Below are 57,671 nucleotides of genomic sequence, written 5' to 3'. Positions count from 1 at the left end.
GCAACATATGTTGCAAATAATACAACTGGATTAATAATCGGTCCAGTTAACATAAATGCAATTCCTGCATAGGGTGGAACCCCTTTTCCGATTAATCGTCTTACAATCGGAACAATTCCACATTCACATCCAGGAAACATCATACCTAAAAAAGTAGCTAATAAAACAGACAGAAATCGGTTTTTAGGCATCCATTTTGCCACCATATCTTCTGTCACAAACATTTGAATGAATCCTGAAATAAATACACCAATTAGCACAAAAGGAAGTGCTTCGATTAATATTGAGATAAAGATTGTATTCATTTGCAGGAATGCTTTCGGTAATTGAAACAATTCCATGATGTATTTCCTCCAACTTTTCATTAACAATATGTAATTTTAACCCCATTTCATTATTTGAACAAGAGTTATATGGAATTCATAACCTTCATACACATTACATTTCACAAGTTATATTCTGTTCCAAAATTGAGATTTCATAGCAAAAAAAGCTGCGCTAGCACAGTTTTATAACTATGCTAGCGCAGCTTTCCTATCATTAAAAGTAACGTTTCTTCCAAAAAACAAATGCTAAAGTGAAAGATAATGTTACACATATTATAAGTACAATTACAAAACCATGTGCTTCCCCTTCAAACGGAACCTTTACGTTCATTCCAAAGAAACTAGAAACCATCGTTGGTAATGATAAAATGATTGTAATAGAAGTCAACAGTTTCATAACACTATTTAAATTGTTAGAAATAACCGAACTAAATGTATTCATCATTCCACTTAAAATGTGACTATATATTTCCGCCATTTCAATAGCCTGCTTATTTTCAATTAATACATCTTCTAGTAAATCTTGATCGTCTTCATACATTTTCAAAAATGTACTGTTTCGCATTAATTTTTGAATTACAATTTTATTTGCCTTTAATGATGTTGTAAAATAAACTAAACTTTTTTCAAGGCCGAGCAATGTGAAAATTTCTTTATTTTTCATCGACTTATTTAATTGGTGCTCTAAATCGATTGTTTTTCGATTAATTTGCTTTAAGTATCTTAAATAATAAGTAGAAATTGTATATAAGAGCTGAAGTGCGAAGCGCGTCTTTTTAAACGTATAAAATTCTTTAATACGTTGATTAATAAAGCGTTCAAAAATTGGATTTTCTTCTAAGCAAATAGTAACAAAACAATCTGGCATTACAATCATACCTATTGGAATCGTGTCATAAATTGAATTTCCTTCTTCATCATGTCTGACTGTCGGAATATCCACGATAATTAAAGTATTATTGTCTTCCTTTTCAATACGAGAACGTTCTTCATCATCCAAAGGATCTTTAATGAAATCTAAGTCTACATTTAAAGTTTGTACTAGATACTGAATTTCTTCTTCTGTTGGATGAAGTACATTAATCCAGCAGCCCTTTTGCATTTCCTCAATCTCTTGTAGTTTTCCGTTTCGGTCTGTTAAATAAATATTTAACATACTATCACCCCGATTCTTTTTACATGTGGGAATCTACCTCACTTAAACAACAGTTTTTGAACCGCTATTTTCAGCATATGAAACAAACGATTAAATTTCAATAGAAAAATTATTTTGAAAACGTTTTTTTAAGAAAAATCTTGTAAACATAGAAAAAGACAGAGTGTTCTCTGCCTTTAAAAAAGCTTATGTTGCCTTTATAACATATTTAGAAAGCATCCACAAGTTAAAGCCGACCGAAATCGTATAGCCAGCGTATGTTGAAATGATAAAACTTACATAATCAAAATACGGTAGCAATACAATATTTAAAACTATCTTCACAGTTATTCCGATTACTAATCCTAGCACTGTTTTCTGTTGTTGATTAATTCCTTGTAACATGGCAGCGGTTACTGTAAATAGTGAGAATAGTATACAAGCAGGAGCATAGTACTGCAAAATAATACTGCCCATCTCCGGATCATTTCCAGCACCAAATAAAAGAGTATACACTGGTTTTGCTAAAATCATCATTCCAATCGCCGCCGGTACGGTAATTCCTACCACTAATAAATTTGTCCTTGTAAAGTGTTTATACAGTAGCTTCTCATTTCCCGCTGTATAAGCTTTCGTCATCTCAGGTACAAGGGACATACTAAAAGCTGTTGCAACAGAAACCGGGATAAGTACAACCATCTGAACAAGGCCAATAATCGCATTAATCTTTTCTGCTTCTCCTTGCATATATCCTACTTGTATAAGTAGCTTATTAATTGTAAATGTATCAATCGTCTGATATAACGGAATCGCTAATCCAACTACAACGAAAGGAATAGAATATGTAAACAGTTCTCTATACAACGAAAAAAAAGTTTTCGTCGTTTGTGGTATACTGGCAATCTCTTTTTTCTTTAAATGTTTTCTCCTTCTCATATAATACGCACTTAAAACACTTAATCCACCTAGTGCTCCCATAAATGCTCCAAACGTTGAAATACCAACTGCCAACGAAACAGAAGCTTTTATAACATATAAAACGACAAAGCTTCCTATCAAAATAGTTAAGACCCGAAAAAATTGCTCTACAACTACACTGAGCGCAGAAGGTCCCATAGATTGAAAACCTTGAAAGAAACCACGTAACAAGCTCATTACAGGAACGAGTATTAACGCAAAACTTACAATTTGAATATTGTGCGTGACAGCTACCACACTATTCCCCGACTGATCATTTCCATCAATCACAAGTTTAGCTAAATGTGGTGCTAACATATATAATGCTAAACAAGAAATAACGCCCATAATGACCATAAAAACGATACCACTCTTTAGCACCCTCTTAACAGTGTGATAATCATTGAGTTGATCATATTTTGAAACCATTTTTGAAACGGCAAGTGGCAATCCCATCGTTGCAATACTAAGCATAATTGTATAAGGACGGTATGCATACGTATATAATACGTACCCACTCGTACCCACCATTGCTGTAAATGGTATAACATATATAAACCCTAACATTTTAGATATCATCGTTGCCATCGTTAAAAATATCGTTCCACGTAAAAACGGTGATCCTTTCATCACATTCCCCCGCTACGCTTTATTATTACACATTATGGACAACTCCTTTTTTTTAGAACCCAAACAATTAAAAAAGCCAATGAAAAATCATTGACTTTAACGCGCTGCTTTTTTCTTTTTTAAATACTTTAAACCGAAGTATAGAGCAACAAAGAGAACAGCTCCTATAATTATGTAATGTGTGTAATCAGATGCATACTCTTTAATGTGTCGCCAATTTCCACCAAGCTTTTCACCTAAGTATATAAATAGTATTGACCATGGGATAATCGCAACTACTGTATATAGTGTAAATAGTTTTAACGGCATTTTAGCTAATCCTGCTGGAATAGAGATTGCATGACGTACTACTGGGATAAAGCGTGCAGAAAAGATTACTCCTGCTCCGTAACGCTTAAACCAACCTTCCGCTATGTCTAAATGGTGTTTATTAATAAGTAGATATTTCCCATATTTCTCTACAACCGGACGCCCTCCGTAATATCCAAGCCAGTATAAAAAGATTTGGGCTAAAGTACCACCAATAGTTCCGGCGATAACTGCACCGACAAAACTAATTTTACCATCCGCTACTAAAAATCCAGCATACGAAAGTACAATTTCACTCGGGATAATTTCAATCATTAAAGCTAGTGCTACTCCAAAGTAACCTAAGCTTGCAAAAAATTGCAATAACTGATCTATTATGCTTGCTAACATTTTCTTTTCTATCTCCTTTTTCTTCACATACCATCCCATTATCACATAAAGATTGGCATCTGCCAATATCTTCATTTTAACAATATGTACAATTCTAGCAGTATTAATCTATTATTTTTTCTTTCTGCGGGTCTTTCATGTAGGCAAACATTTCTTTAATTTGCTCTTCTGTATTTCTAGCAATTGATAAATTAGGCAATTCATTCTCATCAAAAAACTCCACATCTTCTGTTTCAATACTAGTTTTCTTTTCGCCACCAATAATCTTACAGCCAATAAAAATTTTATATACATGTGTTGCTGAAGGCGATGGTTGATGTTTTTCTTTATCAAATATAGCGAGTAGCTTAAAATCATCCACTTCATAGCCCGTCTCCTCTAAAACTTCTTTTGCTGCTACTTCTGTTGGCGTATAACCAACATCAGCCCATCCACCTGGCAATGCCCATTTCCTATCACTTTTTTCTTTCACAAATAATAGTTTTTCATTTTGAAAAATAACTGCCCGTATATCAACTTTAGGTGTTTGATAGCCTGTCTCACTTGCAAATAAATTCTCTACTACTTCCCAATCTGTCTTTGTATAATGTGACATCATTGAAACTGAAATGTCCCGTAATTGTTGAAAACGCTCTATATCATATACATCCTTAGAATACGTTAAACCCGCTTGAGCTATAGATTGTATTTGTTTTACCCAATCAATCCACTTGACCGTCATGTTTCCACATCTCCATTCTTTATTAAGTAAATATTACGTCAATTAAATTGATACATCTTTATTATACAAAAAAAGAGATTGATAATGTTCCAATCTCTTTCAAAATTAATCCAATTCATGTAAGTGGTCTTGTATATACTTCCTTCTTTTATTTATATATTCATCAATCATATCAGCTTCTTGATCAAATGTTTCTAATTTTTCTTTCATATATGGATCTTGTAGTAAATATGGACGAATCGATTCACACAAACCTTCTACTTTCGGCATCATAAACGAAACGGTAAATTGTTCTTCTAATATTTCTTCCAAAATACTTCGGTATTGTTTTCTAAATACAGGTATATCTAACAATCTTGCACTTAACGTATTATAACCTTGAATACGAATATATTCATGATTAAGTGGTCTCCCTTGTACATCTCTCCCCCAAGTCGCATCATAATCCCACGGTATCACTTCAAATAAATTTGTCTCATCGTTATGATATAGTGCATAGTTATGAACGAAACCATCAAAGTTTTGCGTAAAAATAACTCCAGCTAACCATCGTAAATATTTATCTACATGTAGAAACTTCCCGATTTCTTTTTCATAATCTTCCCTCGACAAAGTATTCGCTTGAAATACAAATTCACTCAGTTGTTCTTCACTATTTTCATTCGAATATTTAAATTCATAACCCGCAAAGAGCTCTGTCTTAACATCTTTATCTCGCTCACTCATTAACGAAAAATTCGCATCATCATCTATCGCATAATAAATAGAACCACTCGGTAACCCTCTATTTTTCAAAAAGTTTTCATCAACTGATTCTAACTGTAAATACACACCTTGAATTTGACCATTAATTTTTATAAATACATGTTGTGATTTTGGCGAAAGTACACCAATATCATGAAAAAAATCTAAAGATAATTTATTTCGTATGAGAGACGGATCCATAAACTCAGAATTCAAATGAAACTCTTTCGCGCCTTGAAATTTTTTCGGTTTATAAAACATAACATGATAAGACTTTTTCTCAAATTCGCGAATATGAGCCCCTCGGTATACGATATCAATGTCATACTTCTTTTTTCCATAAGTTAATTTTGCTGGCACTGGACTATCTGACCAAATGTCCTTTTTCAATTCCACTAAGTACATTGGATGAACAAAAAAATCATATGAAGGCAGCATGTTTTCTCATCCCTTCTCAGTTCTCTTCATTCAATGTATGCGCCTTGTCTTGTCCATACATCCGCTATCATCTATTTATATAAAATTACACTCTTGTCCTGTTCAGAAAGACTTCATCTCTCATATCATGTTAAGGAAAAAGAATACCTTTTCAATTTAACACTCGATAAGGAGGATTTCTATGAAACGTGATATTAGAAAAGCTGTTGAAGAAATCAAAAGTGCTGGTATGGAGGATTTCTTACACCAAGATCCAAGTACTTTTGATTGCGATGATGATAAATTCTCTCATCATAAATGTACAACTGGGTGTAAATGTACAACTGGACGTAAATGTACAACTGGGCGTAAATGTCCAAGAACAAGATGTACTCGCGTAAAACATTGTACTTTCGTTACAAAATGTACTCATGTTAAAAAATGGACGTTTGTTACGAAATGCACTCGTGTACGTGTTCAAAAATGGACTTTCGTTACAAAAGTGACGCGTAGAAAAGAATGCGTTTTAGTTACAAAACGTACTCGCAGAAAACATTGTACGTTCGTTACAAAATGCATACGCTTTGAAAAGAAATTTTTCTGGACAAAACGAAGTTTCTGTAAAAAATGCGAATTCTTCCCTCACGGACACGGTAGCTCTTGCGATGATGATTGTGATCATGGTAAAGACTGTCACGATGACGGGCACAAATGGAATGATTGCAGAGACGGACATAAATTCCCATCTTGCAAAAACAAGAAATTCGATCACTTCTGGTATAAAAAACGTAATTGCTAGTTTTTTATGTCCACCAAAAAAGGTCGCTTTGCGACCTTTTTTACGTTTACTGAAAATGACTTATATCTGCAAATTGTTTTACTTTACCACGGTTTTCATCAAATTCAATCACACTAAGACTCGCGCTATGCATAAATGGCTCTTCCCATACATGTTCAATTTCAAAACCTGCAAAATGCCCTACGAGTAATTTCGCTGCTGCAGCATGAGTAACTATTAAAATATTTTCTCCTTTATGCTTTTCTAAAAGAAAGTGTATCCCTTCAATTACTCTTTTATGAACGGCCGCAAAGTTTTCCCCTGATGTTGACTGAAAAAGATGTGGTTCATTCCAAAATAAATGTACTTCTTCTGGATATTGCATTTCCAAGTCAGCAATTGTTTGCCCTTCCCATATCCCCATGTTTATTTCATAGAAACGTTCATCTTCTATAATTGGAAGATCGCGTTCCCCTTTAATCAATTCGGCAGTATGAATCGTTCTTTCACTTGGACTACTATATATGGCGTGGAGAGGTAAATCCTTCATACGCTCCCCTAATTGTTTCGCTTGTATCATACCATTCTCAGTTAAGGCTGAATTTTTTCGTCCTTGCATCCGCTTTGCTACATTCCATTCTGTCTCACCGTGCCTTGTTACATATACTGTTGTCTTCATTTCCTATTTCCCCCTTATCATTTCGGCCGCAATTCCCACGGCTCTACTCTCCCTACAATCCATTCTGTGCATTTACTTTCAATTCCTTTTATAACACCGTCAGCTATCTCTTCATGAGTAAGCCACCTTGCATATGTATCTTCTAAAATAAACCCTAATATAACTCTGTAATAACTACATAATGCCCCGCCTATTTTTTGTGACTTCGTACGTGATGCACTACTACCTAATATATGAAATAAACTGTACTTTTCCGACGACAATTCTACCTCATTACAAATGAGTCGTAATGCATGCTTTGCACTAGAGTGTATCCAGGCAACAACTAATGTTATTGGACCATTTTGTTCAATTGTATTTGTAATAGATTGCTTTACATCATCGTCATTTTGATAATCTAAAGGAAGGCACGTAATATTTCCCGGTACAGAACTCACTTGCTTAACATTTTCCAATTTCGTACTATCTCGTCCAATAATAGAAACATGAAACCCTTGATCACAAAGCCACATAGAAACTTTCTTTAGCATTCCTGTTCCACCAATTACAAGCGCATGCAACTTCTTCCCCCCTTAGTAAAATGTCATATGAGGTTTCTCATCTCTATAATAATTTAGACGGTCTTGTAACGTCCCTGAATGAAACTCAAATTTATGACCATCAGGATCAACAAAATATATAGACTCACAATCTCTCACATCACGCTCTCTTCCTTGTAAAATATGAACTTTATTTTCTTCTAATCGCTGCAGTAAGCGTTCAAAGTCTTCTTGTTCAACAGAAAACGCAATATGCGTATAAGATTGATGAATCTCATTTCTCGGAATATGTGTTTCTTCATTAAGCGCTATCCATACTCCACATATATTAAAATATGCAAGTTTTCTCCCCTTGACTAATAATTCTCCTTCCAATACTTTCTCGTAAAATGTAATAGAGTTTTCTAAATTGGACACTGAAAAACAAAGATGATTGATTCCCTTTAACAACTCTAATTCCTCCTATACAAATAAAAGATGAGTGAAAATTCACTCATCTTTTATTATACTATTTCTTTGTAATATATGCCCATTTATAACTGAAGTCTCCACCAAACGTATGGTTAGCGATACCTTTTACATATGTCTTCTCTAAATAAGCCGTACTTTGCTGATACGTAGGTGAGATTGCAGCATCTTGACCAATTAAGATTTTTTCAGCTTCTGCAAGTGCTTTCCAGCGTGCTGCGTCATCTTTTAGTAGTTCTCCTTTTGATTTTGCTACTAAATCATCGTACTTCGGATTTGAATAATCCATTTCATTAAATGAGCTTCCAGTAACGAACATATCAATATATGTCATTGGGTCTGGATAATCTGGGCTCCATGCAGATAATGAGAATTCATATTCAAATTTCTTTTCTAAATCTAACTTCTGCTTATATGGTTGTTGCTTCAAATTCACTTTAATACCAGGTAAGTTTTTCTCTAATTCTTCTTTAATAAAGTCGCCCACTTTTTTACGACTACCGTTATCATCATTTAGTAATTCTACTGTAATTGTATCTTGACCAAGTTCTTTCTTCGCTTCTTCCCACAGTTTTTTTGCTTTCGCAGCATTATCTTTACTGTCACGGAAATTTTTATTTACAGTACGGAAGTCTTTTCCATCTGGTCCTGTCGTAAACTTTTCAGGTACTAAGAAATACGCTGGCAATGATCCATCATTCAAAATTACATCCGCAATTCCTTTTTTATCGTACGCTAAATCAATCGCCTCACGAACCTTTTGATTTTTAAACGTTGCATTTTTTTGATTAAAACGTAGGAAATACATACGTGGGTCTAGCTTCGTTTTAAATTCATCTGGTTTATTCTTTTTATATTTGTCTACAAACTCAGAACTTAAAATGACACGATCTGCTTGATCACTATCATATAAATTTACCCCAGTACTTGTCTCTTTTACTATACCCACATTAATTTCTTGTAATTTTACAGTATCTTTATCCCAATAATTTGGGTTTTTCTTTAACTGGTAACTTTGTTCATGTTTCCATTCACTCATTGTAAATGGTCCATTGTACAATAATTTATCTGCTTCTAATCCGTATTTATCCCCTTGTCCTTTTACATACTTTTCATTTAATGGGAAGAATGTAGGGAACGAAGTAAGCTCAAGGAAATAAGGTGCTGGTTGCTCTAATTCTACTACCAACGTTTTATCATCCTTCGCTTTAACACCTAATTGATCCGACGGTACTTCTCCTTTATTTACTTTCTGTGCATTTTTCACATCAAATAAAATAAATGCATATTCTGCTGCTATTGCTTTATCTAATGTACGTTGCCATGCATATACAAAATCTTGCGCTCGAACTGGATCACCATTTGACCATTTTGCATCACGTAATTCAAATGTATATGTCTTTTTATCTTCACTAATCTTCACGTCTTTGGCCATACCTGGAGTTGGTTTATTATCTTTATCTAGACGATATAATCCTTCCATTGCATTTACAAATACACGGAAAGATACAGAATCTGTTGATTTAGATGTATCCATTGAAGGAATTTCAGCTGTTTCTAGTAAGTTTAATACTTGCTTATCCGCTACTCCCTTACCTGCTTCTTTCTTCGTTGTAGATGCCTTCTCCCCATTTCCGCAACCTGCAACCAATACACTAGCCGATAATGCAACTGCAGCAATCGTTGTTACCTTTCTCTTCATTCTTCCTTCCCCCAATCTATATGTATAAGTTAAAACTTGTATAATATATTTTATTATACAAAAAATTCTGATTATTTTAAATATTTATTTTCATAAAAAGAAAAAAAGCGGTCAGAAATTGCTTTCCCTCCGCTTTGTTGAATAGCATTTACTTGCAATCCATCCTCTATTTCAAACGGATTTTGAACCTTGAATATTTCTTCCATCATCTTCAAAAACTCTTCTTCATTTTTAGATTCACCATTAATCGTAAGGGAATATGGCTCAATTTCACTCAATTTATAATCAACAATAAATTGAATTGTAACTTTTTGTCTTGGCATCCCTGGGCTGTATCCTTGAAATTCTACTAATTCCATACCTTCCGAACCACGATAATATATCCACCCTGAATTTTGAAAATAGCTTTCAAACGATTCACCAATCGAAAAGAACGGATATTCATAAAGCGAACTTGTACGTACTTTTTGTATAATATCTCGATCAGTCGGAAAAAAGAAATGACTGAAAAAAATACTAGCAACTGCTAAAATAGTAACGATTGTTGCTCCCATTTTACTCGTTCCACCACTATCACGGATGAGATAATTTTCAACCGATTCATCTTTAATTCCCCGTGCTTTTATTCGATATATACGCCTTTCTGCAAATTGATAATATAATCCATTTGCAAAAATCCCCATCCCAAATAGAATGAAAATGAGTAATAAAAACGTAAGAGGCACCATATTAACGATTGGCAACGCTACGTTGAACCCCATATAATAAGAAAATGCATCACATGCTACTAATAACAGTATAAATAAAGCAGCAGGTACGTAATACTTGCGATATCCAAGCCAACCTACATTAAAAATAGCAGCCAGACCATTCCAGCTCCACCTAGCAATTCGCTTATTCTCAAGCTCCCATTTTCTTTTGTAATATGGATATTGTCTCCCTACATATACTTCTAATTCTTTGTCTATTAGCGAGCTTTCTTCACCTTGTTCATTATGCAGGTTTCGTTGACAATTTGCACAATTCAGCTGATCATTAATACAAGGTCGCCCACAATTTATACATTTCAAAACAATCCCTCTTTCCATCCATACTTCATTGTGAACTACCCACCACTTAGTATCTCTTACGAGCTTACCCCGAAGTGGGGGCTTCTCGGTTCATCGTTACTTTTGATAGCTAACGAATTTGTCTTAGGACAGCCGAGCTAACTCCCTCGTTCCAAAGGTTGTTTCTTACGATTTATTTAAAATACCTTCATGTTTCAATAACCACTCTTTCCTCCATAAACCACCCGCATACCCAACAAGTTTTCCACTCTTTCCTATTACACGATGGCATGGAACGATAATTGAAATTGGATTCCGGCTATTTGCCCCTCCTATCGCTCGTACAGCTTTCGTATTCCCAACCTTCTCCGCAATATCTAAATATGAAGCACTTACGCCATACGGAACAGTGTAAAGTGCATCCCATACATTCTTTTGGAATGGTGTTCCTTCAGCAGACAATGGAACTGTAAACTCTTTTCTTTTTCCTTCAAAGTATTCATCTAATTCATTTATACATTGTTCAACAAGTTCATTTTTATGTTCTTCTTTTCTATCTTCAACAAATATAACAGACGTAATTCCTTCTTCGTTCGCTGTAATTTCTAACAAACCTAATTCACTATCATAATAAGCCTGGTACATATGTCATCCTCCAATTCATTACATATTATTTATTGTAACACGAATAGACGAAATTTTTCGTATAAGCGTTTTATTAGGGAAACAAAAAAGAGGATGATATAATGTAAGAAAATTCAATCAAGGGGGATATTTGATGGAGTTTCAACTCTTTTCACCTTATACAATTAAGGACGTTACGCTAAAAAACCGTATCATTATGTCACCTATGTGCATGTATTCATCAGAAAATGAGGACGGCCAAATAACTAATTTTCATCTCGTCCATTATGGAACCAGGGCTGCTGGCCAAGTAGGTTTAGTTATGATTGAAGCAACAGCTGTGTTACCTGAAGGACGAATTTCTAGCAAAGACTTAGGCATTTGGGATGACACTCTAATTGAAGGCTTACATAAAACGACAACATTTATACATAATAACGGTGCAAAAGCAGCCATTCAACTCGCTCACGCCGGAAGAAAGGCTGAATTAGAAACAGATGCTTTCGCTCCCTCAGCAATTCCGTTTAACGATAGAATGAAAATACCAGTAGAAATGAATAAAAAGCAAATTAAAGAAACTGTTTCTGCTTTTCAAAAAGCAGCTTTACGCTCTAAACGAGCGGGGGTTGACGTTATTGAATTACATGGTGCTCACGGTTATCTTATTAATGAATTTCTTTCTCCGCTTTCCAATAAGCGGACTGATGAATACGGGGGCTCACCTGAAAATCGCTATCGTTTCTTACGCGAAATCATCGATGCTGTAAATGAAGTTTGGAACGGACCGTTATTTGTTCGTATTTCAGCAAATGATTATCATCCTGACGGGTTAACGGTTCAAGATTATGTGCAGTATACAGGATGGATGAAAGAACAAGGGGTAGATTTAATCGATTGTAGTTCTGGTGCTGTTGTACCTGCACATATTGATGTGTATCCTGGTTACCAAGTACAATATGCTAAACATATTAAGGAGCATGTTGACATCGCGACTGGTGCGGTAGGATTAATTACAACCGGATCACAAGCAGAGCAAATTTTAAATAATAGCGAAGCAGATTTAATTTTTATCGGACGCGAGTTACTTCGTAATCCATACTTCCCAAGAATAGCTGCCAATGAACTTGGCTTTGAATTAAAAGAACCATATCAGTACCGACGAGCACCCGGGAAAATTAAAACTAATAAGTAAAACCGAGAAATTATTCTTCTCGGTTTTACTTATTTTATTTCTATAATATCGTTTGAACTATAAATATGAATACCAGATTCTTCACGTAGCGCTGTTATATACATTCCTTTCGCCACATCTTTAGCTGAAATTGGTTTATACTTTTTAAAAGCCCCTTTAAATATAAACGGAAGAATACGAGATAATTTCTCAGCCATTCTTTCCCCAAAACGATATTCTTGTCGATTTCCAACTAATAATGACGGCCTGAAAATATGTATGCCACCAATAACTAGCTTTTTCAGCTCCTCTTCCATTTTCCCCTTCACTTGCGAGTAAAAGAAAAATGATTTAGGTTTTGCTCCCATTGATGAAATAACAAGAAAATTTTGCACACCTTGTTTTTCAGCTAAGCAGGCAGCTCGTAATGTATATTCATAATCTACTTTTTTAAAATTCGACTTCGACTTCGCTTTTTTTATCGTTGTTCCTAAGCAACTAAAAACATCATCTACTGCAAAAAATTCTTTGTATTCCTCTAATACTGAAAAATCCACCTGTTTCTGTTGCAATTTCTCATGCTGTAATTGTAATGGTTCTCTTACAAAAATAGTAACCGAATCGTAGTAATCTGAGTCAAGTAATAGTCGTGTTATTTCTTGTCCAACTAGCCCACTTGCGCCAAGTACTAACGCTGTTCGCTTATTCATATATGTGTATACCTCTTTATTTACTATTCTCTCCTATAGCTAATCGTCGCTAACAGGAGTTTCCGTTCTCCCATTTTACCATAAGTAAAGCACTATGCGTACGCATAGTGCTTTACTTACTCTTTTTTCTCTTCTTTTTCTTCCGCTGGCAATTTTGTAATTGTTGTAGCATCCCCTAAATTACTTATTAGTCTTCTTAAAAAAATTAAAACAAAAGATAATGGCAAAACAACCGCAAGTATTAATAAGATAGCTTCCATGAAGTAACCCAAGCGCTCATCCCCTTTTTTCTGCTCCCTCCCAATATATGAAAGTAACATTGTCACATATGCACCAATCATAAAAATTAATACCTTTCTTTTTGACAAATTTATAACAAAAACAAATCGTAATGATTATTATTTATTGCAACTTTCATAAAGATGTATTATACTAGGTTCGCAACCTAAAACGTAATTATTCCGTTTTGTGTTAAAACGATATTTTCTTCTTATATTTGGAGAAAATATAATTGTAAAAAAGAAAAGAGGAGAATTATATGCCTAAAAAATTAGCTCTATTTTCATTTATACTTATTTTCACACTCATCTTTGCTGGATGTTCTAACAACAAAGAAGGTGCGGCGAAAAAAGATGGGAAACTTTCTGTTTATACAACCATTTTCCCACTCGCTGACTTTACAAAAAAAATCGGTGGTGATTATGTAAATGTAGAAACAATTTACCCACCTGGTGCGGATTCTCATACATTTGAACCAAGTCAAAAACAGACTGTACAAGTGGCGAAAGCCGATTTATTTGTTTATAACGGCGCAGAATTAGAACCATTTGCCGAAAAAATGGAAAAATCATTAAAAAAAGAAAACGTAAAAATTGTAAATGCATCTAAAGATATCGAACTTCGTGCTTCATCTGAAGAAGAGCAGCACGATCATGGAGACGTTCATAAAGAAGATGAACATCATCACGATAAAGACCCACACGTTTGGATAGATCCTACTCTTGCGATGAAACAAGCAGAAAAAATTAAAAATGCACTTGTAGAATTACAGCCTGAACATAAAAAAGAGTTCGAAAAAAACTTCGCGGCACTACAAACAAAATTTACTGATTTAGATGATCAATTTAAAGCAGTTGTTGCAAATGCAAAAACGAAAGAAATATTAGTTTCACACGCAGCTTACGGCTACTGGGAACAACGATACGGTTTGAAACAAATTCCAATCGCTGGAATTTCAGCATCTGATGAACCATCTCAAAAACAGCTTGCTGACATTACAAAAACAGTAAAAGAGCACGGTCTACAATATATTTTATTTGAAACATTCTCTACTCCAAAAGTAGCATCAGTTATTCAAAAAGAAACAGGTACAAAAATTTTACGCTTAAATCACCTTGCTACTATTTCTGAGGATGATGCAAAGAACAATAAAGATTACTTCACATTAATGGAAGAAAACGTAAATACTTTAAAAGAAGCAACAAGCTAATCAACTATATTTTCTAGGCAGCTGAATATGTCATTCAGCTGCCTTTTTATGTATTTATCCTTGACTTGATCGAAATAACAAGTAGAATTATCCATATTAGCTTGTAAGCTATACTAATTTAGAAGGTGAGTTGGAACTATGAATCTTCACATTTGTGAAGTAACAGCAGCAAATTGGCGTTCAGTAGCTGCCTTAAGCGTAACAAAAGACCAGCAGCAATTTATTGAAAGTAATGCGTTTTCCTTAGCAGAATCATTATATGAAGAAAACGGAACGTCAGTAGGCTTATATGACAAAGAAACACTCGTTGGATACGCAATGTATGGATGGTATTCCCAAAAACATGAAAGCGTATGGTTAGATCGTTTTATGATTGACCAACAATTTCAAGGAAAAGGATACGCAAAACGTTTCCTTCGCTTACTAATTCAATTCTTGCAACAAAAATTTGAATGTAAAATAATTTATTTAAGTTTACATCCTGACAACAAACACGCAATGGGACTATATGAGTCATTTGGCTTCCGTTTAAATGGGGATATTGATGACGAAGGTCCAGTTGTAGGTGTTGTAATGGAATTACTTATAGATGAAAATACAAGCCTGTGAAAACAGGCTTTTTATTATGCATTTATCAATGTTATGTTTTCTATTTTTAGTTTCTTTTCCTTATATACTTCATTTTTGTAATCTAGTATTATCTCATTAAAATGCTCATAAAAAATAAGCCTGCGATTTACGCAGACTTATTTCACACATTCTTCAAAATGTTCTTGGAACCATTCTTTATTAATATCTCTTCCGATGAAAACTACTTCGCTTACTCGCTCTTCGCCCTCTTGCCACTCTCTATCGTACGAAGCAGCAAATAACGTATGCACACCTTGGAAAACAATACGTTTATCTACTCCATCAATAGATAAAATTCCTTTGTAGCGATATAAATGCTCCCCTAGTTCTTGAACGACAGCTGACATCCACTCATTCAATTTTTGTAAATCTAACGGACGTTCTTCACGTAGTACAAACGATTTTACACCTTCTAGATGGTTACGTTCTGTATGAGGGTAAATTTGCAGCGTATCTTTCGTTTTAAACGTTTGAATTTGTAATAACGATGGAATATCTACCTCACAGTTAGTCGCCTCGATTAACTTTGCAGTCGGGTTAATTCCTTGAAGTTCATGCAAGAGATTTTCTTTCTCATTTTCTTCAATTAAATCTAATTTATTAACTAACACAACATCAGCAAATGCAATTTGTTCTTTTGCTTCTAGTCCCTTTTCAAAATGTTTATGTATATGATAGCTATCTACAACTGTTACAACACCGTTAATTTGGTATGCAGATTGAATAACTGGATCTAAAAAGAAAGTTTGAATAATCGGACCTGGATTTGCAAGACCTGTTGTTTCAATTACTAATCCATCAAAGTCCATTTTCCCTTCTGCTTTCACATCCAGTAATTGTTTTAAAGCAACAAGTAAATCTTCACGCACAGTACAGCATAAACAACCGTTTGTCATTTCCATAATTTCTTCTTCAACGTTCATAATTAATTGATTATCGATACCAATTTGCCCTATTTCATTTACAATCACTGCTAATTTCTTGCCGTGATCCTCTGATAAAATTCGATTTAATAATGTCGTTTTCCCTGATCCAAGAAAACCAGTTAGTATTGTTACTGGAATCATTCCTTACATCTCCTTATAGCTATATGTTTCTACATTATAGCATATAGAGAAAAACGTTTTTGTAGCAAAACATATTTATTGTATGTACAACCGGGTAACTATATAATAATATGTAGCAAGAAAGCCTTTTCAAAAATATTATCATTCATCAAGGGGGTACTTATAATGGAACGAGTTCAAATGGCCGAAACACTAGAATTTTCTCGTATTATTCAAGGGTTCTGGCGTTTAGCAGAATGGAATATGACAAAGCAAGAGTTACTTTCTTTTATTGAAGACTGTATGGATTTGGGGATTACTACTTTCGATCACGCTGATATTTATGGTGGGTATACGTGTGAAGGATTGTTTGGAGAAGCGTTACAATTAAAGCCTTCCTTACGCGAAAATATGCAAATCATCACTAAATGTGGAATCGCTCCCCCATCACCTAAATTTCCAGAGCGATATGTTGCTCACTACAATACGAGTGCTGAACATATAATAAAAAGCGCGGAAGATTCATTACAAAACTTACATACAGATTATATTGATGTATTACTCATCCATCGTCCAGATCCATTTATGGATCCAACTGAAGTGGCAGAAGCGTTCTCACGCTTAAAGCAAGAAGGCAAAGTTCGCCACTTCGGTGTATCTAACTTTTTACCTTCACAATTTAATATGTTAAGTTCGTATTTAGATTTCCCGCTCATTACAAATCAAATTGAAGTTTCTGCGATGCAAATGGAGCATTTTGAAAAAGGTACGATTGATTTATGCCAAGAAAAACGAATTAATCCAATGATTTGGTCACCTCTTGCTGGTGGTGAAATCTTTACTGGTCAATCAGAACGCGCCGTACGTGTACGTGAAACTTTACAAAAAGTTGCTACTGAACTAGGTGTTACTAGCATCGATACTGTTATGTATGCATGGTTACTCGCTCATCCAGCTAACATGATGCCAATCGTTGGCTCTGGTAAATTAGATCGAGTAAAAACGGCTGCAATGGCAACAAAAGTTAATTTAGACCGCCAACAATGGTTTACAATTTTCGAAAGCTCTAATGGACATCCTGTACCATAATAAACAAAAAGAAGAGCTGTTTCTTTACAGCTCTTCTTTTTCATATGTATTTCTCGTCATTGCAAATACACACATATCCCTTAATCCATTTCCATCCACCGCAACACTCGCGCTTTCTAAAGTACCCTCTAATTTAAATCCTAATTTCTCAGGTATCGCTCTACTCTTCTTATTTAGAGAATCACAACGAATTTCTACGCGGTTTGCTTTCAATTCAGTGAAAGCATAATCTGTTATACCTTTTGCAGCTTCTACCATATAGCCCTTTCCACTAAACCTTGAATCAATCCAATACCCGATTTCAAATTGAGGTATATCCCAATTAATACGATGTAATCCGGCAGATGCAATAAATTCACCTGTTTCGTTCGAAAAAACTAGTAATCTCAAATCTTCACGCTGCAAAAATTGAATATGCGATTTTCTAATACTCTCTTCTATTTCTTCCTCTGTTTGCTCTTTTTGTGCAAAGACCATCCAAGGTTTTAATTCTTGTATTGAAGCTTGAATTGCGTCATATACAACTTTACCATCACCTGGTTTTGGCATTCGAATAAAAAGCCTGTCAGTATAAAATTCAGAAGGAAAATCGAATAATAACGGATTCACTGTAAACACTCCCTATAATTCTTTTATATATAATAATATCCATCTCAAGTTATACAGTAAAGAAATTTCTGAATTTTAAACTTTTTGATCATTCACTTCCATCGCCACACGCACTCCGGATTCAATCGCACCTTGAATCCATCCGTGATACAGCGTTGTATGATCTCCGGCAAAGTATATTCTCCCCTCAGGTTTTACAATGACTGGCTGTAATTCAGATTCTTGACCAGCTTGAAATAGTGCAAACCCTCCAAGCGCATATGGATCTAATGTCCAACTCTTTGATATTCCAGACATGAACTCATCATATACTTGACCACCTAATATTGTTGCTAAATTTTGTAATGTGTAATAGATACGATCCCCTTTTGATAAACCATCCCATAGTAATGCATCGTATGACCATGTATAACTCCCTAGCATAATGGCTGGTCCTTTTGAACCGATTCCATGACTTGGATAATACGCATAACGTATAGGAAGATCTGTTATAATTCTCCCACCTAATTGCCCTTGTTCCTCCCAAAAACGACTTTTAAATTGAATCCCTATTTTTGTAGCCGGCATATAATGCAATTCGCGAATTGTTTTCCACTTCGCATGAGATATCGAATCAAATGGATCTACTTCTACAAATCGCATTGTTGAAAAAGGAATTGTAACAATAACTAAATCCCCTGTAATACTACTATATTCAAAAGTTTCCTCGTTCCGGTAATAGGCTGTTACACTATTGGCTTGTTGATGAAGCTTCATTAATTTTTGATTATATATAATATTTTCTTCTAATTGTGGTAAAAAAGACTTTGGTAATCTATCATTCCCACCTATTATTTCGCAAAATCCGCTCTCCTCTTGCATAATATATAAAAAACGTAACGTCTCAACAAATGACCTTTCTAAAAAACCTTCTAAATCTAATAGAACACCTATCATCTCAATCGTTACTGGCGAAAAATACGTATTATATTGATAAGGATGATATTTTAAAAATTGACCTGTAGAATATCTCCCAAAATCCTTTACTACAATATCCCAATTTTTCTCTGGGTTCTTTTTTATAAAATTTATAATGGGCTGTACCGCTAACATTAATAGTTCCTCAGACGTTTTCCCAACTTCATTCATTTCCACAGGATATCTTAAAATACTTGGATCTTTTTCGTATTGTTTTAATGTCGTTTTCCGACCATTTACGTAGATAATATCTGTCTCATTCCTATTAATAAAAGGGCTCACCTGTAGCCCAAACTTTCTTATATATGCCATCGTTAATGTATGCGAATACGGAATTCTCATTGCTCCAACATCTAAATATAATCCGGTATCTTCCATTCTAACTGTCTCTATACGGCCACCTACACGGTTGTTCGCTTCAAAAACCTTCACTTCATGACCTGCTGCTTTTAATAAAGATGCCGAAACTAATCCAGCCATACCAGCCCCTACTACAATGATTTGTTTCGGACGTGTCGTCTTCTTCAATCCCTTATTTATAACTTTTAACGTTTCATCCATCTCATTGTTAAACATTATATCTTTCTGCACAATCCCACCCCTTACTTCATGAAATACAAATTAGTGGTTTAGTGCATTTTATTCATAAATTCACTTAAACATAACACCACCACAATTTGAAAATTCACTAAAAATACATAAGGTGCAGCTCTCCCCCTTCCACATGCTTCATATTATAAACATACAGATAGTAACTGTATGGAAAGGGTGGATACACATGAAACGTACTTACGATTATCAGGCTACAAAAAAACATTTAGAATTAAAGAAACAGCAGTTATGTAAAAAACTCACTAGCGTTAAACTAACTGAAGAAGAACGCAAGCAAATACATCTAGAAATTGATAACTACGAATATATATTAAACTTAGTCGAAATGAATCATTATGAACGAGGGTTTTCTCGTTAAAAGCGGATATAATATCCCCCTCTTTTTTGTGTGAGCATTTCACTACGCATTTTTCGTAAGTAAATATATAATAGGATGTACATTAAGATTGAGAGGTATATTCTATGATCAAATTAAGTGTATTAGACCAATCACCTATTTCAGATGGTAGCACAGCAGCCCAAGCTATTTCGCATACAGTTGCGCTTGCACAAGAAGTTGAGAAACTCGGATTCACACGTTTTTGGGTATCCGAGCACCATAATTCAGTTAGCTTAGCTGGTTCAAGTCCAGAAATACTCATTTCACATATTGCCGCGAAAACTGATCGTATTAGAGTTGGTTCTGGTGGTGTTATGCTGCCACATTATAGTCCATATAAAGTTGCCGAGAATTTCCGCGTTTTAGAAGCACTTTATAGGGGCCGCATCGACCTTGGTGTCGGGAGAGCGCCTGGTGGTATGCCGATAGCAACTCGCGCACTTCAAGAAGGTAAAATGGTCTCACTTGATCAATATCCAGAACAAATTGCAGATGTTGCTATGTACTTACATGATCAAGTACCAGAAAACCATCATTATGCAAACTTAAAGGCTACTCCAGTTATCCCAACATCTCCTGAAATGTGGATGCTCGGTTCTAGCGGAGAAAGTGCAATAATTGCCGCAAAGCAAGGCGCTTCTTTTGCATTTGCACAGTTCATTAACGGATACGGTGGCCCTGAAGTAATGAAGGCTTACCAAGAACAATTCCAACCTTCCTATTTAGGTGATAAACCAAAATCAATCGTATCTATTTTTGTTATTTGCGGAGAAACAAATGAAGAAGCGGAGAAGATTGCATCAAGCCTTGATTTATCGATTTTACTATTAGAACAAGGAAAACGGACTACTGGTACTCCTTCTATTGAAACTGCTCAAAATTATTCGTATAGTGCTTATGATCTATTCCGCATAAAAGAAAATCGTCAACGTATGATTGTCGGTGATCCGTCTTCTGTGAAAGAAAAAATATTAAACTTAAGCAAAGCGTATAATACTGACGAATTTATGATTGTCACGATTACTCATCAATTTGAACATAAATTAAACTCTTATCGCCTATTGGCAGATGCTTTTAATTTATAATAACGAAAAGGAGATGCATCACATATGATGCATCTCCTTTTCTTACTACTAATCAATTATTTTTGCTTCCTATATATTCAATAGCTTCTTTTAATAACTCATCAAAATTATGAGGATAATCATGATTTAAGTTAGGCACAACTTTATACTTATGCTCTATATTTTTATCCTTTAATAACTTTACAAATTGCTGTGTACCTTCAAAACAATCTTCATCTTGATCCCCACATATTATATATCCTTTTATGCTTTTATCATGCAATATTCCAATCATTTCTTCCCATTCTTCCATTTCCGGGAGCCACGGTGCCACAAAAATAAAACCGTTCACTTCTATTTCACCTTGTAACATGGAATGTAACGCTACTCTTGCCCCAGCAGAAAAGCCACCAATAATAATATTCCCAAATGTTTTATTCACTTTAATCTTATTGTAATGTCCTTTTAACTCTTCTCTTCTTCTTTCGATATTATCCCAAACATATCCATCTGAAAATTGAATTTGGGAAGATTGAGGCAATGCTAGCATAAAACCTTGTTCCATTACAGAGTTCCAATATGGTTCTATTATTTGTATATTTTCTTGATCCCCATGCAGTGTTATTAGTAGATTTTCATTTTGTTTGCTGTATTTATATTTCACGTCTGCTTGTTCCGATTTCTTTGCTAATTCTTCTCTTTCTTTACATAATTGAACCATTCTATGAAACTCTTCAAATTTATGTAGTGATTTTAAATCATCATCGGAAATTAAATACTCACTTCCGTACCAAAATCCATTTTCTATAATTGCTTTCTTCATTAAATGCAACGCTTCTTCTTCAAGTCCTGCTGCACTTGCTAATGCATATTTAAAATTATATATTTGCGCTTCATTACCCATTACATCTTTAGCATTATTCATTATATAAGAATACGCTTCAAAACTTCCTTTATTTGCATAACAATGTAACGTTTCATTTAATAACTTAATATAAGTCATACTATTTTTCATATAGAAATTCCCCCGTAACCTTTTATAATAATTATTTCTCCAACACTCCTAGCATTCTAGGGTCACGGTATAAGTAAATTCTACAATTCAACTTAACAATACCTGATTCTCAGAATGATATTTAATAATTAATATATGTATACGCATAATACACCACTCCTTCCTATCCACTAGTTGTAGTATAAAATTAAATAGACTGAAAAATCAATTTTTTAACAACAAAAAAAGACAACAATATATTATTGTTGTTCTCATAACATCTATCCACTATTCTTTTTTTTCTTATCTGGTTTACTTGAAACTAAATAATGCTTTTCTGAAATATATAAGTCTCTTTTTAATATACGATTTAAATATGGTCCTAGTTTCACTCCGCATATGAGCTGATCTTCGCTATCTTCAACAATTGGGAACATTTCTTTTTCTGTTACATATTGATCTACGGCCTTTTGTACGATATCAATTTCTTTAACTAGGTTTAAATTTTCTTCTGTATGCTCAAATACCTCCAGCGTTTCCTTCGTTATCAGAAAACAATTTGTTGGAAATGCAGGTAAATAGGGCTTTAACAAATCATAATTTACTGTGTAATCATCATTTACTAAGACTGTATAAACGATATTAGCATTTGTTTCTAGAAACTTAGCCATTGCTTGCTCTAATTCGTCTTTCGTAATTTCCCGCTCTTCTTTTCCAGTTCTGAAAAAGCGAAACATCGCATCTCCTCCTTTTTACTATATTATAGCATAAAAGAAAACTGAAAAATTACAAAAAACTCTATTGAAAGAATTTTTCAATAGAGTTTTTCTTTAATCCATTTATGTTTATTTTAAGAATGCACTTAACATCCATACATGTTGTTCTAATGTCGTATGAATTGCTAATAGCATATCAGCCGATGTTTCATCACCAGCTTCATCAGCTACTTCCATACCTTCTTTTAATTCTTGGATAAGTGCAGAAAAATCGTTTACTAAAATTTGCACCATTTCTTCTGCAGACTCTTTGCTTGTCCCTTCGACTACAGTTGAAGTTGCTAAATACTCTTTCATTGTCGCTAACGGTTTTCCTTCTAACGCTAAAATACGCTCTGCTAATTCATCAATGTATGTTCCCGCTTCATTATAAAACTCTTCAAATTTCTCATGTAATGTAAAGAAGTGCGGTCCTGTCACATACCAATGATAATTATGCAGTTTGACATATAATACATTCCAGTTTGCTACCTGCTTGTTTAATACTTCAACAACATTCGTTTTCGTACTCATACAATCCACTCCTCTTATCATGTTACTATCTTTTAATGACCTAACTTCATTTTACCATACATTCCCTATTCTTTTGAATGAACAGCTTATATGTAACAAAGTTTTAACAACCTTAATATTTCCCTAATATCATATAATTCATGTATCCTTTCAACTACTTCATATGTCTAATTGTCCAAGCTCACACATATGCATAATAGTAAGTCAAGCTCATCATAGAAGAAAGAGGGATAACATGGACAATCAACAATGGCAAGTAGCAAAGAAAGTCGCTGCTACTTATATCGGAACGGTCGTTGGAGCTGGATTTGCTACTGGGCGAGAAATTGTTGAATTTTTTACAGTTAACGGATTGTACGGAACCATTGGCATATGTATAAGTGGATTTTTTTTTATTTGGCTCGGTACAAAAATGATGTTACTTTCATCACAAATCGGGGCATTTTCAGCGCAAGAATTTAATAAATATTTATTTGGGGATGTATTTGGAAATGTCGTAAATACTTTATTATTACTCGTATTATTTGGCGTAACTAGCGTTATGTTATCAGGAGCCGGGGCAGTATTTGAAGAACAACTTCGTCTCCCGAGACAACTTGGTATTTTCATCACAGTCATCGCCTGCCTCATTATTGGGAGCCGGGGATTACAAGGTGTTTTTGAAGTGAATACACTTGTCGTACCTATTATGATGATTTTTATTATCGGACTTGCTATTACAACCTTTATTCATGGTACAACTCCTATTATTGACACCGTTCCTACAGAAAGTTGGAATATGAAATGGATTACTAGCCCTATTACATATGTTGCATTAAATCTGTCTCTCGCCCAAAGTGTTCTCGTCCCATTGGCCAGTGAAGTAAAAGATCGAAAAGCTATTTTATGGGGTGGTATTTTAGGCGGCGCGGGGCTTTGCTTTATTTTATTATGTAGCCATTTAGCAATATTATCAGTTGAACAATTTTATCAATATAACATCCCAATGGCTGAAGTTGTAAGAAGGTTTAATGCAACTTTCCATTTTTTCTTTGTTCTTATCATTTTTGGTGAAGTATTCACAACATTAGTTGGGAATATATTCGGAATGACAAAACAAATGCAATCCATTACCGGATGGAAAAGTAATAACATTATTTACTTCATATTACTAATTAGTTATTGCTTTAGTTTCATTGGATATAGTGAATTACTTCATATTCTATACCCTATTATCGGTTGGGTGAGCATCATTTTACTACCGATTATTGCCTTTAAACAACTTCAAAAAACATAAAAAAACATCCGTGTATACGGATGTTTTTCATCTTCATTCACAGTCTTCACATACTTCCCAGTACGGCCCCATTTCTACTGCAAGATATGGCTTTAATTGCAAACGAATCATTCGACTTGGCATGCGTTCCAATACGAATTGAATGCCGTCTTCCTCTTCATCCAACTCAACTTTTGAAATAGCAATTCTTTGCATAGTAGTAATAGGGCTTCCATCTTTATATAAAGTGATTTTCACCTCATCATACTCATTAAAATACAATTCAACATTCATTTGCTTTTTTAACATTTCATCAACAATTTCATAATTATCATTTTGTTCCTGGATTATATATTTCCAGCCGCCTCTATCTAATTCTATTGGAGCAGCTTGGAATAATGTCATCAAATCCTCGTATAGCATAAGATAACCCCTCTCTTACTAAAAAACGATGAGTATTTTATATACCCTTTATCTCTATCACTATCCATGTTTATTGTACCATATATCACAAATCTTACCGCATTCATTTGCTTTATAAACACATACAAAACATATAGTATTTTCAGTTCACTCTCTATTCACTAGTATGTTCCCTTACTGATAACTTATCACTTTCCTTATTTCCTACACACTACTTATAACTCTTAAAAAACCACAAAAAAGAAGAGTAATTTATATCACTCTCCTCATAAGATTTTCCCTGTAGCTGCTAATGCTAACACTATAATTAAACTTGCAAATAATAGTGATACAATTAAACTAAAAATCGGTAATATTTTCTTTTCATTATTCTTAAATAATAACCTTAAACTAAGAATGATATTTAATGGAACAAATATAAAATAAAAGTATTTAACGATTTGTAATGAGCTATTTGAAAGTGTTTTAAATACAAACACTTCAATTAAAAAAGCAACAAAGAATAAAATGCTTAACCAAAACGAGACATAGCTAAGCCAAGAATATCTTTTCGTTCCCCAATACACTCCCATACTGATCTCCTTTAAACGTAGTATATATTATATTAATTATACACCCGCTTAACAAATTCCTCTATTTTTCGACAAACATTAAATGCATTGAACCTCTAATCCGTTTATCAGCTAAAAGACTGTCTCTAATAGCACTAATGCTATTTTGAGACAGCCTCCCCTTTTTATACTTTAAATCTTTCAATTAATACTTGTAACTCTTCAGCCATTTGAGATAGTGTACCAGCTGCAGAACCAATTTCCTCCATGGAAGCTAACTGCTCCTCAGCTGACGCTGCAACACTTTGTGTACTCGTCGCATTATTTTGTGCCGTCATAGCAATTTGACCAACCGAAATAGATACTTCATTTGCACCTTTTGACATCCCATTAGCCGTTTCAACCATCGTTTTAATTTGGTCAGCAATTTCATTTGTAGATTGTAAAATTTCAGTGAAATTTTGTTTCGTTTCATTTGCAATAACAAGTCCAGATTGCACTTCTTCATTTACATTATTCATAGATTTTACTGTCTTACTCATATCATCTTGTATTTCACAAATTAATTTACTAATTTCACTTGATGATACACTAGATTGCTCTGCTAATTTTCGTACTTCATCAGCAACAATTGCAAAGCCTCTTCCATGCTCACCAGCTCTTGCAGCCTCAATTGCTGCATTTAAAGCTAGAAGATTTGTCTGATCTGCAATATTTTGAATAACTTCTAAAATATCACCAATTTGCTTTGATTTGTTATTCAACAACTGAATAACAGCATCTGACTGTGAAACAGATTCCGCAATAGATTGCATTTGATTTACTGTTTTTCCAACTAGCTTTCCACCATCTTCTGCTTTTTCGCGAGTGTGAGCAGAAGCAGTATTAATAGATGATGAGCTATTTGCTACATGCTGAATCCCTTCTGTTACATCAAACAGTAACATAGCACCATTTTCTACGCTTGCTGTTTGCGTCGTTGCACCACTTGATATTTCATCCATTGCTGATGTAATTTGTTCAGTCGCTTCACTCGCTTGTCTCACACTTGCTGTTAACTCTTCAGATGCAGCTGCAACATGCCCTGCTGAAGTATTAATTCTTCCAATTAATGTACGTAGTGAATGAGTCATCTCATTAAAACCTTTCGCAAGTTGTCCAATTTCATCATTTGAATGTATTTGAATCGTTTGAGTTAAGTCCCCTTCGCTTATTTCTTTAGAAGTGACAACTAGTCTCTTTAAAGGTTTGGTAATAGAAAGTGTCACGAAATAAATAAGCACTCCACCTACAACTAATGAAATAAACATTACAATTAACATATTATAAAATACAGGTTGAGCAGCTTCAACTATTTCATTTGAATATATCGTCCCTGCAATTTTCCAACCTGTTTTTAAATTTGTCGCGAATATCATTTTCTTTTCACTACCACCATAAGTGTATGAAAAAGTGCCATGGTTATCTTCGTATATTTTCTTTCCCCAAGAATCATCTGCCTTGTCACCCGATTTTTCTTGAGGGTGAGCAATTATTTTTTGTTTTCCATCTAAAATGAAAGCATAGCCTTTTTTACCAATATTGATTAACTTTGTTGTTTTTAATAAATTATCTAAGCTTAAATCTACCGCAATAACACCATTTTTATCTTCAGTTTGTTTTGCGATTGTTACGACAATATGTCCATTCCCTTGTGCCTTATATGGTTCAGTGACAACAATTCCACCTTGCTTATTCACTGCATCTTTATACCAAGAACGCGCTGTTGGATCATAATCTGCTGCCATTTGTATATTGGGTTCTTGTACAAATTTTTTATCGTTTCCAGCAACATATACTTGTTCTACATCTTTGTTCAAACTAATATATTGGGATAATGTTTTTCTTAGCTCATCCTGATTATCCCCTTGATACATATCACTATGAATCACTCGTGCAAAATTATTTACATCGTTGAATTTCGCTTCAATCATTTGATTGATTAAATTATCCAATATTTTTATATTATCCTGAGCGCTACTCATAATTTGTGATTCAAAATTCTTTTTAGCTGTTTGATACGACATGCCCCCAATAATAGAAACTGCCGCAATTAATATAACAAAAAAGGAAATTAATAGCTTTTTTGCTACTTTCATATCTCTAAACCAACTTACTAGTTTACTCATTATAAACCTCCTGCATTTCAATATTAAGCTTTAAAGATTAAATAGAGCTAATTTTGAATATATCCCATTCCTTAGTTTCTATTTTTATAACTTGTTTTGATGAACACTTTGTAAAGTTTAAACAAATTAATTTCTTTTGTCTATATATACGAATAACATTATTATAAAATTTACAAATATAAAAAACCAAAGGAACAAGCCCTTTGGTTTTTTACATTTTTTTATGTTGTTTAGAAACCTTTTTCCATCTATCTCGTTCCGCTCTTGCCAGAGTAATGTTTTGTTTTCTCATAACATATGCCAATTCTCTTTGCAGTTTTTTATAGCTTAGTAAGCGCTCTACGGGTATAGTTCCGTTATCTATAGCACTTCGCACTGCACATCCTGGTTCACCTTCATGTTTACAATCTCGAAAGCGGCAAGTATTTGCAAGATCTTCAATATCGGAAAATGTAGTTTGAATTGCCGTGCTTCCTTCCCAAAGCTGAAGTTCCCTCATACCAGGCGTATCAATTACTAAACCGCCACTCGGTAATTGGAACAATTCACGGTGAGTTGTCGTATGCCTTCCTTTACTATCTTCTTCACGTATATCTCCGGTTTTTGCTACATCTGTTCCTATTAATGCATTTAATAAAGTAGATTTCCCTGCACCTGAAGATCCAACTAAAGCAATTGTTTTTCCTGGTGAAACAAATTGTTGCAATAATTCTATTCCGATGTACACTAAGCTATCAACAACAAATATAGGAACACCGATTGCTACCGCTTCAGTTTCTGCAATTTTCTGTTCCACATCTTCACATAAACTACTCTTCGTTAAAACAATAACAGGCATTGCACCGCTCTCATAAGCCACCAGCAAATAACGTTCCATCCTTCTTACGTTGAAATCATGGTTAAGTGCATTCACTAAAAATAGATAATCTACATTTGTTGCGATAATTTGTTCTTCAGTTCTGTTACCAGCTTCTTGTCTTGAAAAAGAACTTCTTCTCGGAAAAATACGGTGAATAATTGCCTTTTTCTCATTTTCTATTTTCTTTATATACACCCAATCCCCAACTGCCGGATAATCTCCCTTCGTTAACGCTTCATGACGAAACTTCCCAGACAGTTCCGCTACATATTCACCATCATTACAAATAATCCGATATATATGCTTATGCTCAAGTAAAATACGCCCTACTTCATAGTTCTCTACAGCTTGTTCTTCAAAAAAAGAATCCCATCCGAAAGATTCTAAAATATTTTGATCCAAATTGATATCCTCCCTAGTTTGAACTTAGTGGAAGGATTGTGCGCTCACTTATAGAGTATCGCCCTTTCCGTCCACCTTTGTATTTGGTTTATTATTCATATAAGTTAATTTCGCCATAATACATCACCCCGTTCTAATTTTAATTACTCTCATTATATGGAATATCCCATTAAAAAGCTACCTTATTTAACGTAATTTTCAAATAACTTATTTTTTAGCATTCTAATTTGTCCACGATGACTAATTTCATCTTCTATCACATGAAACCAAAGATAGTGCTGGTTATACGCTACACCGTTAGGCCACTTTCTTTCTGACATTAGCCATTCGTCATCCTGTTCACTCAAACACTTTAGTGTTTCTTCTCTCACTTTTTGCAAAAGTTGTACATAATACGGTATGTCATAGCCACGAATAGATTTCCCAGCTTCCCCTAAATACAGTGCATCTTCCCATATTTCTAATTCTTCTTTTGTAAAGTCACGCTTTTGAAATGAAATAAGCTGATGTGCTTTTTCAATAGCTACTATATGCTTTAGTAACGCTCCGATGGAATTCCCTCCACTCGGCATAATTAAATCTAATTGCTCAACTGATAGATCGTTTATTTCCTGTAATGTTACAGCCCTCGTATGTTCCAGCATGCTTACTAATTCCCCTATATTTTTTGTATAACCATCTACACTTCTTATTCGATAATCTATATTCATATCACGCCCCCCTTTCTACATTCATATTAAGGAATAACCGCTTCATATAATAGACTGAAATATATCAGATTTTTCTGTTATAATTAAATTGAATACGGAATAAACCTAAACAAACTTTCTCAATATGCTTATATGAAATATTAAAAGGAATCAATATAAAATTATCGAATCTTATTCACTAAAAGGAGTGGATTCGATGGAAATGTATCAATGGCTAACCGCTGTTCTCGTTGGTGGCATTACTGGCTTCGTTTCCCATCTGATCAATAACCAAGGCAAGTTATTGCTTCCACGCCGTTTAAAAACTTTTTTTCATTTTGGATTTTTAACTGATATTTTTACAGGTAGCCTCGCCGCACTTCTTGGACTCGTTTTATTCGATGTCACCTTAATAAAAGAAATTATAAAAGTCTCCATTGTGACCGCTATTTCCGGTCAAACGTTTTTACTTCACCAAGCTCTTGGTGGTGAACAGGCTAAAAATACGCAAATTGGAAAAGCTGATGAGAAAATCCAAGAAATTGACAAACTATTACGACGTTAGTCTATACTTTCTCTAAAAATTATTGTTATAATAAAAAATAAATATTTTCTATTGTGTCGTTTGTCAGAAGAAAGGGTGTTTCGTATGACAAAAAAGAAAATAGAAGATTTCTTAACAAACACCGAAAAAGAGAAACTGCTAGAAAACTATAAATGTTTACGAGAAGCCCGCACAAAAAGCGAAGCTAACTATTTTGGTGAAGCAGTAAACCATCTATTAAATAAAGCAAAACAACGAATTATTAATGATGCAGGCATACATGATGAAAATGCAGCAACTGTTCAATCAAAGAGAAAAGCACTGTTTTAGCTAAAACAGTGCTTTTTATTACGGCATTTTTCACATTACTTTCACATCTATTTCACAAATATAAGTAGTCCTATATGTTAAACTAAGTATATCCTTTTCCAAGGAACTATATGCCGATATATAAATCCCTATCTCTTTAGGGATTTTTTATTTTTTTGGATTTCCCCGATTTATTTTTAAAGGCTTTATGATGCAATTCCTGTTTCACTATCTTCACTAAGCTTTTCACTTTTTCTAAACAAAAATAAAGCTCCTATATATAGTAACGCAGTAAAACTACCTACAAGTATAAAATTGTGAGATGCTGCAAATAACATTCCTGCTATTGCCGCTCCAATCATTTGGCCAATATACATAGAAGCATTAGCAAGAGCGGCTCCTGTTCCTCTTGCTATACTAGACATATTTTGTAAGCGCCCCATCATCAATACAAACAAAATTCCTGTCACAAAAAATAAAACAAAGAATAATAACTCCACAAATATAATGTTCTTTACATGAGGAAGTAATACATATAGCACAGCTGTAAATACAATTCCACCATAGAAAGAAAGGTTATAACCAATTTTATTTACGATTCTTGGGCCAAAAATATTCCCTGTTAAATTTCCTAACCCTAATACGAGCATAGCTGTTCCTATTTCATGGACTTGTAAGCCAAATTGAATGGAAAGCCATACACCAAAAAATGAAAATGCAGCAAAATTACCAGTTTGAAAAACAAAATATGCAAAATAAGAAAGTGAAACCTTTGAATCTGTAAGTAATTGTTTATAGCGCTTTAAGATGTTTGTTTTACTTCCACCTATATGAACCGGTTGTATTTCTGGTAATACTACATAAATAAGAACGACAAGTAGTGCTGATAATATACCAATGACGAAGAATGGTGTTGTATAATGTATCGTTGCTAAATATGCTCCAATTGGCAGGCCTAAAATTTGGGAGATTGATAACCCTGCTGTTGCAATTCCAATTGCTTTTACAATTTGCTTCTTCTCTATAAGGAGCGGAATAGATGCCCATACTTGTGGAGATACAAAAGCTGCACTTACACCTGCTAAAAATCTAAATGTTAGCATCCATAAAAAACTCGGTGCCATTCCACACAAAAATGTACTTAATGCAAAAAAACTCATTCCTAATACCATCACTTTTTTTCTGTTTAAGCCATCTGATATAGGACCAGCGATAAGCGCAAATCCAGCGTATCCTAAAGCATATGAACTCACCATCCATCCTGATAATTCAGTTGATACATGATACACCTGTTGTAATGTCGGCAAAAGTGGTGAAATTAAGAAAGTATCTGTACCAATCATAAACATTATCGTAAAGAATACAGCTAGCACTCTTTTCATTTAAACCTTCTCCTTTTATATAAAAAGAGGGCCCTATCCCTCTTTTCAACTAATCTTCTAAAATAGATTCAATCTCTTTCATAACTTTTTCATTCAATGAAACATCCACTGCTCTTACACTTTCTCTTATTTGCTCTGCTCGTTTCCCACCAGGAATAACAGTATCAATTCCTTTTTTGTTTAATAACCACGCTAAAGCTAAATGCGATACTTCGAGATTCTTTTCTTTAGCTAAGCCTTTTAACTTCTCAACTTTCTTAAAGTTACTCTTATATGTATTTTCTTCAAATAGATTTACACTTTGACGCCAATCCCCTTCGTTCAATTTGAAATCTTCTGTATATTTTCCACCTAGTATCCCAAAGGCAAGAGGCCCGTACGGAATAAATGAAATACCTGATTCTATACAATATGGCAAAAGTTCTTCCCCAGCAGCACGATCCAACATATTATACGGTGATTGTACAACATCTATATGTCCGTGCTGATTCGCCTCTTTTAGTTGCTCTACATTTACGTTAGATATTCCAATTGAACGAATTTTCCCTTCTTCTTTTAGGCGAGTAAGCTCTCCAATTGAATCTATGTAACTTGTTTCAGGATTTGTAAAATGTAAATAATATAAATCAATATAATCAGTTTGTAATCTTCTTAAGCTATTTTCCACAGCATTTCTTAAATAGCTTGGTTCATTATTAATATGAACCTCTCCATTTAATAACGGCTGAATTCCACCTTTTGTAGCAAGTACAAACTCGTGGCGTTTTCCTTTTAATACTTCTCCTACCAATTCCTCTGATCTACCGAAACCGTATGAATCTGCTGTATCAAAAAATGTAATCCCTTGCTGAATTGCTTCTTCTATTAATCTTTTTCCTTCTTCCTCATTCACATCAGCATATAAATTATGTCCCCCAACAGCGTTTGTTCCTAACCCCAACTTCGAAATATTTAGTCCTGCCTTTTGCAATTTTGTATAATTCATTTTTTATCCCCCTATATTTCTATTGTTCGATTATATTCGAACAATAGAAATATACCACTTTATATGTTATAGTGCAAATATATTAACTTATACAAGCAGGTGAAAAAATGCGTACTCTCTATCATCCAAATCGAGAAGAAATTCAATTCTCTTCTGTCTTATATGCACTTAGCGATCAAATTCGTTTACAAATTGTAACTATGCTACTAGAGAAAAATGAACAATCTTGTGGTGCGTTAAACATTCCAATTGCGAAATCAACTTTATCTCATCATTTCAAAGTTTTACGTGAATCTGGTGTTATGTATACACGCCTTGAAGGCACACAACGTTTCATTTCAATTCGTGAAGATGACTTAAATGCTAGATTCCCCGGTTTATTAGACGTCGTAATACATGCAACAGAACCGTACTAAAAAACATCTCATATTCATATGAGATGTTTTTTAGTAATTACTATTCTTTTAATAAATCTATTAATCCATTCCCTTCAGATGTACGTTCATACCCTAAAGGTACAGTCCTTTTTATAAGTTGCGCATATATTTCCGGCTCTGATAATTTTTTACCATACTCTCTCTCACACTGCTTTATGAGAAGTGCTAGCGCCCCAGCGACATGCGGCGTCGCCATTGAAGTACCACTTAATACCGCATATTTCCCCTCTGGATAGGTAGACAGTATTTCATCACCCGGCGCTACTAAATCAATTTCTTGATTTGAATTACTAAAGCATGAAATTTTCCGCTCTAAATTAACAGCACCTACTTCAATTACTTCAGAATAAGCACCTGGAAAATCTAATTCTTCCGTATCATCGTTACAATCTCCATCATTTCCTGCAGCGCACACGACAAGTACGTCTTGTTTTACCGCATTTTGAATAGCTTCATGTAACTCTGGTACATCTTGCGGACCACCAAGTGACATTGAAATGACTCTAACTCTTTCTTTATTAGGCCCTCTCCAATTTACTGCATAATGAATGGCCTCAATAATTTGCTCATAACTCCCAGAACCATCTCCCGCTAAAACCTTTAACACTAACATTTTAGCAAGTGGTGCGACTCCTAAAACACCAACACCATTTTCAGTCGCTGCAATTGTCCCCGATACATGAGTACCATGCCCATTATTATCAAGATAAATATTGGGATTTCCTTCATAATCTTTTGTGAAATTTCTCCCACCAATAATACGATCTTTTAAATCTACATGATTTACATCACAACCTGTATCTAAAACAGCAACGACAATGTCTTTTCCTTTCGCGCTCTTTTCCCATACTTGCGGAGCATGAATCAATTGTACACCTGGTGGAATTTCATTTACTTGTTCAACTACTTTATTTACAGTAAACGGAATTAATTTAATGCCTTTTTGTTTATTCGCTGTACTACTATTCATCGTAATCCCTCCTGAAAATATATTATTTTCATTTCAGACCACTATTGAATGCGTTTAGATTTAACATTCGTTTTATTCGTTCCATTTCCCTTCCTCTCAAATGTTTCTCAATAAACAAAAGAAAAGGACCATTAATGGTCCTTTTCTTTTTCAGTTTTTCAATAGAATAATATAAAGTGAAACTATAATCAGTGGGTGGTGTTCATCCCCCACTGATTATTAGCCCTCACCAATCGGGCGTTTACGGGCAATTGATCTCCCACCTAACTTCTTTGCTTCAGCCGAGTTTTGAGGTGGGAGTTTTACTGCCCACAAATAGCGGGATAAATTAAGACTAAATCTTACTCTTGTTCAAAAACTGCTCAATTTCTTTTATTACATGTTTTGCGCCTTCTATACTAACAGTAATATTTCCATTTGCTAATGAAATATTTTGATCTGAAACATCACCTGTTATTTGACAAGCATTGTATGGTTGATATTTTTGTAAAATGACTTTGTCTTCTTCTACAAAAATTTCAAGTGGTGATTTGATTTGTATTCCTAATACATCCCGTAATTCTTTAGGAATAACTATCCGTCCCAATTCATCTACTTTTCGAATAATTCCTGTTGCTTTCATGTTACTCCCCCCTTACTCTCTATTATTTTTTTCACCTCGCTATTTTCATTTTATCACTATATATTTGGTAATGCCTTACTCTTTTTAGAAAATATAGTACAAAAGTTAAAAAAACACATTTAACGAATATTCAATCTTTCTTTCAATTGTTTTAAATAACGCGATCGTATAATTAAGAAGTATACAACTTGAATACCTACGAAAATACTTAATACAATTGTATTTTCTTTAAACAGTGAGTACTCAAACATTTGTCCTAACGCAGTTAATGCTACTGCCCCGTGTAATGTTGCAACTCCAACTGGAACGAAGAATAAAAGCGCTAAGCGGATTGTGACTACTTTCGATAATTCCCCTCTCGTCAATCCAACTTTTCGAATCATTTCAAATAAACGAGTATCGTCCTCCAAATCTGAAAATAAACGGAAGTAAAGGAAGCTTCCTGCACAAACGAAAAATACAATACCAATAAAGAAACCTACAAATAAAATGGGTCCTGCGATTTGTAGACTTTGATTTTGATCGTACTCTTCTGCACTAAACGTTGAATGTTCTTCATAAGGCTTAATCTGATTCGTAAGCTCTTTACCAACCTCAATTTCATCTTTCGTGGATTGTGTTTTATACATATAATCTTTTTCTTCTTTAAATCCATCTTGTAATGAATCATATTGATTTTTAGAGATTACATACACATTACCTCTTAGTATTTTACTTAATGAAGAAGTATTGACTTTTTTCACATTTAAAGGTTCATTCATATTTGGTAAAGTAATTTCTTTTCTTTCTTTCATCGGTGGTCCGGGTATTTCGACTGACAAAAATAAAGCCTCTTTATTTGATACAGTATTAAATGGTTCTCCTGTTAACTTTGCATATTCTTTATAATCTGATTCTTTTATAAAAATGGCGCTTCTTAACGACTGCTCCTCCGTTTTCTTCGATGAAATATTTATTTTTGAAGCTGCTATATTATGTTTCTTTAATCCTTCGTCAATGATTTTCAGATGCTGTGACTCATTGCTATTACCTTGCTTAGACTGATAGTGAAACGCAATTGGTCTGTCCATAATTTCTTTCGTCATCGAAGCAAATCCAACCAATGTACCTATTGCTGAAAATGCTACTGTTGAAATAATTGTTACAATAAAGAACATCCTTGCATTATCTCTCATACGGTATGCTAAATCTGACAAAGTAATAATATTTGTCTGTGTCCAATAGAAACGTTTGCTTTTTTTACATAATCGAATAATAAAGACGCTCAACTGCTTGTACAGCAAATACGTACCAATAATGACTACCGTTGTAACAGGAATCATCATTATAAATACCATTGCACCATGTGACATAAGAGCTCCTGCATAACCAGCGCTAAGCAATACTACTGCTAATATAGAAGAAATTATAGATGCCTTCGGTTCTGGCTTCGCCTCTGCTGATCCTCTAAACAATTTCATAATTTTATTTTTACGAACCATTCCTGCACTAAACAATGAAATGATCATAAATAATACGAAAAACATAATACTCGTCACAACAATCGCTTTCATCGGTATGTAATAGGATAAAGAGATATCTAGTTTTAATATCATCGGAGCTACAAATATTAATATCCCTGAAAACAACATACCTGAAAGAATCCCAAAAATTATTGCCCCTATTCCAATCATTATATTTTCAAAGAAGATAAGACGCTTTAATTGATATTTCGTCATACCTAGCATCATTAAAATTCCTAGTTCACGCTTTCTCGTTTTTAAAAACATTCCCATTGAATATAAAATAAAGAAGAATGTAAATAAGTAAATAATAGACTGCGCAAAAGACATACTTACGAATACGTACCGTCCTAATTCTCCAGCACTTAATGCCGGATGAAACGCAAAAAATGAATACACAAAAAAGGCCATAATTGCAAATGCACTACTCAAAAAATAAGCTGAGTATGTTCGTCTATTTCGCGTTACATTTCGAAATGCGAGTTCTCTAATGTTCATACTACTTCTCCGCCCTTCTACTAACTATACTTTTATATTAGTAAAGTTCGGAAATACCTTCCATCGATTCAAATGACAAAAACCTTACATTATTGAAAGGTTTTAAACAATTGCTTATATAAAACAGTTTCATTATAATGACTACATTCATACACGCATCCTATTGTATATTCGTTAGTTTTGCGAAATAATAAAGGATAGAAGTATGTACCAATATACATATAAACTTATTTACCGCTTTAATATGAATAGGAGGAAAACATAATGACATTACAAGAACAAATTATGAAAGCATTACATGTTCAGCCTGTAATTGATCCGAAAGTAGAAATTCGTAAACGAATTGATTTCTTAAAAGATTATTTAAAAACTACAGGTGCAAAAGGATTTGTACTTGGAATTAGCGGCGGACAAGACTCTACACTGGCAGGACGTTTAGCACAGCTTGCAGTCGAAGAAGTTCGTAATGAAGGTGGTAACGCAACGTTTATCTCCGTACGTCTTCCATACAAAGTACAAAAAGATGAAGATGATGCACAATTAGCATTACAATTTATTCAAGCTGATCAGTCTGTTGCTTTTGATATCGCTTCAACAGTTGATGCTTTCTCAAATCAATACGAAAACTTATTAGGCGAATCATTAACAGATTTCAATAAAGGGAACGTTAAAGCGCGTATCCGTATGGTTACACAATACGCAATCGGCGGACAACAAGGGCTACTCGTTATCGGAACTGATCATGCTGCTGAAGCTGTAACAGGTTTCTTCACAAAATTCGGAGATGGCGGTGCAGATTTATTACCATTAACGGGATTAACGAAACGCCAAGGACGTGATTTATTACAAGAATTAGGTGCAGACGAGCGACTTTACTTAAAAATGCCAACAGCTGATTTATTAGATGAAAAACCAGGTCAAGCTGATGAAACAGAGCTAGGCATTACTTACGATCAATTAGATGACTATTTAGAAGGTAAATCCGTTCCAGCTGACGTTGCTGAAAAGATCGAGAAGCGTTACAAAGTGAGTGAACATAAAAGACAAGTACCAGCGTCAATGTTTGATGATTGGTGGAAATAGAACATAAAAAAGAAGCTAATCTCATTTAGCTTCTTTTTTATACGTTAACGATATACCCCTACTCTTTTCTCTAATAAATCCTGCAAGCAATCTTCATGTTGTTTATTAAACAATGGCGGCATTTTGTCTAAAGGGAAAAACTGCAAATCTAACGTTTCATCACCGTCTATTTTTGTATTCCCTCCAACGATTGAAAACTTAAAGAATATTACAATTGCCTGTGCCTGATCTCCATTCGGATATGTTTGAAAATATTTCGTATACACACCAATGAGCTCATCAATTTCCACATCATATCCTGTTTCTTCTTTTATTTCTCGAATCGCAGTTTCTGCCGCAGATTCCCCGATTTCCATTGCACCGCCTGGAAATCCCCAAGCATTAAAGTCTCCTCTTTTTTGCAGAAGCACTTCACCAAATTCATTAAATACACAACCTCCTGCAAAATTCAAAATAACATAATCATGCCCTACTTTTTCACGTAATTCTTTTATATAATTAGCCATCTTCTTCCCCTTTTCATACATCTTCTATCGCTATTTCTTATCTTTTTCAAGCAATTCAATAATTCGATCTAGCTTCTGGTTCATATTGATCACATGTTGTTTTTTTTGCAGTACTGCTTTGCAATAACCTTCTAACAAACAAAGTAAATGATAGGAAAAACAAAACGATAAGTCCGATTACTAAACAAGTATATATAAATGTAAAAATATTGCTTTCGAACAAATCCATTCAGATTCCACATCCTTCCTCTTTTATTTTATCCCATAATTCTGATTTTTTAAAGTAATACATAATAAAAAGGGCACCTTTTACAGATGCTCTTTTTCATTGCTTAATACGTAAATGTAATTGTCGCTAATGAATAACCTGCCATTGCACTATATGGCGCAACTTGATAAGATACACGCTTTGCACCTTTTGGCCAAGCTATTTCATCTAGTACTTTCTTTATATCTTGCATCGTTCCATCCATTGACTGCTTATATCGTACTTCTACTTTTTCTGGCTTGGAAGCAAATTGTTGCTGTAATTTTTTCTTAAACTCATTGTAATTTTCCGCTCCGTATTGTGCAGATAAATACTTTAAATTTGTTTCTTTTAACATTTGTTCATATACAGCAGTTTTTGAACTACCGGCTTTTATTTTGCTTGTTAATTCACCAAAGTAGCTTGTAGTTGCCGCTGGATATTCACTACGATCCCATTCATGGTCTTTGCTTAATTGTTCATCAGATATATTAAAATATGAATATGTTACGCGGCCAGCTTTATCAGGAACTGGATCATCGAATGTAGTATCAAGGTGGTACCACTTGTTATCAATGTTCACTAAATTCCATGCGTGAGCTTGTCCATTCCCTGTACCTGTTACAATATGATTTTGAATACCTGCTTCTTTTAGTAATTGATATGTTAACAATGTATATCCTTGGCAAACGGCAGAACGATTCGCTAACGCTTCATACGCTGTATATGCTTGATAAGAAGTATCATATGATACTTCTTTCACAACATAATCATGAATAGCTTTCACTTTTTCATGTTCATCCATGCCTTGTTTAATGATAGAATTTACAATTGCTTTCGCCTGAGACTTTACATACTGTGTTTGCTCTTTTGATTCACGATACTTCACTTGTAATGTAAATGTATAATTCCCTGGCATCCCTTTTATAGAATATTTAGTAGACGCTACATTATATTTTACATACTCATCAGCATCTACAATTTTATTAAACTCGCCATACAATTGGTCCATAATATTTCTAGCATTTCTATCTTTTGTTTTATATGTGATTGTAATATTTTCTTCTCTATTATCAATCTGTTTTTTTAATTCTTTTCTGAAATCATTTAACAACTTTGCATCTGATTGTGTTGTCACTGTAGTCGGATTCGTAGCCGCATAAGATACAGCTGACGCCTGTAAGCCTCCCATTACTATAGTTGAACAAAGTGCGGCAGCTGTCACATACTTACTTGTCTTTCCCATCTTGTCACTCCTTACATTCTATAACTATACAAAAAAGTATCGTATAGTTTCAGAGTATACAATACTTTTCAAAATAGGTCATATGAGATTATGCATATTTAACATTTTTAAAAGGGTTGTTCTTTTAGAAAAAGAACAACCCTTTTTTTAGCAAGTTTGCAACACACAGCATGTATTTTCAAAATGGCGATTTTTCAAGTCTTCATTTCCAATACAGAAATAAAGCATCCCTAAATCTCCCCACATCATATTACAATTTTTAGTATCTGAATCAATTTGGAATAAGAGCGTCATATGCTGTGGATCTATCCCCATATATTGTCCAGTCTCGTACAATACCTCATCTTGTACAGAGAATGGTTCTCCAAACATTTGATGATTATCATAGTTGTCTGGGATTAGCTCTTCAAGTAATTGCAAGAAACGATCTGAATCCGCCTCATCTTCAATGAAAAGCTCCGGTAATTTATACGTCAGTTCAAAAGTAATTGCACACTGGTTATATTTCGCTTGTATTTCATCTGCTCTACGTAATTGCTCTACAGGGATATCATAATAAATTACACGTCCAGCTTCGGTTGGATCCACATCTTCTTCAAAGTAATTTTCAATACTAAAGAAATATAGCATCCCTGTCTTAGGAAGATTGTGATCCATACCAACGTTTTGTAAATCACTTAAATTAAATTGTGCGATAAAACGTAACGGATTCTCTTTGTATGTTGGATATTCAAATGTATTTGGCAAATCAGGAACTCCGCCCATTTTCGAACTGCCTATCGCAATTATTTCCTGTTGTTTTGGCACAACTTTTACACAAGGAAATACAGTATTAATAAGTTCCTGTTTCAAATGTGTTAGTTCATATTTATCAATTAATATTTCAATTTTCTGTTCCATAAATTCTCCTTACATTTACATACTTATTTGTATCATAGCACAAAGATTATACTTCATTCATTGTAAATTCAACAAGCCCTCAAAAAAACGGGCTTATCCCTCGTACGCGAACAAGTTTAAAAAAGCATAGTATACATTGTTCCTACAAACACGATAGTTCTTTATTTCTTCCAGTACATTTTCCCCTCGTTCATTTTTATTTTTAATTTAAGGAGGAATTCCACATGGGTTACGGATATAGTTGCGGTGGTTACGGCGGTGGTTACGGTTACGGCGGTAGTTGTGGTGGCGGTTGTGGTTATGGAGGTTTCGCTTTATTAATCGTTTTATTTATCCTTCTAATCATCATTGGAGCTAGCTGTTGGGGCGGCGGATTCGACTGCTAGTAAACTTAAAAACTATTGTAAAAAAGCGCGTACAATACGTGCTTTTTTGCCATTTTCAAATTTTCCATCTGAAAGGAAGTATGTTTAATGAAGATTGATGGTGTTTTCGAGGGAGGCGGTGTACGCGGAATTGCGCATGTGGGGGCAATTTGCGCGTTAGCCGAAAAAGGATATGAATGGGAGCGCGTAGCTGGAACATCAGCTGGTTCAATTATCGCAGCGCTTTTAGCAGCTGGATATTCTTGTTCCGAATTAAAAACAATAATAACCGATATTGATTATAATAAATTTATGAAGAAAACTTTTCTTGATAGAATCCCGTTTATCGGTAAAGGAATAAGTGCATGGTCTACTCTAGGTATTTATTCCAATGTATTTATAGAAGAATGGCTTGAAGAATTACTGCGAAAAAAGGGCGTTCACTTATTTACAGATCTACCTGATTTAAACAAACTCAAAATTATAGCTTCTGATATAAGCAACGGTAAAATGGTTGTCTTCCCCGATGATTTACCGAACTATGGATTTTTAAATTATCGCTTCTCTATTGCTAAAGCTGTAAGAATGAGTAGTACAATCCCTTTCTTCTTTGAGCCAGTAAAATGGAGAACACCAAAATGGAAGCAGCCTTGTTATATGGTTGATGGCGGGATTTTAAGTAATTACCCAATTTGGATTTTCGACTCCCCTACCTCTCCTCGCTGGCCGACTTTTGGATTTCATTTTGTAAAAGATGAAATTCAAGCTGATCCTGCCCATTATAAAGAACCTATTTCCATGTTCAAAGGACTATTTAAAACAATGATGCAAGCTCATGATTTACGGCATTTAGATAAAGAATCAAAAGCAAGAACAATTACAATTCCTACAGGGACAATTACAAGTACAAATTTTGAGTTAACGAAAGAAGAAAAAGAATGGCTGTACAATTCTGGTTATAACTCCGCAAATAAGTTTTTACAATCTTGGAACTTCAGACAATATGTTGATGAATATAGAGACGGAAATCAGGATCGAAAAACAAATCGATTTTTCCGTCAACTTGACTCATAATACTTTTATTTTCATACGAGAAGACTTGACGCTTTAATAGTAAATAAGCCTAGTAATTTCATATATTACTAGGCTTATTTATCTCCTACATACCACACACATTGCTTAAGGATAAGTTAACCCTTCAGCTTCTTCCGCGGTAATTACTATGTAACGGTTTCCGGTTCTTAATCCTAACAGTTCTGCTTTTTCAACTGCATCCTGTTTTGTCTCTGCATAAGCAGCTAAATATTTATCCCCATCGATAATTTGGCAAATCACATATTGTTTCATGTTTTTCTCCTTTTACCCTTTAATTAATTGCGCAACCTTTTTTATTCCAACTTCAATTTCTTCTACAGTTGCATAGGAATAAGAAAGACGTAAAAATTGGTTAGCACTTCTATCATACAAAGTGCCTGGGTTTAACAACACCTTTTCTTGTAAAGCTTTTTCAAATAAACTACGATTCGAAATTGGTAGATTTATATGTAGCCAAATGTAAAAGCTTCCTACTGGCTCATGCCAAGTTGCAATGCCACTACAATACTTTTCTAACATACTTATCATAAAATCTCTACGTTTTTTCAATTCACTTCTTACAAACTGTAAATGTTCATCATACAATCCATTTTCAAACCACTCCGCTGCAATCTGCTGGGATATAGAACTTGAACCATAATCAGTTTGCATTTTTATATCTGCTAATCTTTGAATAACGGATTCTGATCCAACAACCCACCCAATTCTTAAACCAGGACTAATGACTTTGGACATACTTCCAATATGTAGCACGATACCATTTTTATCATATGCCTTTAAAGGCTTTGAAACTGGTGCATCGAACCATAAATCTTGATATACCGCGTCCTCAATAATAGGTAATCCAATTTCATTACATATCTCCATCACTTCTTCCCTCTTCTTAGCGTTCATACTAAAATTGGTCGGATTATGAAAAGATGGGATTGTATATAAAATAGATGCGTTAAATTGTTTCTTATATTTTGTGATATAGGAAGTATTTATACCATTCTCATCCATTGGTATTCCAATCAAGCGCATTCCTGCTGATTGAAATACATTAAGCGAATATAAATATGATGGTTTTTCTAATAAAATTGACGCTCCTTTCGGAAGAAGCCCCATAGAAATAAGCTGCAATGCTTGGATTGCTCCCGAAACAATTAAAATAGAGTCAGGAGATACATATACCCCATGCCCTTTTAAATATTCCGCAATTTTTTCTCTTAAATGGAGATTTCCTTTCGGTTCCTCATACCCAAGTGTAACATTTGATTGTAGAATTTTATTAATAATACCCTTCATCTTTTTCTCAGGCAAGAGACTCGGTGAAAGTTCACCTGTTCCTAATCGAATTACATTGGGAGTAAATTCAGCTTGATTAATCTCTTGTACAGCAGGAAGATTCGGATAATGAAGTCCTGTTTCTACATAAGACTGCCAGTTTGGAGGCGGGGCATATGTAGAAGTACTCTCACTATTATTTATAACAATTGTTCCCTTCCGGCCATTCCCCTCGACATACCCTTTGGCTATTAACTCATCAAAAGCCATTACAATTGTACTTCGGTTCACTTCAAACGTATGCGCCAAATCTCTTTGTGAAGGTAATTTAGTTCCAATTGTCCATTCCCCATTAACAATTCTCTCTTTTATATAAGATTCTATTTGTTTATACAAAGGAATAGATGAAGACATATTAGGTTTCCAAACGAGCCTTTCCATTATCTCACCTCACATATTTTATGGTTGGTAACCTATCCAACCATATGGATGGATACAAATTTTCATTTCTTCTATACAATATAGACTATCATAATTAATCAAATTAAGTAGGAGGTAATCTGATGAGTGAAGCAATTATTCACGGTATCATCCTTGCATTTGGTCTTATCATTCCATTAGGTGTCCAAAATGTTTTCGTCTTTAACCAAGGCGCTAGTCAACCAAATATTTGGAGAGCTGCTCCTGTAGTCTTGACTGCATCTATATGTGATACATTATTAATATTAATTGCTGTACAAGGTGTCTCTCTTGTCCTCTTAACTTTCTCTTGGTTAACAACCACCTTGTATATGATTGGATTTTTCTTTCTTATGTATATGGGCTGGGTTATTTGGAGAAGCGATCCTTCAAATGATGTAAAACAAGAAAAAAGCATGCCTTTAAAAAATCAAATTATTTTCGCCGCATCAGTTTCATTACTAAATCCACACGCAATTTTAGACACAATTGGTGTAATCGGAACAAACTCTATACAGTACATAGGAAGTGAGAAATGGGCTTTCACTTTTGCAACAATTATAGTTTCTTGGATCTGGTTTATTAGTTTAGCTTTTGCTGGAAAATTTCTAAAAGGATTTGACTCGACAGGAAAAACGATTATAGTATTAAATAAAATTTCAGGGCTAATCATATGGGGAGTCGCACTTTATATGTTAAAACAAGTTGTTTTTCCTAACTAATTAAAGAGAATTGCATGTTATGTAATTGGCATGCAATTCTCTTTCGCATTATGAAGTTTGTTCCGGTTTCTGTTTTAACATCATTTTATCTTTTGCTGGTTTAATCCAAATAATTGCTATGACAGCACCAATAGCAGCGAAGATGCTCGTTAAATAAAACACTTCATGGTCTGCCCCTTTCATAAAAAAAGAATACAGGGGTGGTCCAGCTGCTACACCGATAAATCGCATTGAACTATAAAATGACGTAACTGTCCCCCTCTGCTCTTTTTCAATCCCTTGTGTAATAAGAGCATCTAGACATGGTAACACCATACCAATTCCTCCCCCCATAATAACGAGACAAAGAAGTAGCAAATAGATTCCTTTTAGAAATAAAGGTAAGAAGACAGATGCAGCAGCCAGTAAAAATCCAATATAGATACACTTTTTCATAATATCTTGTTTATCTCCAATTTTTTTACCAGCCATATATGAGCTAAGTGATAGTACAAGTAAAGGAATAGCGAGTACACACCCTTTCCATATACCATGAATATCGTACTTCGACTCCAGTATAGTTGACAGATAAAAAAGTATTCCGAATAAAATAAGCATAATAATTGCACCTAGTATAAAAATGGCAATTAACCATCTTCCCTTTTCTCGAAACGTAGAGATAATAGATTGAATAAATTCTTTAAGGGGTGGGACTTCTTCTTCTTGTTTCTTCGCCTTTACTAGTACCAGTAGTAAAACAATCGATATTACACATAAAACTGGAATCGCCCAAAATGGTAAGAACCATACAATAGCTGCAAGAGCTGATCCTAATATGGGACTCAATACTTTTCCAAATGTATTTGACGTCTCAATGATTCCTAAACCTGCACTAACCTGTTTTTCATCTTTGTATAAATCACCGACACATGGTATGACAACTGGCATAGCACCAGCAGCACCTATCCCTTGAATTGCTCTTCCGATAAGAATCCAAACATAAGGGTTATCAACTTTCCATGATACCCATCCCGTTATCGCTCCTCCAATAGCTGCAATTAATAAACTTGGAACCATTACCATCTTTCGTCCCCATCTATCTGATAAATAACCAGCAATCGGTATAAGTATAATTGCAATGATAGAATAAATTGTAATTATCATGGATACTTGGAAAGATGAAATATGTAATTTCTTTTCAATGGTTGGCAGGATTGGAATAAGCATTGAATTACCTAGCGTCATAACAAGTGGAACTGATGCAAGTGCAATTAAACAACAGTTTTCTTTTTTTAACATGTTGATTTCGGAACCTTTCATCATATATTTCTTACCATATAATAGCCCTGCTGGAAATTATGTTTACATTCCACCAGGGCTATTTCATCTTTACTACTTTCCATTTACAACAAAAGAAATTGGGTAAAATATAGCATTACTCCTATTCTTTGAATCCTGTTCACAATATATCCATACCAATTAATTGAAAATAAAAAAGAAAGGAAGAATCCTTCCTTTCTCCTATAACCTTCTACATTTAGCGAGTATATCCGCCACCAAGCTGTTGTTCTGCCATCGCTACAAGGCGTTTTGTAATTTCACCGCCTACAGAACCGTTTGCACGTGAAGAAGTATCAGCTCCAAGCTGTACACCAAACTCTTGTGCAATTTCATATTTCATTTGATCTAGAGCTGCTTGTGCTCCATGTGATGCTAATTGATTAGCGTTACGATTTCTAGCCATTACCGATCACCTCCTTATATATATTAAACTGTATCAAATCCGAAATTAAATACATGGTAATTTTTGGTTATTGATAAAATAAAAAAAGTCTCCTAAACGAGACTCTTTCATCATTTCACCTTATGAACTTACTACTTCTAATTTTCTATTCGTTAATGCTTTCATTTCTTCTTTCAATATATCTTTCGCATTATGCCCAAACCATTCAAGCGAAGCAAAATGATCAGTATCTCTCACTTCCCGGATGATTTCATCATAGTTTACAATACCTTCAAATAATGGAACCATTCCTATACGACTTCCAGCAGCGGCATATACATTATTTGGTTCAAACACGTGTAAATACTCCGCTGATGATATATTCTTAAAATGGTAATGTTGTATCCACGGCTTTAATCGATGAAAACTATCTACAGGGTCTGCACCAGACTCCCATATATGAAGAAAATCAAGGTTTATTTTTAAATATGGATGATTTACTTCTTCTAACAATTTCAAAGTAGACGGCAAAGTATCCGTTAACGTATTTGGATGTGTTTCTAATAGTATATACATATTATGCGGAGCAAAGAGATCACAAATCATGCGAATTCGCTTCACATACTCTTTTCTCTCTTGTTCCGAGAAATCCTCACTACCTTTTTGCCCGGCAAACGTACGAATTTTATTTGTATTAAACCAATTAGCTAGTGTTACCAGCTGTTCACATTTTTCCATCGTTTTTTGAAAATCCGCTAATAATGATATGTCCAAGTAATCACTTATCATCGTAACTTCTAAATTTTTATCCTTTAAATAATCTATTTCTCGTTCTGTCGTTTCACGCTCTTGTATATATAAATTTTGTGCATGGGTCCCCCACAACTCAATTCCTTCAAAACCGTTTTCATATGCAAATTGAACAATATCAGTAAATGAAATTAGTTGATGGCGAAATGAAATTGTACATAGCGAATATTTCATTGGTTTGAACTCCCTTATCTTAAATTCAATGAACTTGTATTAGTTAAGAAAGACTGATTTGTTGTAATTTCTTTCCATAACAGAAACTGTTTCTCTAGTTCATCCTTGATTTGCAGTTCAATTGTATTCATTTCATCAAGTTTTTCAACAATTGGTAATAACATATCTTTATTATTTGTCATTGCCATTTTAATAGCACGGTACTGTACATTTGTAAATCCTTGTACAATGTCTTCCACTCGATCACACCAATAATCAAATTCTTGCTCCGAATATTGTAAAGTTTCACGGAAGTATGCAAAGGCATGTTCATAGCTATATTTACGTATTGCCAATACGGGTATTTGCTTTACTGCCGTTACGAGCCCGGAAAGTGAATACCCACCCTCTTCATTTACCATTTTTATTATTAATTTTTTTAATTCCATTGTTAGTTCATTATCATCTTTTTTGAATGTTTCCATGAAATAACTTTCTACCATCTCTTGTGTTGGCTCCTGAATTCCTTCTATATCAATGAAATAGCCTCCACCAAATGGGTTGTCTTTAACAGAATGGAGCACTTTTTCTCTTTCCATATTCCCTTCCCAGCGAAAATCAGGATCAAGCATGAACCATTCGTCTTCTTTCTCTGTCTTCGATATCATTAAGTAATGCGGAAACGGTTTTTGATGAAACTTATTTTCTCTCTCAGGCAATAAAGACATATCAACCATTACAATTACGTAACGATTTTCCGGCTTATTTTCTACTAATTCTAAAAATGTTTCTACATTGCTACTTTTATCTTTTGAATGATCGTACCATTCGTTCACTTTTATCCCATACAATTTTTCATACCAAAGCAAGTAGTTATCATGGTTAATGTTTTCGGAATGATAAGAAATAATCCCGCCTTCTGTTATATCAAAGTCTCCATCCCATAATCCGAAATAAAATGGACGGTAATCTATATCGCTACGCCTTTTTATAATTTCACAAAAACAACTCACTAAACAGTGAACTTTAATTGAAGTCATACTCTCATCCACTTTCCTAAAGGTTAGTTATTCACATTTACTTCGTGTAACGGCTGCAAATCTTCCATAAAGTCGAGCAAAGATCCTACAGTAAGAAACGCCTTTGGGTCTATCTCATCCTCTGGAACGCATAGCTTTAAATCCATTTCTATGTATACTATGAGCTGTAACATCATTACCGAATCTATATATAAATCTTGATTTAAACGCATCGTTTCTTCTAAATGTGTCACGTTTTTTAGTTCCATTTTTTCTCTCATAATACTTAAAACTGCTTCTTTTAACATTTCACGACTCATGTTGTTATCTCTCCCATCTCTAATAACTTCCGACTTACTTTCCCTGTTTTATTTTTCGGAATCTCTGCTACATTTTCAATTTCATGTGGCACTTTATAAGACGGTAAATGCTGTATGCACCATTCTCTTATTTGTACTGGTTCAATACGAGAGACTACTTTCGCTTTTACTATTTCTCCCATCACAGGATGCTTGCCCCGGTATACAATTGCCTCCTGAATACCTTCTAATCGAAGCATCGTTTCTTCCACTTCTATAGGAAATACCTTTAGACCGGACACATTAATAACATCATCTATTCGCCCCATGAAATGAAGGCCTTGCTCAGATCTATAACCTAAATCTTTTGTATAAATCTCCTTTTCAGCAATTTTCACTACGATTTCTTCAGGTTCATCTTCATTTGAACCTATGTTAATACTTACATGAGGAAGTGGTTTTCCTAAATCCAAATGTGTTTCCATAGCATGACATATACTAATGCAACCAGCTTCAGAACAGCCGTACTGCTGCATCATGTATTTCGTCATGCCCTTTAACTTATAAAATAGCGTTTCTGGCAAAGGTGATCCTGATGTCATAATTTTATGAAACTGAAAAGTCCCTTGTGGAAAACTCCCCATAATATGTAACATAAGTGGTACTGCGTATATGATATGTTTTTCGGTATTACGAACTATATTTAATGCGAATTTAGGGTTTTTATTTGTAATGATTATAGGCTTACTACCTCTCGTAATTGCTGATAACGTGCCACAAATTAATCCGTATGAATGTGAAACTGGAGCCATTACAATTGGCACTTCGTCTTCTTCACATTTTAAAGCTTCATTGTAAGCGGCAATTTCTGTTTCAATTTCCGTCCATGCTCTACGAATCAGTTTTGGCTCTCCTGTTGTACCTGAACTATACTGCAATAAAGACGGTTCTTCTTGTAATAGATTTGGAACTTCTAATTTTGTAAAGTCGTTACTTTCTCCGTATAAAAGTGCAGTACACTTTGCGCGCTTTGCCATTTCAATAGCTGTATCCTTTGGCGTATCTTCATGAATAAGTAGTACAGATGCTCTTTTTTCTTTTAGGAAAAACACAAGCGTAATAATATCGAATGGATCTTTCAGACAAAGTGCAAATCTATTTCCTTCTGCTTCTTGAAATTGTTCCACTCCCTCGTAACCTTGTAATCTCAATTCAAAATCATATTTGCTAAATTCTTGTTTATTAACGATTAGCATGATTTCCCCCTGTAACAACTGATTTTTGTATTGTAAGTTGCTTTGCTCTATACAATGGATTTGGAACTTCATGAACAAGCGATTCCACATCCATATATAAACGACGCTTCGTTAATTGCTCTGCATGAAATGTAGGTGCATATAATTGTAATGCTTCAAAACGTTCTTTCAAATGCGAAAATCTTTCAAAATGATCTTCTATTTCTTCAACAAGAATGATCCAAAATTGTTCCTCTTTCAACTGATACTCATCTGCCAGCACGAAAGCCAGTTCACCTAGATTGAATAGGAAAAGCGCATCTAAAACCATTTCTTGTAAACATTCAATACGGTCCATTTCAAAGAAATCATTCATTTGACCATGCGCATATGTTTTATGCATTTTAGTAAAGTCAGGACATTTTTCGAGTTCTTTCAAAAATGGACGATAAAACTCCAGTCCTTCATGAAAATCTTTTAGTGCAATACGGACTGGTATTCCCTCTTCATGAACTAAAATCATGTTTTGTCCATGTGATTCTAATGCGACTCCATGCTCTACAACGAGGTGTACAACTGGGATAATTGCTTTTTGAATAAGCAATTGTAACCAGCTTTCTACTCCATATCTCTTTAACCACAAATCAATAGTTGGTGTCCCATTTTTTCCCTTGGCATATAAACCGTTAAATGGGATTGCCTCTTCTTTCTTATCTAAATATTTGTGAACGCTTTCGCGCCAAATACATCCTAATGAGCCATACGTAGCTTTTTTATTCGCATCGTACGTAACACTCGAAAATTCATTTAACAAAATTAAACGCGATTCATCCCTTAAATAAGGGTCATGATTTACTATATCTTTTAACCAATTCGATATAGCAGGTGCACTCACAACCGAATGTGGTTTTAATGTACGGATAGTTGAAGTATTGAGTAAATTCATTGATAACTTTACATATGGTTTCTCTCGATTCGTAACATTTCTTAATGTCCGCATCGACTGCTGCGCGCAATAATCATCTTCTGATTTCCCTAAATAAATAATATATTTATCCTGTATATGGTCAGTATAATTCGGAATAATAAAGTTCTCCCACTGCCAAGGATGAACAGGTATAAACATGTACTTCTTCGAATCACAGTCCATTGTTCGAATACGATCCATATACTCTTCGATTTTCTTTTCACCAAGTTCTTCTTTAAAGGTACAGTTATAACTCTCTTCACTTTCATATCCTACAGTCGTATATTTCTCATGAACTGCAATCCATATAATTTTCATTGGTTGCATAAATTCAAATCCATATTGAAAATTATCACGATATTGAAACCCGATGCGTGCTTTATAACTAGGATGATACGGGTGTCCATCTATTAAATGACTTTCAAGCTCATCATAAGATTTCGCAAGATAGTCTTCTTCACAACCTCTCTCATATTGTGCAATCGTATCTTTAAAGATTGTTTGTTCTAATTCTTGAATAAAAGAATCCAATTTCGTTCGATCCACTTGAACAATCCGAAAAATCTCCTGTAAAAATTGTGAAACTGATTGTATTTCTTCTTCCTCATCTTGAACTCTCATTATTAATGAGTCATGTAAACAAATACGCCCAAATGTCATACGTTCTTGCCCATAGCATTGGTACATTACATTTTGATCCTTTTCATCAAGACCTTGTATAATAAAAAGGATTTGCTCTCCCTTTTGTATACGAATCGGCGTAATGATTTCTTCATAAATTAACGATTCTACTAATTGCCGGAATACTCTTCTTCTTACTGAAATGTACTCTTTTGATTGGAGTGCCTTCAATATTTTTATGTGATAAACTTCTTCTTTCATAAATCCCTCCGCTATAATACGGAATATCAAATTCCATTATTTGTATTACGTGAAATTTTAGCACTACTTATGAACGAACAGCCACTTCTCTAACGAGTGGATTATCTACTTGTACATAAATTGCTTGCTCTAAAGGATTTGTCAGTTCATCAACATCGAAAAATCTCGTTAGCAAATTTGCTTTACATGCCAATTTATTTTCTTCCAACAATTCACTTAAAAATGTAGAAGGTTCGCGGTTATATGGACGGAACGCTTCAAGTACAGACCTTAATTCCGAAAGAAGAATTTCCTCCTTTATTAATCCCGCTGTACCAAAACCGTTAATTAGTCCAAACATATGATTAAAAATTAAATAGTAACGAAATCTTTCATCTACAATGTAATCGTCATATAAATTCCCAGTACGTTCGCCAATACCCGCTAGTTCATTATCTAGCACTGACTTCATTGAATTGCAGAAATAAAAACCTTGATTATCACGGAAGTAAAACTTAACTGGATAACCATCTTTCAATTGAACAACACTATTTTGTTGATGCGCTTCTAATGCAACGCCATAACGTAAATACATCCATACCATCGGCTTTAAAGAGATATTCATATATCGTCTAAACCACTCTAAACTTACTTCTTCACAGCTTCTACCTTCTAAATCCGCTAAGTGATGAATAATATTCGATAAACGAGTACGTTCTCCCGGTATAGCATCTTGAACTAGTCCTGCAATTAAAGTAACGTCATTTGCATGTTCACTATAAAAAGGATTCTCTCGAATAATCACTTCAAATCCAGACTCTTTTGCTCCATAATTTAAGGTAATAAAGGCTGGATCACAAATAAAATCAAAACCTGGATACTTTTCTAGTACTTCACCAATCGACGTATTTAACATTTCCTTCCCTTCAAGGCCACTCTCAAGTTCCTTCAACTTATTAATGCGCATTGAATTTGTTACTTTCACCGGAAATGAAAACTTAAGCATATATTTCGAATGAGGATGATATAGCGTCCTAAGTGATGATGTTGCCATATAATACTTACCTACGGGACCCATATACTCAAGTACTCCTTGATTTATCCACTCTTGTACATAAGGTTGATGTAATAGCCATTCTGCTTGTAGCGGATGGATTGGAATTAATGAATATTCATCTTCTTGACAGTACTCTTCAATAAATTCTTGACCTACCTTTTCATCGCTCTTTAATTCCTTTTTTATCATCGCCGTTGTAGAATCTTGTAACAATGACTTTTCACTTACTATACTTTTATGTGCCCGAAAATAGTGAAGTTGGCACTCCCCTTTTAATTCAGGAGAATACATGGAACTTTTCCAATCCAATATACCTTGTCTACTCTTTGGTGTAGGATGAGTTAAATGTCCAAATAATAAAGATTGCTCCGCCTCAATAAAAGTTGTATGGAAACCATATAATGCAGATGTATCTTCTGCTCTCTTTTTTGTAAATTCCTCAATATTTTGACAACTACGAATAACTCGAAGCATAAGTTCAGCAGGGTTAGTTCCTTCTCCATAGTTGATAGACATCTCTTTTATTAAAAATGTAATAACTGTAACGTAATCTGCTTTTATAACAGTTTTAGTTTCTCCGACTTGATAATAAAACTGTTCTCCAAACAAATGGCGATCTGTTGATGATTTATATATAACTTCTCCATACAAAGTAACCTTCTGTGCCGATAGCCGACAACATAAATATGTGGGGACTATATTTCTATTCAACGTATTACTGAAGATACTTTCTATTCTTTCATCCTCTGTAATCCATTCTCCACTCCCTGTTTCTCTTAAATAACAGTTTAAAAAGCTTTGTATTGTTGCATGTTCCGCGATTTGTTTCGCATGCTGCATACTGCTCCTCCTCTTTTAGACGAACACTATCATTTTTTTGTAAAACTTCTGACAGTTGAATTTTATTATCAACTATGATTCTAATTGATAATGATAATCATTTCAAGAAATATTTCAGAATTTTTTTATCTAGCTAAACTTTTCACCTTTTCAAAACATTTAATCCGGCAACAAAAAAATACACCAATATAATAATTGATGTATTTTTTCATTCTCGCAGATTAAGTTTACATAATAATATTATCGTATTCTAATTTGATAGTGATTTGTATAAACAATCCATATCTCGCCAAGCATATGCTATTTCTTCTACATTTAGTCTTTCTAAAAGTTTCGTGTCAATTTTTTCCGGATTATATTTTTCATAAAACTTTTTAGAAGGATTATTAGCAACAACCCAAACTAACAGAGATTGCATATTATCTTTTTTACATTCCGATAGCAATGCTTGAAATAATCTTTGTCCTATCTTCATTCCTTGATATTTTTGTAAAATGTATATTGCATATAATTCCCCATCACAATTATATGTACCTGTTCTTTCAACTCCCCCATCGATAAATCCGATAATTTCCCCAGTTAACGTCTCTGCTACAAATCTATATTGTAGATTGTCTTCTTTTTGAAAAATGTTTTCCCATTGCTTTTTTCTTTGTTCAAATGTTAAATTTTCTAAAATTTCGTTAGCGAATATCCCAGTATACGTTGTTTTCCAACTATCCACATGCACTTTTGCTATTGCCGCAATATCAGATTTCATTGCCTTTCTAATATGTATCTCCACCATACTCATCCCCCTTAGAAAATAATTATAGCAAAATGTTTTGTATGCATTAAAAAAAGAGTGAATTTTCATCACTCTTTTTATCTACTTTCAACTTCTACTGAAACAACATGATCGATTTCTTTTAAAGAACTATATAATTCAGTTGTATATAAATCTTCTGGAGCTAAAATGACCATTTCCAATTGCTGAGATGCCCCATTATCAATATCTTTAATTTTCACTCGTTTCACTTGCATATTTAAATTTTTAATTTGCTTAAAAATCCCGTCTAACTCTCGATGTTTGTTTACGGTAATTTTTATAGATAAGTCCTTTTGTCTTAATGAATAAGGGCCTGCAATTTTCACAATTTGCGGAAGTACGTTAATCGCTAATATAATTAAAATCATAGCAACCGTCGCTTGTATATAAAACCCTGCACCAATCGCAATACCTAGTGCTGAAGCGGCCCATACCATAGAAGCTGTCGTTAATCCTGAAATAACGTCATTATTTCTTCGTAAAATTACCCCTGCTCCAAGAAAACCGATCCCACTAACAATTTGAGCAGCGAGACGCATTGGGTCCATGTTTGTATGACCCGGTACAGAATAAACATTCACTGATTCAATTGAAACCATTGTAATTAAACAACTCGCTACGGAAATAACCATACTTGTTTTCACACCAAGCGGTTTATTCTTTAGCTGCCTATCTATTCCGATGAATAATCCTAAAAAGAGTGCTAAACCTAATTTGAATAAAAATTCATATGACATAAATTCTTCTCCTTACTTTACAATGTTTCCCTTCGAATATTTCACTATAACTCTTTTATGATATCAATTCCAGTCTTTTCTATTCATTTAAAGTAAAAAACCGAAAAAACATTTTTGACAATGTTTCCCCGGCTTTTTATTATAATTAAGATCTTTCTTTATTTTTGTTCTTTAATTTTAATTTGTGCATCTTTATAAAATGCTAACTTATTATCATTATACTCTTTTGTATGTTTATTAAATTGTTCTTTCGCCTTTTGCGCTTCCACATTTAACTCATTAACAGTTTTAACTTTTTCACCAATTTCTTTTAACTTCGTTTCTTTTACTTTTAATTTTTCATACAGTTCTTTTTCAGTCGCTAACGCCTTCGTGTAATTCTCATTCATCTTTTGGAAGGCATCATAACGATTTTTATACGATTCTTCTACTGTTTTTGCTTGTTTTTGTAATTTCTTATCTTCGAGTTTTTCAATATTTTTTTGAACGGGTGTCGTTTCTTTCTGCGCTTTTTCTAACTGTTCCTTCTCGTTTTTCAATACTTTTTCACGCTCGTCTACATTTGCAGTAGCTTGCTCTATTTTCTTTGAAACTGCTTCATTATGCTCTTTACCTTCTTGTAAAATTTGAGAATAAAGTTCTTGTCCTTGCTTTTCTAACTTCTCTAATTTTTTTGTGTCATCTGCTAAAGGTTTTTCTTGTGTAGATGCTGCTTCAAAAGCCGTAAATAAATTTTCTTCTGGCTTTTCACCGAAACAACCTGATAATAATCCTACTGATAATGCTCCAACTACTGCTACTTTTCCATATTTCAACTTCAATTCCTCCATTACATACGGTTATCATGCCAGAGGTTCACGGGGAAGTGATTCTCTTCATGATATGCTTCAAACTCATAACCTTTTTCTTTTAGACCCTTTAAAATTGCTGGCACAGCAGCAACTGATTGCGGGTGAATGTCATGCATTAAAATGACTTCTTGCGGTTTTGTTGCACCAGCTAATACATTTTGAGCGATTTGCGCTGCCGCTGCATCCACTGGTACTTTATTGTATTTCCAGTCTAAAGAGTCAATTGTCCAGTCCCACACTTTAAGACCACCCTCTACTACTTTGTTTCGAAGGTCTTCATTTAAACCAGGCTTCGACCCGTATGGTGGACGTGTTAATTGAGGTGATTTTCCAATAATATTTGCGATTAAGCTTTGATCTTCTTTCATTTCATTAACATATTCGCCATTTTTATATAACTTCGCAAAATTGTGTGTCATACTATGCATTCCAACATAATGTCCTTCTGCATTTTCACGTTTTACTAAATCAGGAAACTGTTTTACATTCGCACCAATTAAAAAGAATGTCGCCTTCGCATCATGCTGTTTTAACATATTTAATAATTCAGCCGTATATTTTCCTGGCCCATCATCAAATGTAAGATAAGCAACTTTTCTTTCCATTCCGTTAAAACGACTTGGCGCCGTTTTATTCATTTCAACTTTCGATTGTTCACTTGCAAGCTGCACTATATTTTCTTGCTTCGCAACAGCTTTTGCTGGTGAAGTAATAGATTGAAACATGAAATACCCAATAGCTACTATTGCAATCGCTACTGAAACAACTGCAACTCGTTTAATTTTAAAAGCCTTTTCCATTCTATCGAATTCCTCTCCCTATTAATCTTATATATAAATCACCCAATATAATTATACATCTATTTATTTTATTACACTATATAAACAATCTAAAATATGAATTATAATGGGAGTTTTATCAAAATTGTTGTTCCTGCCTCAACAAGCTCTTTATTCTTTTCATACCAATTCTTGATTGCACTATGTACAACTTTCAAGAAGATTTGTTTTAACCTGTTTGATCTTCCATCAATTCAATTCGCTTTCAACTTGCAATGAGATGAATTTATTTCCTCTATTTTAGGAGTTAATTACCAAATTCTTTCCTCTAGTATATCGTACAATTGCACCTTTTGTTTATATAAATTAAAATGATTTAACTGTAGACGTGAAAAAACTAGTAGCCCTTCTACTAAAAATAAATGAAGCAGTCCATTTCCATAAAAAAAGATTGGCTGAGGCCAACCTTTTTTTATACTTATTCATTTCGATTTGGTTTTGGTGTAACACCTAAATGCGCATTTAACTTATTCGAAATATCTTTTACATTCTTTTCATTTG

At 34.2% G+C, this 57,671-nt stretch carries 63 protein-coding genes and 3 pseudogenes (2 of these 66 cut by a window edge); 15 read left to right on the top strand and 51 right to left on the bottom strand.

Annotated features, from left to right (window positions below; genetic code table 11):
• From DET63_RS25980 to cotH, 6 genes are all read right to left on the bottom strand, one after another.
• Positions 1–341, bottom strand: partial view of a permease gene (locus DET63_RS25980; RefSeq protein ID WP_113938287.1) — the 5' end (the start) only. It extends 556 nt beyond the left edge of the window; the window shows 341 of its 897 coding nt (coding positions 1–341); the start codon lies at positions 339–341; its stop codon lies beyond the left edge, outside the window.
• Between the two features lie 199 nt (positions 342–540).
• Positions 541–1,482, bottom strand: a complete 942-nt coding sequence (locus DET63_RS25975) for a magnesium transporter CorA family protein (RefSeq protein ID WP_000932386.1) — start codon at positions 1,480–1,482, stop codon at positions 541–543.
• Between the two features lie 186 nt (positions 1,483–1,668).
• Complete coding sequence (locus DET63_RS25970) at positions 1,669–3,048, bottom strand: putative polysaccharide biosynthesis protein (protein WP_113938286.1); 1,380 nt, start codon at positions 3,046–3,048, stop codon at positions 1,669–1,671.
• 96 nt (positions 3,049–3,144) lie between these two features.
• A complete protein-coding gene (gene uptA, locus DET63_RS25965) occupies positions 3,145–3,747 on the bottom strand; it encodes an undecaprenyl phosphate transporter UptA (RefSeq protein WP_000881203.1) in 603 nt (200 codons plus the stop codon).
• A 103-nt stretch (positions 3,748–3,850) separates the two neighbouring features.
• Positions 3,851–4,468 (bottom strand): NUDIX hydrolase N-terminal domain-containing protein, encoded by a 618-nt coding sequence (locus DET63_RS25960; protein WP_113938285.1) that lies wholly within the window; start codon positions 4,466–4,468, stop codon positions 3,851–3,853.
• Between the two features lie 105 nt (positions 4,469–4,573).
• The gene (gene cotH / locus DET63_RS25955) at positions 4,574–5,650 is read right to left on the bottom strand and encodes a spore coat protein CotH (protein WP_113938284.1); all 1,077 of its coding nucleotides are present in this window, start codon (positions 5,648–5,650) and stop codon (positions 4,574–4,576) included.
• A gap of 181 nt (positions 5,651–5,831) precedes the next feature.
• Between cotH and exsB the strand changes: the two genes are divergently transcribed.
• Entirely contained in the window at positions 5,832–6,428 is a 597-nt protein-coding gene (gene exsB / locus DET63_RS25950) for an exosporium protein ExsB (protein WP_113938283.1), read from the top strand.
• Positions 6,429–6,474: 46 nt separating this feature from the next.
• On the opposite strand, the gene DET63_RS25945 is transcribed toward exsB, so the two are convergent.
• The 6 genes from DET63_RS25945 to DET63_RS25920 all read right to left on the bottom strand — a co-directional run bounded on the left by DET63_RS25945 (position 6,475) and on the right by DET63_RS25920 (position 11,489).
• The gene (locus DET63_RS25945) at positions 6,475–7,086 is read right to left on the bottom strand and encodes a phosphoserine phosphatase 1 (RefSeq protein WP_113938282.1); all 612 of its coding nucleotides are present in this window, start codon (positions 7,084–7,086) and stop codon (positions 6,475–6,477) included.
• A 17-nt stretch (positions 7,087–7,103) separates the two neighbouring features.
• Entirely contained in the window at positions 7,104–7,646 is a 543-nt protein-coding gene (locus tag DET63_RS25940; protein ID WP_002064997.1) for a short-chain dehydrogenase, read from the bottom strand.
• A 12-nt stretch (positions 7,647–7,658) separates the two neighbouring features.
• On the bottom strand, positions 7,659–8,075 hold the full coding sequence (gene fosB / locus DET63_RS25935; protein ID WP_113938281.1) for a FosBx1 family fosfomycin resistance bacillithiol transferase: 417 nt from the start codon (positions 8,073–8,075) through the stop codon (positions 7,659–7,661).
• A 58-nt stretch (positions 8,076–8,133) separates the two neighbouring features.
• A complete protein-coding gene (locus DET63_RS25930) occupies positions 8,134–9,795 on the bottom strand; it encodes a peptide ABC transporter substrate-binding protein (protein ID WP_113938280.1) in 1,662 nt (553 codons plus the stop codon).
• 71 nt (positions 9,796–9,866) lie between these two features.
• Entirely contained in the window at positions 9,867–10,865 is a 999-nt protein-coding gene (locus tag DET63_RS25925; protein ID WP_113938279.1) for a DUF2628 domain-containing protein, read from the bottom strand.
• Positions 10,866–11,030: 165 nt separating this feature from the next.
• Positions 11,031–11,489, bottom strand: a complete 459-nt coding sequence (locus tag DET63_RS25920; protein ID WP_002086069.1) for a methylated-DNA--[protein]-cysteine S-methyltransferase — start codon at positions 11,487–11,489, stop codon at positions 11,031–11,033.
• 133 nt (positions 11,490–11,622) lie between these two features.
• Between DET63_RS25920 and namA the strand changes: the two genes are divergently transcribed.
• Positions 11,623–12,660: an NADPH dehydrogenase NamA gene (gene namA / locus DET63_RS25915; RefSeq protein ID WP_113938278.1), complete on the top strand. Its 1,038-nt coding sequence runs from the start codon at positions 11,623–11,625 to the stop codon at positions 12,658–12,660.
• Between the two features lie 29 nt (positions 12,661–12,689).
• Here the strand turns inward: namA and DET63_RS25910 are convergent, their stop codons facing one another.
• Positions 12,690–13,349 (bottom strand): oxidoreductase, encoded by a 660-nt coding sequence (locus DET63_RS25910; protein WP_002031464.1) that lies wholly within the window; start codon positions 13,347–13,349, stop codon positions 12,690–12,692.
• Positions 13,350–13,465: 116 nt separating this feature from the next.
• Positions 13,466–13,690: a hypothetical protein gene (locus tag DET63_RS25905; protein WP_002012427.1), complete on the bottom strand. Its 225-nt coding sequence runs from the start codon at positions 13,688–13,690 to the stop codon at positions 13,466–13,468.
• A gap of 197 nt (positions 13,691–13,887) precedes the next feature.
• On the opposite strand from DET63_RS25905, the gene DET63_RS25900 reads away from it, so the two are divergent.
• A complete protein-coding gene (locus DET63_RS25900) occupies positions 13,888–14,838 on the top strand; it encodes a metal ABC transporter substrate-binding protein (protein WP_113938277.1) in 951 nt (316 codons plus the stop codon).
• A 138-nt stretch (positions 14,839–14,976) separates the two neighbouring features.
• Entirely contained in the window at positions 14,977–15,447 is a 471-nt protein-coding gene (locus DET63_RS25895; protein ID WP_113938276.1) for a GNAT family N-acetyltransferase, read from the top strand.
• A 137-nt stretch (positions 15,448–15,584) separates the two neighbouring features.
• Here the strand turns inward: DET63_RS25895 and DET63_RS25890 are convergent, their stop codons facing one another.
• Positions 15,585–16,535, bottom strand: a complete 951-nt coding sequence (locus tag DET63_RS25890) for a CobW family GTP-binding protein (RefSeq protein WP_113938275.1) — start codon at positions 16,533–16,535, stop codon at positions 15,585–15,587.
• 165 nt (positions 16,536–16,700) lie between these two features.
• Here DET63_RS25890 and DET63_RS25885 point away from each other — a divergent pair, with 165 nt between their 5' ends.
• Positions 16,701–17,603 carry an aldo/keto reductase gene (locus tag DET63_RS25885; RefSeq protein ID WP_113938274.1) on the top strand — a complete coding sequence of 301 codons (903 nt, stop codon included), beginning with the start codon at positions 16,701–16,703 and terminating at the stop codon, positions 17,601–17,603.
• A gap of 24 nt (positions 17,604–17,627) precedes the next feature.
• Here the strand turns inward: DET63_RS25885 and DET63_RS25880 are convergent, their stop codons facing one another.
• Complete coding sequence (locus tag DET63_RS25880) at positions 17,628–18,212, bottom strand: GNAT family N-acetyltransferase (RefSeq protein WP_002126982.1); 585 nt, start codon at positions 18,210–18,212, stop codon at positions 17,628–17,630.
• Between the two features lie 75 nt (positions 18,213–18,287).
• The gene (locus DET63_RS25875; RefSeq protein WP_113938273.1) at positions 18,288–19,760 is read right to left on the bottom strand and encodes a flavin monoamine oxidase family protein; all 1,473 of its coding nucleotides are present in this window, start codon (positions 19,758–19,760) and stop codon (positions 18,288–18,290) included.
• Between the two features lie 187 nt (positions 19,761–19,947).
• On the opposite strand from DET63_RS25875, the gene DET63_RS25870 reads away from it, so the two are divergent.
• Both DET63_RS25870 and DET63_RS25865 read left to right on the top strand, forming a co-directional pair.
• Positions 19,948–20,139 carry a DUF3896 family protein gene (locus DET63_RS25870; RefSeq protein ID WP_113938272.1) on the top strand — a complete coding sequence of 64 codons (192 nt, stop codon included), beginning with the start codon at positions 19,948–19,950 and terminating at the stop codon, positions 20,137–20,139.
• Positions 20,140–20,243: 104 nt separating this feature from the next.
• Positions 20,244–21,245, top strand: coding sequence for an LLM class flavin-dependent oxidoreductase (locus tag DET63_RS25865; protein ID WP_113938271.1), 1,002 nt, complete (start codon positions 20,244–20,246; stop codon positions 21,243–21,245).
• Positions 21,246–21,297: 52 nt separating this feature from the next.
• Here DET63_RS25865 and DET63_RS25860 read toward each other — a convergent pair whose 3' ends face one another.
• The 3 genes from DET63_RS25860 to DET63_RS25850 form a co-directional block, all read right to left on the bottom strand.
• Complete coding sequence (locus tag DET63_RS25860) at positions 21,298–22,239, bottom strand: alpha/beta hydrolase (RefSeq protein WP_113938270.1); 942 nt, start codon at positions 22,237–22,239, stop codon at positions 21,298–21,300.
• A gap of 260 nt (positions 22,240–22,499) precedes the next feature.
• Positions 22,500–22,955, bottom strand: a complete 456-nt coding sequence (locus DET63_RS25855; protein ID WP_002135815.1) for a DUF3939 domain-containing protein — start codon at positions 22,953–22,955, stop codon at positions 22,500–22,502.
• A gap of 108 nt (positions 22,956–23,063) precedes the next feature.
• The gene (locus DET63_RS25850) at positions 23,064–23,507 is read right to left on the bottom strand and encodes a Dps family protein (protein ID WP_002135813.1); all 444 of its coding nucleotides are present in this window, start codon (positions 23,505–23,507) and stop codon (positions 23,064–23,066) included.
• Positions 23,508–23,742: 235 nt separating this feature from the next.
• Between DET63_RS25850 and DET63_RS25845 the strand changes: the two genes are divergently transcribed.
• On the top strand, positions 23,743–24,783 hold the full coding sequence (locus tag DET63_RS25845; RefSeq protein WP_002031445.1) for a YkvI family membrane protein: 1,041 nt from the start codon (positions 23,743–23,745) through the stop codon (positions 24,781–24,783).
• A gap of 33 nt (positions 24,784–24,816) precedes the next feature.
• Here DET63_RS25845 and DET63_RS25840 read toward each other — a convergent pair whose 3' ends face one another.
• From DET63_RS25840 to DET63_RS25820, 6 genes and pseudogenes are all read right to left on the bottom strand, one after another.
• Positions 24,817–25,185, bottom strand: coding sequence for a DUF3979 family protein (locus tag DET63_RS25840; protein ID WP_002086098.1), 369 nt, complete (start codon positions 25,183–25,185; stop codon positions 24,817–24,819).
• A 266-nt stretch (positions 25,186–25,451) separates the two neighbouring features.
• The gene (locus DET63_RS25835) at positions 25,452–25,757 is read right to left on the bottom strand and encodes a hypothetical protein (protein WP_113938269.1); all 306 of its coding nucleotides are present in this window, start codon (positions 25,755–25,757) and stop codon (positions 25,452–25,454) included.
• A 164-nt stretch (positions 25,758–25,921) separates the two neighbouring features.
• Complete coding sequence (locus DET63_RS31150) at positions 25,922–26,740, bottom strand: methyl-accepting chemotaxis protein (RefSeq protein WP_431168351.1); 819 nt, start codon at positions 26,738–26,740, stop codon at positions 25,922–25,924.
• A gap of 123 nt (positions 26,741–26,863) precedes the next feature.
• Positions 26,864–27,760 (bottom strand): annotated as a pseudogene (locus tag DET63_RS31145) (HAMP domain-containing protein); the annotation flags it as partial.
• Positions 27,761–28,115: 355 nt separating this feature from the next.
• Complete coding sequence (gene rsgA, locus DET63_RS25825; RefSeq protein ID WP_113938267.1) at positions 28,116–29,165, bottom strand: ribosome small subunit-dependent GTPase A; 1,050 nt, start codon at positions 29,163–29,165, stop codon at positions 28,116–28,118.
• 182 nt (positions 29,166–29,347) lie between these two features.
• Positions 29,348–29,875: a DinB family protein gene (locus tag DET63_RS25820; protein WP_113938266.1), complete on the bottom strand. Its 528-nt coding sequence runs from the start codon at positions 29,873–29,875 to the stop codon at positions 29,348–29,350.
• 196 nt (positions 29,876–30,071) lie between these two features.
• Between DET63_RS25820 and DET63_RS25815 the strand changes: the two genes are divergently transcribed.
• Both DET63_RS25815 and DET63_RS25810 read left to right on the top strand, forming a co-directional pair.
• On the top strand, positions 30,072–30,419 hold the full coding sequence (locus tag DET63_RS25815; RefSeq protein WP_000426320.1) for a DUF4257 domain-containing protein: 348 nt from the start codon (positions 30,072–30,074) through the stop codon (positions 30,417–30,419).
• Positions 30,420–30,503: 84 nt separating this feature from the next.
• Positions 30,504–30,728: a hypothetical protein gene (locus DET63_RS25810; protein WP_002064959.1), complete on the top strand. Its 225-nt coding sequence runs from the start codon at positions 30,504–30,506 to the stop codon at positions 30,726–30,728.
• A gap of 185 nt (positions 30,729–30,913) precedes the next feature.
• On the opposite strand, the gene DET63_RS25805 is transcribed toward DET63_RS25810, so the two are convergent.
• Complete coding sequence (locus tag DET63_RS25805; RefSeq protein WP_113938265.1) at positions 30,914–32,089, bottom strand: MFS transporter; 1,176 nt, start codon at positions 32,087–32,089, stop codon at positions 30,914–30,916.
• A 49-nt stretch (positions 32,090–32,138) separates the two neighbouring features.
• Positions 32,139–33,074 carry an aldo/keto reductase gene (locus DET63_RS25800; RefSeq protein ID WP_113938264.1) on the bottom strand — a complete coding sequence of 312 codons (936 nt, stop codon included), beginning with the start codon at positions 33,072–33,074 and terminating at the stop codon, positions 32,139–32,141.
• Positions 33,075–33,181: 107 nt separating this feature from the next.
• Between DET63_RS25800 and DET63_RS25795 the strand changes: the two genes are divergently transcribed.
• The gene (locus DET63_RS25795; RefSeq protein WP_001259916.1) at positions 33,182–33,490 is read left to right on the top strand and encodes an ArsR/SmtB family transcription factor; all 309 of its coding nucleotides are present in this window, start codon (positions 33,182–33,184) and stop codon (positions 33,488–33,490) included.
• 40 nt (positions 33,491–33,530) lie between these two features.
• Here the strand turns inward: DET63_RS25795 and DET63_RS25790 are convergent, their stop codons facing one another.
• The 3 genes from DET63_RS25790 to DET63_RS25780 all read right to left on the bottom strand — a co-directional run bounded on the left by DET63_RS25790 (position 33,531) and on the right by DET63_RS25780 (position 37,103).
• Positions 33,531–34,481: a serine protease gene (locus tag DET63_RS25790; RefSeq protein ID WP_113938263.1), complete on the bottom strand. Its 951-nt coding sequence runs from the start codon at positions 34,479–34,481 to the stop codon at positions 33,531–33,533.
• Between the two features lie 334 nt (positions 34,482–34,815).
• On the bottom strand, positions 34,816–35,103 hold the full coding sequence (locus tag DET63_RS25785) for an AbrB/MazE/SpoVT family DNA-binding domain-containing protein (RefSeq protein WP_002012401.1): 288 nt from the start codon (positions 35,101–35,103) through the stop codon (positions 34,816–34,818).
• 119 nt (positions 35,104–35,222) lie between these two features.
• Entirely contained in the window at positions 35,223–37,103 is a 1,881-nt protein-coding gene (locus DET63_RS25780) for an ABC transporter permease (protein ID WP_113938262.1), read from the bottom strand.
• A 264-nt stretch (positions 37,104–37,367) separates the two neighbouring features.
• Between DET63_RS25780 and nadE the strand changes: the two genes are divergently transcribed.
• A complete protein-coding gene (gene nadE, locus DET63_RS25775) occupies positions 37,368–38,186 on the top strand; it encodes an ammonia-dependent NAD(+) synthetase (RefSeq protein WP_002064947.1) in 819 nt (272 codons plus the stop codon).
• 44 nt (positions 38,187–38,230) lie between these two features.
• On the opposite strand, the gene DET63_RS25770 is transcribed toward nadE, so the two are convergent.
• The 4 genes and pseudogenes from DET63_RS25770 to DET63_RS25755 all read right to left on the bottom strand — a co-directional run bounded on the left by DET63_RS25770 (position 38,231) and on the right by DET63_RS25755 (position 41,085).
• Entirely contained in the window at positions 38,231–38,692 is a 462-nt protein-coding gene (locus DET63_RS25770) for an NUDIX hydrolase (RefSeq protein ID WP_113938261.1), read from the bottom strand.
• A 30-nt stretch (positions 38,693–38,722) separates the two neighbouring features.
• Positions 38,723–38,921 (bottom strand): annotated as a pseudogene (locus tag DET63_RS25765) (DUF4083 domain-containing protein).
• Positions 38,922–39,024: 103 nt separating this feature from the next.
• Positions 39,025–40,185 (bottom strand): transglutaminase domain-containing protein, encoded by a 1,161-nt coding sequence (locus tag DET63_RS25760; protein WP_113938260.1) that lies wholly within the window; start codon positions 40,183–40,185, stop codon positions 39,025–39,027.
• A gap of 147 nt (positions 40,186–40,332) precedes the next feature.
• Positions 40,333–41,085 carry a YwqG family protein gene (locus tag DET63_RS25755; protein WP_113938259.1) on the bottom strand — a complete coding sequence of 251 codons (753 nt, stop codon included), beginning with the start codon at positions 41,083–41,085 and terminating at the stop codon, positions 40,333–40,335.
• 224 nt (positions 41,086–41,309) lie between these two features.
• On the opposite strand from DET63_RS25755, the gene DET63_RS25750 reads away from it, so the two are divergent.
• Complete coding sequence (locus DET63_RS25750; RefSeq protein ID WP_113938258.1) at positions 41,310–41,471, top strand: YjcZ family sporulation protein; 162 nt, start codon at positions 41,310–41,312, stop codon at positions 41,469–41,471.
• An 87-nt stretch (positions 41,472–41,558) separates the two neighbouring features.
• The gene (locus DET63_RS25745; protein WP_113938257.1) at positions 41,559–42,524 is read left to right on the top strand and encodes a patatin-like phospholipase family protein; all 966 of its coding nucleotides are present in this window, start codon (positions 41,559–41,561) and stop codon (positions 42,522–42,524) included.
• A gap of 105 nt (positions 42,525–42,629) precedes the next feature.
• Here the strand turns inward: DET63_RS25745 and DET63_RS25740 are convergent, their stop codons facing one another.
• Positions 42,630–42,797, bottom strand: coding sequence for a DUF3933 family protein (locus DET63_RS25740; protein ID WP_002012388.1), 168 nt, complete (start codon positions 42,795–42,797; stop codon positions 42,630–42,632).
• A gap of 12 nt (positions 42,798–42,809) precedes the next feature.
• On the bottom strand, positions 42,810–44,252 hold the full coding sequence (locus DET63_RS25735; protein WP_113938256.1) for an aminotransferase-like domain-containing protein: 1,443 nt from the start codon (positions 44,250–44,252) through the stop codon (positions 42,810–42,812).
• A gap of 122 nt (positions 44,253–44,374) precedes the next feature.
• Here DET63_RS25735 and DET63_RS25730 point away from each other — a divergent pair, with 122 nt between their 5' ends.
• Positions 44,375–44,992 carry a LysE/ArgO family amino acid transporter gene (locus DET63_RS25730; RefSeq protein WP_002031419.1) on the top strand — a complete coding sequence of 206 codons (618 nt, stop codon included), beginning with the start codon at positions 44,375–44,377 and terminating at the stop codon, positions 44,990–44,992.
• 48 nt (positions 44,993–45,040) lie between these two features.
• Here DET63_RS25730 and bcbE read toward each other — a convergent pair whose 3' ends face one another.
• From bcbE to DET63_RS25665, 14 genes and pseudogenes are all read right to left on the bottom strand, one after another.
• Entirely contained in the window at positions 45,041–46,291 is a 1,251-nt protein-coding gene (gene bcbE, locus DET63_RS25725; RefSeq protein ID WP_113938255.1) for a bacillibactin exporter BcbE, read from the bottom strand.
• A 217-nt stretch (positions 46,292–46,508) separates the two neighbouring features.
• A complete protein-coding gene (locus DET63_RS25720; RefSeq protein WP_000113539.1) occupies positions 46,509–46,715 on the bottom strand; it encodes an alpha/beta-type small acid-soluble spore protein in 207 nt (68 codons plus the stop codon).
• A gap of 120 nt (positions 46,716–46,835) precedes the next feature.
• The gene (locus tag DET63_RS25715; protein WP_113938254.1) at positions 46,836–47,678 is read right to left on the bottom strand and encodes a sugar phosphate isomerase/epimerase family protein; all 843 of its coding nucleotides are present in this window, start codon (positions 47,676–47,678) and stop codon (positions 46,836–46,838) included.
• 14 nt (positions 47,679–47,692) lie between these two features.
• Positions 47,693–48,697 carry a DUF6005 family protein gene (locus tag DET63_RS25710; protein WP_113938253.1) on the bottom strand — a complete coding sequence of 335 codons (1,005 nt, stop codon included), beginning with the start codon at positions 48,695–48,697 and terminating at the stop codon, positions 47,693–47,695.
• 23 nt (positions 48,698–48,720) lie between these two features.
• Complete coding sequence (gene asbD / locus DET63_RS25705; RefSeq protein WP_113938252.1) at positions 48,721–48,996, bottom strand: petrobactin biosynthesis protein AsbD; 276 nt, start codon at positions 48,994–48,996, stop codon at positions 48,721–48,723.
• Entirely contained in the window at positions 48,993–50,231 is a 1,239-nt protein-coding gene (locus DET63_RS25700; RefSeq protein ID WP_113938251.1) for an AMP-binding protein, read from the bottom strand. Before DET63_RS25700 ends, asbD begins: the two co-directional genes overlap by 4 nt.
• Complete coding sequence (locus DET63_RS25695; RefSeq protein WP_113938250.1) at positions 50,218–52,059, bottom strand: IucA/IucC family protein; 1,842 nt, start codon at positions 52,057–52,059, stop codon at positions 50,218–50,220. Before DET63_RS25695 ends, DET63_RS25700 begins: the two co-directional genes overlap by 14 nt.
• A 67-nt stretch (positions 52,060–52,126) precedes the next feature.
• Complete coding sequence (locus DET63_RS25690; RefSeq protein WP_113938249.1) at positions 52,127–53,935, bottom strand: IucA/IucC family protein; 1,809 nt, start codon at positions 53,933–53,935, stop codon at positions 52,127–52,129.
• A gap of 250 nt (positions 53,936–54,185) precedes the next feature.
• Positions 54,186–54,722 carry a GNAT family N-acetyltransferase gene (locus DET63_RS25685; protein WP_113938248.1) on the bottom strand — a complete coding sequence of 179 codons (537 nt, stop codon included), beginning with the start codon at positions 54,720–54,722 and terminating at the stop codon, positions 54,186–54,188.
• Between the two features lie 77 nt (positions 54,723–54,799).
• Positions 54,800–55,480, bottom strand: coding sequence for an MgtC/SapB family protein (locus DET63_RS25680; protein WP_002012374.1), 681 nt, complete (start codon positions 55,478–55,480; stop codon positions 54,800–54,802).
• A gap of 158 nt (positions 55,481–55,638) precedes the next feature.
• Entirely contained in the window at positions 55,639–56,295 is a 657-nt protein-coding gene (locus DET63_RS25675) for a YkyA family protein (protein ID WP_113938247.1), read from the bottom strand.
• A 14-nt stretch (positions 56,296–56,309) separates the two neighbouring features.
• Positions 56,310–57,131, bottom strand: a complete 822-nt coding sequence (locus tag DET63_RS25670; RefSeq protein ID WP_113938246.1) for a peptidoglycan-N-acetylglucosamine deacetylase — start codon at positions 57,129–57,131, stop codon at positions 56,310–56,312.
• A 134-nt stretch (positions 57,132–57,265) separates the two neighbouring features.
• A pseudogene (locus tag DET63_RS30845) lies at positions 57,266–57,526 on the bottom strand (sensor histidine kinase); the annotation flags it as partial.
• A 62-nt stretch (positions 57,527–57,588) separates the two neighbouring features.
• A protein-coding gene (locus DET63_RS25665) for an LCP family protein (protein WP_113938245.1) crosses the window boundary here: on the bottom strand, positions 57,589–57,671 show its final stretch. Its footprint extends 919 nt past the window's final position; only the last 83 of its 1,002 coding nucleotides appear in the window; the start codon falls outside the window, past its right edge; the stop codon is at positions 57,589–57,591.

It is taken from the genome of Bacillus sp. DB-2, from assembly GCF_003315125.1.
Lineage (GTDB): Bacteria > Bacillota > Bacilli > Bacillales > Bacillaceae_G > Bacillus_A > Bacillus_A mycoides.
This window is presented reverse-complemented; position numbering and strand designations above follow the sequence as displayed.

What these genes read in the sequence shown, in the direction of transcription:
- DET63_RS25975 (WP_000932386.1), bottom strand. Translation starts at nt 1,482, where the DNA reads ATGTTAAATATTTATTTAACAGACCGAAACGGAAAACTACAAGAGATT.
- DET63_RS25970 (WP_113938286.1), bottom strand. Translation starts at nt 3,048, where the DNA reads ATGAAAGGATCACCGTTTTTACGTGGAACGATATTTTTAACGATGGCA.
- uptA (WP_000881203.1), bottom strand. Translation starts at nt 3,747, where the DNA reads ATGTTAGCAAGCATAATAGATCAGTTATTGCAATTTTTTGCAAGCTTA.
- DET63_RS25960 (WP_113938285.1), bottom strand. Translation starts at nt 4,468, where the DNA reads ATGACGGTCAAGTGGATTGATTGGGTAAAACAAATACAATCTATAGCT.
- cotH (WP_113938284.1), bottom strand. Translation starts at nt 5,650, where the DNA reads ATGCTGCCTTCATATGATTTTTTTGTTCATCCAATGTACTTAGTGGAA.
- exsB (WP_113938283.1), top strand. Translation starts at nt 5,832, where the DNA reads ATGAAACGTGATATTAGAAAAGCTGTTGAAGAAATCAAAAGTGCTGGT.
- DET63_RS25945 (WP_113938282.1), bottom strand. Translation starts at nt 7,086, where the DNA reads ATGAAGACAACAGTATATGTAACAAGGCACGGTGAGACAGAATGGAAT.
- DET63_RS25930 (WP_113938280.1), bottom strand. Translation starts at nt 9,795, where the DNA reads ATGAAGAGAAAGGTAACAACGATTGCTGCAGTTGCATTATCGGCTAGT.
- DET63_RS25920 (WP_002086069.1), bottom strand. Translation starts at nt 11,489, where the DNA reads ATGTACCAGGCTTATTATGATAGTGAATTAGGTTTGTTAGAAATTACA.
- namA (WP_113938278.1), top strand. Translation starts at nt 11,623, where the DNA reads ATGGAGTTTCAACTCTTTTCACCTTATACAATTAAGGACGTTACGCTA.
- DET63_RS25910 (WP_002031464.1), bottom strand. Translation starts at nt 13,349, where the DNA reads ATGAATAAGCGAACAGCGTTAGTACTTGGCGCAAGTGGGCTAGTTGGA.
- DET63_RS25905 (WP_002012427.1), bottom strand. Translation starts at nt 13,690, where the DNA reads ATGATTGGTGCATATGTGACAATGTTACTTTCATATATTGGGAGGGAG.
- DET63_RS25900 (WP_113938277.1), top strand. Translation starts at nt 13,888, where the DNA reads ATGCCTAAAAAATTAGCTCTATTTTCATTTATACTTATTTTCACACTC.
- DET63_RS25895 (WP_113938276.1), top strand. Translation starts at nt 14,977, where the DNA reads ATGAATCTTCACATTTGTGAAGTAACAGCAGCAAATTGGCGTTCAGTA.
- DET63_RS25890 (WP_113938275.1), bottom strand. Translation starts at nt 16,535, where the DNA reads ATGATTCCAGTAACAATACTAACTGGTTTTCTTGGATCAGGGAAAACG.
- DET63_RS25885 (WP_113938274.1), top strand. Translation starts at nt 16,701, where the DNA reads ATGGAACGAGTTCAAATGGCCGAAACACTAGAATTTTCTCGTATTATT.
- DET63_RS25870 (WP_113938272.1), top strand. Translation starts at nt 19,948, where the DNA reads ATGAAACGTACTTACGATTATCAGGCTACAAAAAAACATTTAGAATTA.
- DET63_RS25865 (WP_113938271.1), top strand. Translation starts at nt 20,244, where the DNA reads ATGATCAAATTAAGTGTATTAGACCAATCACCTATTTCAGATGGTAGC.
- DET63_RS25860 (WP_113938270.1), bottom strand. Translation starts at nt 22,239, where the DNA reads ATGAAAAATAGTATGACTTATATTAAGTTATTAAATGAAACGTTACAT.
- DET63_RS25855 (WP_002135815.1), bottom strand. Translation starts at nt 22,955, where the DNA reads ATGTTTCGCTTTTTCAGAACTGGAAAAGAAGAGCGGGAAATTACGAAA.
- DET63_RS25850 (WP_002135813.1), bottom strand. Translation starts at nt 23,507, where the DNA reads ATGAGTACGAAAACGAATGTTGTTGAAGTATTAAACAAGCAGGTAGCA.
- DET63_RS25845 (WP_002031445.1), top strand. Translation starts at nt 23,743, where the DNA reads ATGGACAATCAACAATGGCAAGTAGCAAAGAAAGTCGCTGCTACTTAT.
- DET63_RS25840 (WP_002086098.1), bottom strand. Translation starts at nt 25,185, where the DNA reads ATGCTATACGAGGATTTGATGACATTATTCCAAGCTGCTCCAATAGAA.
- DET63_RS25835 (WP_113938269.1), bottom strand. Translation starts at nt 25,757, where the DNA reads ATGGGAGTGTATTGGGGAACGAAAAGATATTCTTGGCTTAGCTATGTC.
- DET63_RS31150 (WP_431168351.1), bottom strand. Translation starts at nt 26,740, where the DNA reads ATGGATGAAATATCAAGTGGTGCAACGACGCAAACAGCAAGCGTAGAA.
- DET63_RS25820 (WP_113938266.1), bottom strand. Translation starts at nt 29,875, where the DNA reads ATGAATATAGATTATCGAATAAGAAGTGTAGATGGTTATACAAAAAAT.
- DET63_RS25815 (WP_000426320.1), top strand. Translation starts at nt 30,072, where the DNA reads ATGGAAATGTATCAATGGCTAACCGCTGTTCTCGTTGGTGGCATTACT.
- DET63_RS25810 (WP_002064959.1), top strand. Translation starts at nt 30,504, where the DNA reads ATGACAAAAAAGAAAATAGAAGATTTCTTAACAAACACCGAAAAAGAG.
- DET63_RS25805 (WP_113938265.1), bottom strand. Translation starts at nt 32,089, where the DNA reads ATGAAAAGAGTGCTAGCTGTATTCTTTACGATAATGTTTATGATTGGT.
- DET63_RS25800 (WP_113938264.1), bottom strand. Translation starts at nt 33,074, where the DNA reads ATGAATTATACAAAATTGCAAAAGGCAGGACTAAATATTTCGAAGTTG.
- DET63_RS25795 (WP_001259916.1), top strand. Translation starts at nt 33,182, where the DNA reads ATGCGTACTCTCTATCATCCAAATCGAGAAGAAATTCAATTCTCTTCT.
- DET63_RS25790 (WP_113938263.1), bottom strand. Translation starts at nt 34,481, where the DNA reads ATGAATAGTAGTACAGCGAATAAACAAAAAGGCATTAAATTAATTCCG.
- DET63_RS25785 (WP_002012401.1), bottom strand. Translation starts at nt 35,103, where the DNA reads ATGAAAGCAACAGGAATTATTCGAAAAGTAGATGAATTGGGACGGATA.
- DET63_RS25780 (WP_113938262.1), bottom strand. Translation starts at nt 37,103, where the DNA reads ATGAACATTAGAGAACTCGCATTTCGAAATGTAACGCGAAATAGACGA.
- nadE (WP_002064947.1), top strand. Translation starts at nt 37,368, where the DNA reads ATGACATTACAAGAACAAATTATGAAAGCATTACATGTTCAGCCTGTA.
- DET63_RS25770 (WP_113938261.1), bottom strand. Translation starts at nt 38,692, where the DNA reads ATGGCTAATTATATAAAAGAATTACGTGAAAAAGTAGGGCATGATTAT.
- DET63_RS25760 (WP_113938260.1), bottom strand. Translation starts at nt 40,185, where the DNA reads ATGGGAAAGACAAGTAAGTATGTGACAGCTGCCGCACTTTGTTCAACT.
- DET63_RS25755 (WP_113938259.1), bottom strand. Translation starts at nt 41,085, where the DNA reads ATGGAACAGAAAATTGAAATATTAATTGATAAATATGAACTAACACAT.
- DET63_RS25750 (WP_113938258.1), top strand. Translation starts at nt 41,310, where the DNA reads ATGGGTTACGGATATAGTTGCGGTGGTTACGGCGGTGGTTACGGTTAC.
- DET63_RS25745 (WP_113938257.1), top strand. Translation starts at nt 41,559, where the DNA reads ATGAAGATTGATGGTGTTTTCGAGGGAGGCGGTGTACGCGGAATTGCG.
- DET63_RS25740 (WP_002012388.1), bottom strand. Translation starts at nt 42,797, where the DNA reads ATGAAACAATATGTGATTTGCCAAATTATCGATGGGGATAAATATTTA.
- DET63_RS25735 (WP_113938256.1), bottom strand. Translation starts at nt 44,252, where the DNA reads ATGGAAAGGCTCGTTTGGAAACCTAATATGTCTTCATCTATTCCTTTG.
- DET63_RS25730 (WP_002031419.1), top strand. Translation starts at nt 44,375, where the DNA reads ATGAGTGAAGCAATTATTCACGGTATCATCCTTGCATTTGGTCTTATC.
- bcbE (WP_113938255.1), bottom strand. Translation starts at nt 46,291, where the DNA reads ATGAAAGGTTCCGAAATCAACATGTTAAAAAAAGAAAACTGTTGTTTA.
- DET63_RS25720 (WP_000113539.1), bottom strand. Translation starts at nt 46,715, where the DNA reads ATGGCTAGAAATCGTAACGCTAATCAATTAGCATCACATGGAGCACAA.
- DET63_RS25715 (WP_113938254.1), bottom strand. Translation starts at nt 47,678, where the DNA reads ATGAAATATTCGCTATGTACAATTTCATTTCGCCATCAACTAATTTCA.
- DET63_RS25710 (WP_113938253.1), bottom strand. Translation starts at nt 48,697, where the DNA reads ATGACTTCAATTAAAGTTCACTGTTTAGTGAGTTGTTTTTGTGAAATT.
- asbD (WP_113938252.1), bottom strand. Translation starts at nt 48,996, where the DNA reads ATGAGTCGTGAAATGTTAAAAGAAGCAGTTTTAAGTATTATGAGAGAA.
- DET63_RS25700 (WP_113938251.1), bottom strand. Translation starts at nt 50,231, where the DNA reads ATGCTAATCGTTAATAAACAAGAATTTAGCAAATATGATTTTGAATTG.
- DET63_RS25695 (WP_113938250.1), bottom strand. Translation starts at nt 52,059, where the DNA reads ATGAAAGAAGAAGTTTATCACATAAAAATATTGAAGGCACTCCAATCA.
- DET63_RS25690 (WP_113938249.1), bottom strand. Translation starts at nt 53,935, where the DNA reads ATGCAGCATGCGAAACAAATCGCGGAACATGCAACAATACAAAGCTTT.
- DET63_RS25685 (WP_113938248.1), bottom strand. Translation starts at nt 54,722, where the DNA reads ATGGTGGAGATACATATTAGAAAGGCAATGAAATCTGATATTGCGGCA.
- DET63_RS25680 (WP_002012374.1), bottom strand. Translation starts at nt 55,480, where the DNA reads ATGTCATATGAATTTTTATTCAAATTAGGTTTAGCACTCTTTTTAGGA.
- DET63_RS25670 (WP_113938246.1), bottom strand. Translation starts at nt 57,131, where the DNA reads ATGGAAAAGGCTTTTAAAATTAAACGAGTTGCAGTTGTTTCAGTAGCG.